The following is a 52,962-nucleotide window of genomic DNA, read 5'->3' on the forward strand; positions in this document are numbered from 1 at the left end:
TGTTGAGCGAGTGCAGTAGCACCTGAAAATAGAGCGGATCCAGCAGGCGCGTGTAGTTATCCAGCGTAAACACCAGCTTGACGAAACTGGCATCGTCGCGGGTCAAAAAGCTGGTGGCAATGATCATCAGGTTGGGTAAAAAGACAAACAGCACAAGCCAACCGACGACAGTGGCAATCACCACATTCTGGAACTTACTTGTGTTGTTCATCAGCCAGCACAACCTCCCAGCTTTCAACCCAGTTGATCACCATTTTCTGATTGAGCGAGTGGTCAAAATCCGGATCGTCTTCGTTAAAGAATTCGCTGACGGTCACCATCTTGCCGTTCTCCAGCTCGACCACCGACTCCAGGGTCATCCCCTTGTAGTTGCGCTCGCGGATGTAGCCGATAAGGCCTTCCGCTTCGCTTTCGTCGTGGACTTCGTCTACGCGCAAATCCTCTGGCCGCAGCAGGACGTTCAGGGGCTGGCCCGGCTCGACGGCAAACTTCACCGAAATATTGCACTCCCGTCCCTCGACGCTGGCGCGTACGCGCTCCTCATCAAGGCGTTCGATCACCGTCGCGTTGAAAATATTGATTTCGCCAATAAAGCTGGCAACAAACAGGTTTTTTGGCTCTTCGTAGATTTCACGTGGCGTGCCGTCCTGCTCGATTTTGCCGTCGCGCATCACCACGATGCGATCGGACATGGTCAGGGCCTCTTCCTGATCGTGGGTGACAAAGACAAAGGTGATACCGAGCTTGCGCTGGAGTGCTTTTAATTCGTTCTGCATCTGCTTGCGCAGTTTGTAATCCAGCGCGGACAGGGATTCATCTAACAGCAGCAGGCGCGGCTTGTTGACCACCGCGCGGGCGATGGCGACGCGCTGCTGCTGTCCGCCGGAAAGCTGGTGCGGTTTACGCTGGGCAAAGGCTTCGAGCTGCACCATGCGCAGGGCATCGGTGACGCGCGGGGTGATATCGCTGGCCGGGGTTTTCTGCATCCGCAGGCCAAAGGCGACGTTTTCAAATACCGTCATGTGCGGGAAAAGGGCGTAGCTCTGAAAGACGGTATTAACGTGGCGGTGTTCGGCAGGGACGTCGGTAATGTCCTGGTTTTCGAGATGAATATGACCGTGGTCGACGGTATCAAGCCCGGCGATAAGGCGAAGCACTGTCGTTTTGCCGCAGCCCGAAGGGCCCAGCAGCGTTAAAAACTCGCCGTTGTTGATGGTCAGATCGAGGTCGGAAATGACGGTTTTACCATCAAAACTTTTACCAATGCCGGCCAGTTGCACCAACGGTGACAGTGAAGCGGGTTGTGTATTCAATTTTTTGATTCGGTCCCATATCGATGCCGTGAATGACTTATCGCAGCAGGGGTTGTGGGTAATCACCTTGATGGCGCTTAATGAGGGCCAACATTCTACGGTAAACCGTTGAAATCGCCAATCCTTGTTACCCATTGATAAGCTACATTTATTAGCGGGCGGTCCGTTAAAGGGAAATATTCTCGTTTACGGGATAAAAGTGACCTGACGCAATATTTGGGTTTTGATGCTTACTGATAATGTTGTCACGAAAAGTGAGGGTGACTGCATGGATAAATTACTTGAGCGTTTTTTACAGTACGTATCGCTGGATACCCAATCTAAATCGGGGGTCCGTCAGGTGCCGAGCACCGAAGGTCAATGGAAACTGTTACAGCTGCTGAAGACGCAGCTGGACGATCTGGGCCTGGTCAACGTCACACTCAGTGAAAAAGGGACGGTGATGGGGACGCTGCCGGCCAACGTTGACGGCGATATTCCGGCCATTGGTTTTATCTCCCATGTCGATACCTCACCGGATTTTAGCGGTAAAAACGTCAATCCGCAGATAGTTGAGCATTATCGCGGCGGGGATATCGCATTGGGGATCGGCGATGAGGTTCTGTCCCCGGTGATGTTCCCGGTGTTGCACCAGCTGCTCGGCCAGACGCTGATCACCACCGACGGCAAAACGCTGCTCGGCGCGGATGATAAAGCGGGCGTGGCTGAGATCATGACCGCCCTGGCGGTGCTGAAGGCCAGCAACGTGCCTCACGGAGATATCCGCGTCGCGTTCACCCCCGACGAAGAGGTGGGAAAAGGGGCGAAGCATTTTGACGTCGAGGCGTTCAACGCCCGCTGGGCCTACACCGTCGACGGTGGCGGGGTAGGCGAGCTGGAATTCGAAAACTTCAACGCCGCATCGGTCAGTATTCGTATCGTCGGCAATAACGTGCATCCGGGAACGGCGAAAGGAGTGATGGTTAATGCCCTTTCGCTGGCAGCCCGCATTCATGCACAAGTTCCGGCTGACGAAAGTCCGGAGCAGACTGAGGGTTATGAAGGGTTCTACCATCTCACCAGTATCAAAGGGACCGTGGATCGCGCTGATATGCACTACATCATCCGTGATTTTGACCGCGATGGTTTTGAAGCGCGGAAACGCAAGATCATGGATATCGCCAAAAATGTCGGTAAAGGGCTGCACCCGGATTGCTACATTGAGCTGATCATTGAAGACAGTTATTACAATATGCAAGAAAAGGTGATCGCGCATCCGTATATCCTCGACGTCGCGAAGCAGGCGATGCGAGATTGCGATATCGAACCGCAGCTGAAGCCGATTCGCGGCGGCACCGACGGCGCCCAGCTCTCCTTTATGGGACTGCCGTGCCCGAACCTGTTTACCGGCGGCTACAACTACCACGGCAAGCATGAGTTTGTGACGTTAGAAGGGATGGAAAAAGCAGTGCAGGTGATTGTGCGTATCGCCGAGTTAACCGCGAAACAAGCGTAGAGAAATGCCCGGTGGCGCTGCTGGAGCGTCACCGGGAAAAGAACAAACGTACTCAGTCCTCGAAGAACCAGTACCCGCTGTTCACCAGCGCGGCCAGCATCGCGAGGAACGACGGATCTTCCAGCGCATCGCCAAAGTGCCCGGCGGTCAGCTGCGTATGGCTGGCCAGCGCTTCCAGCGCCGGACGGTGCGGGGAATCCAGCTGTTCGCCGTTGACGAAAATGTCCTCGCCAATGCGTAACACGCGTAATCCACCCAGACGCACCAGCTTGTCGCCTTGCTGCAGCGCATCGTAAATCTCATCCGGCTGATACGGCGGCTCCGGCGGAGAGACATCCAGCTCGTGGCGGGACTGGCTGATAAACTCCCCAAACCACTGGTTGAAATGGGCTGGCTGGTTGATCAGATCCAGCATCATGCCGCGCAGTTTCTCCAGCTCTTCTGGCAGAATATCGGCTGGATGCTCACGGGCAGGCACATCCGGGTCGCTAAAGCGATGGCTACCCAGCTCGCGTTGCAGCACGTAATCGGCAAACCCGCTGATCATCTCGCGACCGCTTGGCGCACGGAAACCCACGGAATAGTTCATCGAGTTTTCAAGGGAGTAGCCTTCGTGCGGGAAGCCCGGTGGGATATACAAAATATCGCCCGGCTCCAGCTCTTCGTCGATGATCCCGGCAAACGGATCGACCTGCAGCAGGTCCGGGTGCGGACAGTGCTGTTTCATCGGCACTTTCTCACCCACGCGCCAGCGGCGGCGGCCGGTTCCCTGAATAATAAACACATCGTACTGATCCAGATGCGGACCCACGCCGCCGCCCGGTACGGAGAAGGAGATCATCAGATCGTCCATCCGCCAGTCGGGCAGAGCGCGGAACGGTGCCATCAGCGCTGCGGCAGGCTGGTGCCAGTGGTTAACCGCCTGCACCAGTAATGACCAGTTGGTCTCGCCAAGATGATCGTAGCTTTCAAACGGGCCGTGGCTGACCTGCCATTTTCCGTCCTGATGACTGACGAGACGGCTGTCGACTTCGCTCTCCATCGCCAGACCGGCCAGCTCATCCGGGGAGATCGGATCGATGAAATTGGCGATCCCGCGTTTCAGAACGACCGGGCGTTTCTGCCAGTAACGTTCGATAAAATCGGGCCAGTTAAGTGCTAATTGATAATCCATATTTATTTTCCGCAGGCTCTTACTGAGTCGGATTATAACGGAAGCTCAGCAGCCTGGGTGCGAGTTTCACGCATTTTCTCACTCCCACGGCTAACTATTGTCAGCCGTGGGATGCTGACGGGCAAAAACCGCTTCCATACGTGCGCCGCCCAGCAGACTCTCTCCGGCATCGATCCTGCCGTTGTACTGCTCGACGATGTCGCGGGCCACCGACAGGCCTACGCCCTGGCCGGGACGCAGCGTGTCGGCGCGTTGGCCGCGATCGAACACCTGGTCGCGTTTCCCCCGGGGGATCCCCGGACCGTCATCCTCAACGATAATGTGCAGCTGATCATCACTCACGCGGGCCGACACTTCAACGAACTCGAGGCAGTATTTGCAGGCGTTATCAAGCAGATTGCCCATCACTTCCATAAAGTCGTTCTTTTCACCGACGAAGCTGATTTCCGGCGAAATATCGAGGGTGATATTGACCCCTTTGCGTTGATAGACCTTGTTCAGCGCAGAGGTCAGGCTATCCAGCAGCGGCGCAACGGGATGCAGCTCCCGGCTCAGCAGGGCACTGCCCGAACGCATACTGGCGCGGTGCAGGTAATAGCCAATCTGCTGCGAGATGCGGCTGATTTGCTCCAGCATCACCGGCTCGGCATCATCGACGCTCAGTTTTGTTCTGCGCAGCGAACGCAAGGTGCTTTGCAGCACCGCCAGCGGGGTTTTCAGGCTGTGGGCAAGGTCAGTCAGGGTGGTGCGGTATTTGTCGTAGCGATCGCGCTCGCTTTTCAACAGGCGATTCAGGTTGCTCACCAGGCTGGTTAGCTCCCGGGTGGTATTCGGGTTCAGCTTCTCGCGGTGATGCTCTTCCAGCTCGCGTACCTCTTTTGCCAGCGACTCGATAGGGCGCAGGCTCCACCAGGCAGCCAGCCACAGCAGGGGGATCACCAGCAGCAGGTTGGCCGCCAGCACATACACGAACCAGCTCCACACCATATAAGATCGTTTTAGCTCAATGGGAACGGTGTCTATCACCACAATCGTCAGCTGCGGCATCGCCGTGGTGGCGGGGTAGAGATTAATCGCTACCGAGTGGTTCAGCTCGCTGTCGTCGTCATCCTCGCGGATCTCCGCCAGCTCTTGCTGCATAGAGTGGTTATTGCCGACGAGGGTGCTGGTGGCATCCACATCTGCTTCGATCTCATGAAAGCCGTTGGTCTTTAGCCACTCCGGACGAATGCTGTTGATAAGCCAGGGAACGTCGCGCTGGGCCCACAGTAGTTGACCTTTGTCGTTGTAAATCAGCGCCATGGTTGGACTCTGTTTGTCCAGCTGCGCCGGCATATCAATGCTGATTTTGCCGTCTTGCCATTTGGCGAGGGTATAGAAGAGGTTACTTTCACCGCGCAGCAGGCGGAAGGTGGTTTTATCAAAACTGACGCTGTAACCCACCAGCGCCACCATGCCGTAGGCCAGCGACAGCACCAGCACTACCGCCGCGGTCGCCAGCAGGAAACGAAACCGCAGCGACAGGGGCAGAACGTGACGAAAGAGTTTTTTCATTTAGCGTAATTCGAAAAGATAGCCCTGGCCGCGCACGGTAGTGATCACATCATCCGGATACTGGGTCTGAATTTTCTTGCGCAGACGCCCCATCAGCACGTCGATGGTATGGCTTTCGCGCAGCTCGGCATCGGGATAGAGCTGGAGCATCAGGGAATCTTTACTCACCACTTTGCCGCTGTTGCGGATCAGCGTTTCCATAATGGTGTATTCAAACGCCGTGAGCTTGATCACCTCGTCGTGAATGGCGAGTTCACGGCGCGAGAGATCCACCTGAAATGGGGGGATTGAGATCACCTGCGACGCCAGACCGCTGTTGCGGCGCATCAGCGCCTGCATGCGGGCGGCAACCTCTTCGATATGAAAGGGCTTGGTGACATAGTCATCCGCACCCGCGCTGAGCACTTCGACCTTGTCCTGCCAGCCTTCGCGGGCGGTTAGCACCAGCACCGGCAACGAGACCTCATGGCTGCGCCAGCGGCGGATCAGCGACAGGCCATCTTCATCCGGCAGTCCCAAATCGACGATGGCGATATCGGGCAGGTGTTCATTGAGATAATAGTCCGCTTCCTTTGCGTCTTCGGCGTCATCGACCTGATGCCCCATCTCCTGAAGCTGGACCTTCAGGTGATGACGTAATAACGCATTATCCTCAACAACCAGTACGCGCATCATCGCGTCTCCCTAATATGAATAGTCAGATTATTTTAACGCTGATTATGTTGCGGCGGGGATAAACATTTCGTCAACCGAAGGGGGGAACCCTCTTTCCGGGCGGAAAGAGGGTGAAAAGCATTACTTCAGTTCGTCAACCATGGTGGTTGCACGGCCAATGTAGTTGGCTGGGGTCATCGCTTTCAGACGGGTTTTCTCGTCTTCTGGCAGCGCCAGACCGTCGATAAACTGCTTCATGCCTTCGGCATCAACACGTTTGCCGCGGGTCAGCTCTTTCAGTTTTTCATACGGTTTTTCGATGCCGTAGCGGCGCATTACGGTCTGGATCGGCTCTGCCAGCACTTCCCAGTTGTGATCCAGCTCGTCCAGCAGGCGGTCACGGTTTACTTCCAGCTTGCTCACACCCTTCAGGGTGGACTGATACGCGATCAGCGCATAGCCGATACCCACGCCGAGGTTACGCAGCACGGTGGAGTCGGTCAGGTCACGCTGCCAGCGCGAAACCGGCAGTTTGCTGGCCATATGCTGCAGCAGGGCATTCGCCAGACCCAGGTTGCCTTCAGAGTTTTCGAAGTCAATTGGGTTCACTTTGTGCGGCATGGTGGACGAACCGATTTCACCGGCGATGGTCTTCTGCTTGAAGTGGTTCAGAGCAATGTAGCCCCAGACGTCGCGGTCGAAGTCGATCAGAATGGTGTTGAAACGTGCCATGCAGTCGAACAGCTCAGCGATGTAATCGTGCGGCTCGATCTGGGTGGTGTACGGGTTCCACTGAATGCCCAGCGAGGTCACAAACTCTTCGCTGAACTGGTGCCAGTCCACTTCCGGGTACGCCACGATGTGGGCATTGTAGTTGCCGACCGCGCCGTTGATTTTACCGAGGATCTCCACCTGCTCCAGCTGACGATACTGACGCTCCATACGGTAGGCGACGTTGGCCATCTCTTTACCGATGGTGGACGGCGTAGCGGGTTGACCGTGGGTTCGGGAGAGCAGCGGGATATCGCGATACTCTACCGCCAGCGCTTTGACTGCATCGATGATTTTGCGCCAGTACGGCAGCACCACGTCCTGACGCGCGGTGGAGAGCATCAGCGCGTGGGAAAGGTTGTTGATATCTTCTGAGGTGCAGGCGAAGTGGATAAATTCAGACACCGCATGCAGCGCCGGTACGCTGGCGACTTTCTCTTTCAGGAAATATTCAACCGCTTTCACATCATGGTTGGTGGTGCGCTCAATGGTTTTGATGCGCGCGGCATCTTCTTCATTGAATTGTGCAACGATTTGATCGAGGTAATCGTTTGCCTGGCTGTCAAAAGCAGGAACTTCCTTGATTGCTGCTTGGGTGGCCAGCTTTTGCAGCCAGCGCACTTCAACCTGCACACGGAACTTCAGCAGACCATATTCGCTGAAGATCCCGCGCAGCGCGCTGACTTTATCGCCGTAGCGTCCATCGACAGGGGAAACGGCGGTCAGTGAGGATAATTCCATAATTCGCAACTCCGGGAGGTTAACAATGAGCAAGAATTTGTTTTGCCTGAGTGGTCAGGCGATTACGATAAAACATTAACTGCAGGCGGCCACCGCCGACCTGATGCCACAGCACGGCGGCACGGATACCGGCCAGCAGCGAGGCGCGAACTTTGGCCTGCACCTGTGGGCTTTGCAGGACGGCAGGCGATCCGGTGACCTGGATCCGCGGTCCCAGCGGACTAATAACGTCCACATAAATGCCGGCCATGGCGCTGAGCAACGTTTCTGACTGCAGATCGAAATGATCGAGCTGGCGCTGCAAGCCAGCTATCCGATCCCCGAGGGTGTCCATCGCGCCTTTGGCGGCGTTGAGCTTACGCTCCAGCACCATCATGCTCAGGGTATAGCGCGTCAGCTCGGCATTCAGCCCCTGACGGTTGCTGGCATTCAGTACACCCAGCAAGGTTTCCAGACCGAGGCGAAGATTCGCTTCGCTACCACCGAAGACGCCGAGGGCTGAACTGGGGTTCAAATCGACAACGCTGTTGAGCGAAACGTGCAGGGCGTCAGCATCGCAATGACCCTGATGCGCCAGCTGTTGCACCAGACGGGCAGACTGGCAAATTCCCGCCAGCGCCAGGGTGATGTCATAAAAATTCTTCGCCACACTTGCTCCTTTCTGTGTGTAATCGCATTAAACCGCAGTCAGCGGCAGGCGTTGTTCGATAATACCGCCGCCAAGGCAGATTTCACCGCTGTAAAACACGGCGGACTGACCTGGCGTTACGGCTGCCACCGGCTCGTCAAAACGCACATCGATGCGTTCGTCGTCCAGTGCGGTTATGGTGCAGGGGATATCGGTCTGACGATAGCGGGTTTTCACCGTGCAGCGCAGCGTGCCTTTCAGCGGCTGGCGATCGACCCAGTGCAGCTGTTGGGCGATCAGGCCGACCGACATCAGACGTGGATGATCGTGACCCTGGGCCACAATCAGAATGTTGTTTTCAACATCTTTATCGACCACGTACCACGGATCTTCGCTACCCTCTTTAATGCCACCAATACCCAGGCCTTTACGCTGGCCGAGGGTGTGGTACATCAGCCCCTGATGCTCGCCAATGGCATCGCCGTCAACGGTGATGATTTTACCCGGCTGGGCAGGCAGGTAGCGGCCAAGGAATTCACGGAATTTGCGCTCACCGATAAAGCAGATGCCGGTGGAGTCTTTTTTCTTTGCGGTGACAAGCCCCAGATCTTCGGCGATTTTACGCACTTCGGGTTTTTCCAGCTCACCCACCGGGAACAGGCTTTGCGCAATCTGTTCGTGGCCGAGGGTATACAGGAAGTAGCTCTGATCTTTGTTGCCGTCGAGACCGCGCAGCAGCTGGCTTTTGCCGTCGACATCCGCGCGGCGCACGTAGTGGCCGGTAGCGATGTAGTCAGCACCCAGATCTTCAGCGGCGAATTCGAGGAACGCTTTGAATTTAATTTCTTTGTTGCACAGAATATCCGGGTTCGGCGTGCGGCCTGCTTTATATTCAGCAAGGAAATGCTCGAACACGTTGTCCCAGTACTCTGCGGCAAAATTGACGGTATGCAGTTCAATGCCCAGCTTGTCGCACACGGCCTGCGCATCGGCAAGATCCGCAGCAGCCGTGCAGTATTCCTCGCCATCGTCTTCTTCCCAGTTCTTCATGAACAGGCCTTCAACCTTATAGCCCTGTTGCAGCAACAGCCAGGCAGAGACGGAAGAATCGACGCCGCCGGACATGCCGACGATCACTTTTTTTGGGCTTTCAGACATTGGAATACTCACGACATTGAACTTAAAGGCGGCGTATTCTATCACGCGACCCCGGCATTGACACCCTCTGTAAACGGCCAGTTAAATTCCCCGATCGTCTCCAGCGGCAGACGGCTGCCGGTAAGATAGCTACGAATACTCTCCGCAACCAGCGGCGAGCGCAGATGGGTGGCGTTCAGTATGGTGTCGGCATCGACCCACAGGCAGCGATCGATATCGCTGTCATGCGGCTCCGTGGCGCACGTATCGTTAAGCTCAATGGCAAACAGGAAGCGCAAAAACGGGGTGTTATCCGGAGCAATCCACTGATGTAAACGAATGAAGTGTTGCGGCTGAGCATCAATTCCCGTCTCTTCCCACAGTTCACGGCGCGCGGCCTGAACCAGGGTCTCATCGGCTTCAAGATGGCCCGCAGGCTGATTCCATAGTGCTTTGCCGTTGATGGTCTCTTCGACCACTAAAAATTTGCCCTGGGCGTGCACAACCGTAGCAACAGTAACGTGCGGCTTAAACATGTCTCTCTCCTTGTTCAGTAACGTCCCGCCATTCACCGTTGGCGAGGTTATCCAGCGTGTAATTGCCCATCGAATAGCGAATCAGCCGCAGGGTCGGATGCCCGACATGGGCCGTCATGCGTCGCACCTGACGATTGCGGCCTTCATACAGGGTGATTTTGATCCACGTAACCGGTATCGACTTGCGCTCGCGGATCGGCGGATTGCGCGGCCACAGCCACTCGGGCTCGCTCACTATCTCAATGCCGGCGGGCAGGGTAGGACCGTCGTTGAGCGCCACGCCGTTACGTAACGCTGCCACAGCCTCTTCGCCCGGCTCGCCTTCGACCTGAACATAGTAGATTTTGCCGGTGCGTTTACCGGGCTGGGTCAAGCGGGCCTGCAATTCACCGTCGTTAGTGAGCACCATCAGGCCTTCGCTGTCGCGATCGAGGCGACCGGCCGCATACACGCCCTGAACGGGGATAAAATCTTTCAACGTGCTGCGTCCGGCTTCGTCGGTAAACTGCGGCAGCACATCGTAAGGTTTATTGAACAAAATCACCCTTGTGGGCTCGCGTTGCTTGCGCGGTCTGGATGCTTGTCGCGTGCTGAATCGTTCAACGTGGTGATTTCTAAAAGAAGTTTTCTGCATGGTATTTTCAGAAGTTATCAATTGCCGCATTATAGCCTAATAACGAATGCCTTTCATGGTGCCGGACATTCAGGTACTATCGATGAGCTAATTACAATTTATTAACATAAGATCAGTAACAACCAGAAGCGCTCGAAGGAGAGGTTAATGGAAAGCAAAGTAGTTGTTCCGGCGGAAGGTAAAAAGATCACCCTGCAAGACGGTAAGCTGAACGTTCCACACAATCCGATTATCCCGTTCATCGAAGGTGACGGTATTGGTGTTGACGTCACTCCGGCAATGCTGAAAGTGGTGGATGCCGCTGTTGAGAAAGCCTATAAAGGCGAGCGTAAAATTTCCTGGATGGAAATTTACACCGGTGAAAAATCTACCCACGTTTACGGCCAGGACGTCTGGCTGCCAACTGAAACACTTGACCTGATTCGTGACTACCGCGTTGCCATCAAAGGCCCTCTGACTACCCCAGTCGGTGGCGGTATTCGCTCTCTGAACGTTGCCCTGCGTCAGGAACTCGACCTGTACGTGTGCCTGCGCCCGGTACGTTACTACCAGGGTACTCCGAGCCCGGTTAAACACCCAGAACTGACCGACATGGTTATCTTCCGTGAGAACTCAGAAGATATCTACGCGGGCATCGAGTGGAAAGCAGACTCTGCTGAAGCCGAGAAAGTGATCAAGTTCCTGCGTGATGAGATGGGCGTGAAGAAAATTCGCTTCCCTGAACATTGCGGCATCGGTATCAAACCGTGCTCCGAAGACGGCACCAAGCGTCTGGTCCGCGCGGCGATTGAATACGCGATCACCAACGACCGTGACTCTGTGACCATTGTTCACAAAGGTAACATCATGAAGTTCACCGAAGGCGCGTTCAAAGACTGGGGTTACCAGTTGGCGGCGGAAGAATTCGGTGGTGAACTGATCGACGGCGGCCCGTGGCAGAAGATCAAGAACCCGAACACCGGCAAAGAGATCATCATTAAAGATGTGATCGCCGATGCGTTCCTGCAGCAAATCCTGCTGCGTCCGGCTGAATACGACGTTATCGCCTGTATGAACCTGAACGGTGACTACATCTCTGACGCCCTGGCGGCGCAGGTTGGCGGTATCGGTATCGCACCAGGCGCGAACATCGGCGACGAATGCGCCCTGTTCGAAGCTACCCACGGCACCGCACCGAAGTATGCAGGTCAGGACAAAGTGAACCCAGGTTCTATCATCCTGTCCGCTGAGATGATGTTGCGTCATATGGAATGGTTCGAAGCGGCTGACCTGATCGTGAAAGGTATGGAAGGCGCGATTAACGCCAAAACCGTAACTTACGATTTCGAACGTCTGATGGAAGGCGCTAAACTGCTGAAATGTTCAGAGTTTGGTGACGCGATCATCAAAAACATGTAATCCAGATTCTGGTTTGTATGCGAACGGGAGCCGAAGGGTTCCCGTTTTTTTTGCCACCTCAGAAACCTTCCCCAAAACCTTCCCCAAAACGTTTCCCCAAAACCCCGCTGAATTCACCCCGTTTTTGAATCGATAACCACCCAATCTTTACCCCTGTCATCATTATATTTGTCGGTTTGCTTCCGGGATTTATGACCCAATAATTTTTGGGTATCTATGCCTTGATCTCTGTAGATACGCTCAGAAAGAGAACGTTGCTCATGGAAGGTTGGGGCGGTTCCTTTTTCCCAATCTATTCCGCATTTGTTCCTGGCTTTTTTAAAGGTTGTAGTCAAACTACTTGTAGAGACGCAGTCACCTCTTGTGGACTGCGAACTGGAGTGTCGGAAGTGAACAAGATATTTACTCACTACAGCATCACGACATTTTGAAATAACATCTCTTAAGGTCAGGCCCAATACATCGCATCTCAGGTTTAAAGGGATAGCTAAACGTGAGCCTGTTTTTTCTTGTTCTACATGAAGCATGTCGTCCCAGATATCCGAGAATTTCATCTTACAGATATCCCCCAAACGCTGACCGGTTACTAAAGCCAGCAACATTCCAGTCTGCAGATATGGCTGCTGATGTTCCGCAGATTCATAAATCATGACCCATTCATCAAATGATAAACGATGACGGGTAACTTTATGTCTTGGTTGCCTGGTTGCCATCGCAGGGTTGTAGCCTGGCGGAACGTGACCGGAATGTTGAGCTTCTTTGAAAACATCAATCAAAACCATGCGCACAACTTGAGCCATCCTGTTATGGCCTTCTTCCTTTATTGCATCTGTAATTTCAGATATATCAAGAGTTGAAATATCCTTGAGGTGCTGAATGCCGCAATGCTCTCGGAATAAACGTAATGGCTTATTCTTTTGTCGAAAAGAGTTTGGCCTTAATTCATTATTCTTTAATCTTTCCTCTTGAATTAAAGTGTATTTATCAATCCACTCAGTAACGGTGATGTCAGTTCTTTTACCCTTCATTCTAGCCAGTCGGTCATTAACGCTTAGGATTTGCCGGGTGCGCTGTTCGGCAATGATTGTATTCGCCTCAGTTGCAACTTGTTTGGCCTCAGCCTCATCAGTACCCAGGCTGTGGAATCGACCAGATACAGGATGCTTATATTGCCAGTAAACTTTACCTGTCCTCTTATCGAGTTTGCAGTAAAGGTTTGGTATTGAAATTTTATGAGTCCGCGGTCTAGCAGCCATCAGAAATTATCCGTTTTAATCTGGGGTTAGAATTCACAGGAATAACAGGTTCGGCCATCATGCCAACGTAACGGGCCTCGCGGTCCACCATCCAGCATCGACCAACCTTAACAGCTGGTGGCGCTATCATCTTTCCCTTGGCATATTTTTTAAGCACACGCTCGCTGGGGGCCTTTTCACCAAACTCTTCCTTTGCCCAGTCGGTTAAAGACATCATTCGCGACATAGTTTTCTCCACTAAACCGGCTGCACCCGGTTACGATTTATAAAATGCGCATGATGAGCATCCGCCTCGGAGCCCATCATTGCAGGTATGACATACTTTAGTTTCGGTGTGAAAGAGCTGGTGGATCATTTCCTTAGGCATGACAACCGGCATCGGCACCCGAATTACCAGGCGGCGAAGTTCGGCTATCTCATCGGCCTGCTCCATGACGCGGGCGTGCAGGTCGGCAGCCTCAGCACGCCACCAGGCAACATCGGCTTTAAGGCGGCGAACGCGCCGCTGTTTGAGTTTACTCACCATATTCCATACCCGGTCATGGATATCAGCTGGCAGATGGCGAACATCACCACTGTGATAACGACCACTTTAACTGGAGGCATCATTTCACCCCCTGCTCAGTATTCTTCAGGTCGTTCTCTGCAAACAGAATGGACGTTCTGGCAGATCGTAGCCTGGCTTTAGCGTTCTTCTCTTCGCGTTCCAAATTGGCTACCGACTCGCGCAGTTCAGTGCGACGAGCCCGAAGCTCAGTGATCTCCTTCACGGTATGTCTCGCGTCTTTAGCGCAACTGAGAACGTATTCGAACGGATCGATATACGTACCGCAGCTCAAGCACTGAAAAGTCCTGTCCGTTTCGCATATTTCTGTTCGTGGATGAGTGCAGCGCTTCTGAAGGTAAGTTTTCTCGTTCGAGACGGCGACACTGAGAGGGTTTTCCTCCTCAGGCTTAGGCTGAACTAACTGAACAACGTTATCGCTGAGGTCGTCCATCACTTCACCTCCTGCTGCGGTGCTGCTGGCAGCGCGCACAATTCAACAGCCGCACCATAAATCAGCTTAATGGTGTCCCATCCGATAGGGATTTCACCATCCCAGCCGCCTTCCTCGTTACAGTCCTCGCACCCTTCACCACCACAAGACTGGCAGGCGATGCGGTGAGTAACGTGAAACTCACCAGATAAAGCTCCTTTGGCACCATTCTCAGCGGTGAGTCTTTTCGGCATGGCGCAGTAACCTTCAGGCAACGTGTAAGGCTGGCATACAGGTTCGGCTTTACCCTGAAGCATGGCGGTGCGGCACTGGTTGAACCCATGAGCCCAGGCAGATGCCAGGCCCATGTCGTCCTCGGTGATTTTTTCTGGAACATCCTCCCAGCTCACCGCTAGAGGCACCACCGCTGGCTGCGGTAACTGTGGTGCTGCGTAGAGTGGAATTGTGCCATCCCGCTGTTGGTCTGGTGACGACAAGTAGTAACTTACTCCATCCTCAGCCAATCTGTAATATCCCACCGGCTCCTGCCCCACCCCAGCCGTCAGCGCTGCCAGTGCGATAGCGAATATCTCGTTATCCATCACCAGTCCATCAGCGTCAGGATCTCTTCGGATGCGGTATTTATTGATTGCCGTTACTTGATTGATGCGATCGATCAACTGCTCTCTCGTAAATTCAGCCATATCCCTACTCCTCCACCCGGGTGATGATGCCAGCAGCTACCAGTTCGTGATTGTTGATGGTCTCAGTCATCGCCGTTGTCCTCACAGCAATAGTGCCGCCCTTCCGGATCTGTGGATATGTGCCCGCAGATATCGCATTCAATTTCACATTCAGGGGAAACCTCGCCCTGATCGCCGTTATCAGCAAACGGGTTACCATCACCGTCTGACCAATCCTCCAGCTCATCTTCACGCTTGCAGTTGCGGCATAGGGTATTCCCAGCCCACATATCCTCTTTGCATCGAGGGCAACGGTCTAAATCTTCATCTTTCATTTGGCATCCCCTTTTCTAAGCTGGGAAGCAAATTTGATAGCTTCACGTGACGAATAACTGGACGCTGCATCATTTTTACTCGGGTTTCCGATATATGAACGCTGCTGGTCAGCGAACAACTCCACACCCTGAGCCCGCACTTCAGCCAGGAAGGCGTCGGTCTGGTTGAAAGGATTCTCGGCCTTGACGTCCCGCGATACGTACATGTTGATTTCAGATACGTAATCCAGCGGAACGCCAGCCATCATGCAGTCTTCACCCTCAGACAAATATTCCAGGTGGTTTTCACTGACGTCGGTGAGCAGGCGCAGCATCTGCCCGTTCTCCGCCGCCAGCGCCACAACATCAGCGCGAACCTTACGCAGCTCAAGAACAGCTACCTGAACTGCATAAGCGAAGTTGGCGCACGATCTTTCGCCTGCTTTTTCACTGTCACGCTGAAAATTGACTGCAACAGTCATCAGTTCATCCAGCTGTTCGCCGGTCATTGGTTTATTGGCTGTCATGGTTATTTTCCTGCTGCAGTTTGTGCTGCTTAACTAAGTGGGCCACTGCCTTGGACTGGCTGGTGACGATCCCGTTGAGGCTGACGCTTTTTCCGCGATAAATTGGCACGCTGCCGATCTCTACTCCACCGAGGCTGACATGAAGAGTTTTCCCGCGTACCTCAGTGTTTGGGATCGGCTGAGACAGGCGATAGGTTTCGCGCGCTTCTGCGATGGCTTTGTATTCGTCAATAATTGAGAGAGCTTCAGCCAGCGCAGCACCCTGGATGGTGAACACGCCTTCGTCACTGATCTCTGACTGGGCCATCAGTTCGACGAACCGCCGCGCGTTCTTGATGCTGAGTTCTGGCGCAATTGCGCTGCGGGTAACTTTCGTTTTACCCTGGGCAGCCGCAACAGCCTTATCATGCTGGAGTACCTCGCCAGCCTTTTCTCCGTACTCTTTGACGCGATCAACAGCAACATCAACGGAGACGGCCCCGGATTTAACTTCCTGCTGAACGTCATAATTTGCGGTACTGAGTGTCAGTAACTTTTCAACAGTACCAACTGACTTATTGACAAGCTTCGCAATCTCGCTGGTGGTCTGGTTAAACGCGTTGTGCAGTTCCTGAATAACCGCAGCCTGCTCAATATCTGAAAGGGGCAGCTGGTTATTACTTGTCATGATCCGCGCCAGGCGCTGCACATCGTTACCGTTAAACGGCATGATGTGAATGCGGTCTACTGGCTTACCGGCTGCACGGCAGCGCTCATAGCAACGACGGCGGCGGTGGCCTTCAACGACCCAAACACCACCTTCATCACGGGCGATAACTTCCAGCGGAGGGACAGAACCCCCGGTCATCAGGTAGTTGAAGAGGTCATCATCAGCCAGGATGGTGCGTTCATCGTCGTCGTGACGCTTGTTGAAACCTTCACGAACGTGGATATCGTCAAGGCTGATGAACATCCCGGTATCAGTGCGCTTGATGGTCCCGTCACGGGACATCTGTTTGAATGAGTTAGCCATCAGAGCGCTACCTCGTTATTGAGGCAAATGACCACAGCAGGCAGTTCACGTAATTCACGCTGCGCTTCCAGTAAGTGCATATTGGTGGGCGTTTTGGTGTGGCGTTCTTCGATACGGTCGCACTCTTTGGCCCAGCTCGTTACGTCCTCACGGAGAGTGACGTTCTGTATGGCGAGCTCTTTACGCTGTGCCATGGCTTCACAAAGAGCCACGCTGGTTACGTCGAGTCTGGTAGCCAACTCGTTCATCAGTTGAGCTGAAGCAACTGGCAGGTATCTAGCGGCGATGCGAGCTGCATCGACCAACTGCTCTCTGGTCATGCGTGGTTGTAACTCGGTGACGGTCTGTGTGTTCGTCATGGTTAGTTTCTCCGTTATATAAGCGTCCTGCACGACGCTGAATTCTTGGCCTTACAACTTAAAAGAGGCCGCCTTGGTCTTTTGGGGAGGTGCGTTTTCGTTTTGTTACCTCAGCTTTTGAAACCTGTTTATCTGCCCAGGCTTTCGCATGCCGCATCACATCATCGAAAATTGCTCCTTTTTTGCTGGCTTGCGACATACGCTTATATAAATCAATCGCTTGCCATGCCCCCCCCTGAGCCACCGAAGAGGAAAAGCCTTGCTTAATCAGCAGTTCCTTCACGTTTTTCTCAATAAATTCGAGGTGGTTCATCAGTCCTCCAGTGGAAAATCCGCTGAATTTTGGTTGCACGAATCCCGCGCCTGACGGCGATAAATTATTTTGGGTTCGCTTTAATAAGCACCCAGGGTAGGGCGCTTAATGAAGCGGGCGACTGCCATCGCCGGTTAGTATCTCCACACAACTGAAAGCGCGCTCTGCTTAGGTTTGCATTTAACGATCTGACACTTTGAGGAAAGGTACAGAGCGCGCTTTCAGTTGTGAAAATGGGCGGTCGGCATTAAGGACATTCACAACTGCCGACCGCCAAGGCTACACACAGCTATCGTTGGTACAGGTACTACAGGTTCATGTTGTGGTGGTGGTGCCTCCACCTGCCGGTTAAGCCATTACCGGCGACGTCACACTATCAAGAATGCATTCATTATTGAGTTGAATGATTTTGGCTTCGTCACGTGCGCATAGCCGCAATTACCACAACGGTTAGAGCACTATCTCCGGTTCTATCTCCAGTCTGCTAAGCAGATACCGTCCCCTAAATGCTCTTACCTGTTGTGTTCGTGGGGTCTACTTCCCTCCTGTCACGGTTCTTTCCCCGCGTCATCATGTGTTCATTCGGTACATGAAACCCTTATTCCGGAATTCCACCGGACCCATCTGTTTTTTAAGCCACTCAGATATCGTCTGGGCTGTGCCAGTCTCTCCTGGCTGCCACCCTTAACGCTTCATCCAGTTGCAGGCCTAAACCACTTACCAGATGGGCGTCACTCGAACTTCGTGTTGAGGGTTACACCTGTACTACGCGTCGAGTCCGCGCCCTGCAGTTAGCCTCTCATGCAGGGAAAGCTGTGTTTATGGCAGTAGGTTGCCAGCCAGGCAGCTAAGACGTATTGAAGAGGGCACTCATCGTGCAGCAGGCTCCGATATTTACTCGGGCTTAGTGAGATACGGATCACCAATCTCACGAACAGCCTCGGTCACTTGAGCTGCCTTTCTCCTGAAGTTCCGTGCGGTATCGCGTCCGACGCGGAGTGCTCTCATCTATACACCCTCGTCTCTTCCGAGGTGTCACACCTGATCGCCACGATGGTGAGTCGCTCCAATGCCTCGTTCATGCCTGGCTTGCACATTCCGGCTACCCGGTCGGGAAAGTAGCAACAAAGGAACCCTACCGGACCGCTGCGACACATGTGCCATATGCCGTACTGAAACTGCTGCCTGTCTTTTCACCACATCAGGCTCGGTGGTATTCTTGGAGTTCTCACGCAACCAAGAAATTGAAAATCATGAACAATCCTTTATCCAATCTTCAATTGGATGTTTGGTACAAGGTGTTGATCGTTATTTGCACGATCGTATTCCTCTCTACCGCTGGCGGACTGCTACCAAAACTTCCTACCAACTCGTCGCTTTTGATTTCTCTTGGCGGCGTATTTTTTTGCTGTGGCGAATGGAAAAACCATCCACGATACACAGTTGTTGAAGAGGCTATGGGCCAGAGATTTCTGGGCACTGGCTTCAAGCGAGCATTCAGTATCACTGGTACGATTCTTTGCTTGATTGGTGCATACCTGATCTACAAAGGAATCATGCCACTTCTCTAAATCGCAACCGCACTTAGGACACTTGCTATAAACAGGTATGAAATTCATCCCGCCTGGGAGAGTTACCATTTTTCTGTTTGCGTTTGTTCCCATCGTGCTCACTCATGGTGTTTGCTGCTGATGGAGTGAATATACAAAACGTATTCATATCAGTCAATACGAAATGTATACAAAAAATGAAATTGGCAACGTTATGTATTCTTCACATAGGAAAGCGAAAAGATTGGGGGGAGGAACCGTGGGTGGTAAGTCGTTAAGCTTTATGCGGAATGGTTTATGTAACCCAGCCAGGTAGCCGGGTTACAAGAAATATTTAAATCAGGCGCAGTTTGGTTTCAATGCCTACGCCGATAATTCTACAGTTACCGTTGATTGGAACGAGAGGCCATTGTGGATTAAGCCCCTTAAGATACTTCTGCCCGCCATCAATAATCAGTTTTTTGAAGGTAGCTTCGTTGGTATCAGATAGCTTTGCAATCACCAGACTTCCGTTTACCGGATCTCTTCCCGTGTCAAACAAGACAAATGTACCTTCGGGAACACTAAGGCCGACTGGGGCGGTCATGGAATCACCCTCCACTTCAAGCCAAAAGGCATCGCCTTGAATATGGGCATCCGACTCAAGCCATTGATCAATATCTTTCAGGGTATAGGCTTCGACCGCTTCACCCCATGATCCGGCTTTGATGCTACTCAATACGGGATACTTCTTCCCACGTTTATAGGGGCCCACATATTCAACGTCCCCCTTAAGACTCTCATCAATTATTAATCCATCGGCTCCAACCGAAAAATTTTTCTTCCCAAGGAATTCAAGAATCCGCGCGATCTCCCCTAGGCTGGGTTCACGCCTGGCGTTCAGCCAATGGCTTACGGCACCTTTGGTAATCCCAAGGTGCTCAGCAAGCTGTTCTTGAGTAATCCCCTGGGCTTTCATCAGGGTTTTCGCCAAGTCGTACCATTTCATAGTCATACCCAAATAATACAACTTGTATACTTTTAATCGAGTCACAAAACGTATATCTGTCTTGCGCCGCATAAATACAAAATGTATACTCTCTTTGAATAAAGGAGAGTGGAATGAATAACCTTCGAGCAATTAGAACCAAGTTAGGCATTACGCAGGGGCACTTAGCAAATGCCCTTGGAGTGACAAAGGGCGCTGTTTGTCATTACGAAAACAGCAAGAGAAAAATGAACATCGATCAGTGCCGCGCCATCGTTTCTGCCCTAAATGATTTCGGTGCAAAAGTCAGTATTGATGATGTTTTCCCACCGCTTCAGTCTAGTGAAACTGCAGCGTAATCATAACTACCAAAGGAAAATCAACATGGTAGAGCCAAGCCTGAAAGAAGTAGTTAAAGCGATGTGCAAAGCGTATCCCGGAGGCCGTGAGGCTATGGCTGGTGCTCTTGGCATGTCTGTAACTCAGTTAAACAACAACCTGTACGAGAAGAACGGCTGCCGCTTCTTTGAGGTGAACGAGCTGGAAGCGATGGAGGACATTTCCAATACATCACTGCTGGCTGATTACTTCGCTCAGCGCCGCGGTGCATTGCTGGTGGATATACCAAAGCTTGATGACCTTGACCGCGTGGATCTTTTTACTCGGGCCATGAGAACTGCCGCCGCGCGTGGGCGTGTTGACCAGATTATCCAGGCTGCTTTGGAAGATGGAGTTATTGAAGCGCATGAAGCTGAAGAAATCAAAGAGCATCACCGCCGCCACCTGGCTGCGCGTGAAGAAGAGATCCGCGCGATTGTTGCGCTGTTTAGCCGTAAGCAAAGCCAAAAAAAGTGACGCCCGCGAGTGTGCAGCTCCGGGCGTCGTGGCGTGTCGTATCAGTGGAGAAACTAACGCATGAACAGTTTAAACCGATTGAGACCAGCTAAGCAATTCCGATGCCTGCCGCTGGTGGGGAAAGAATCCCCGTTCGGCTATGTGGAGAGATTAAACAACGAGGCTGAAGTGAACAACTACCAGCCTGATGACGCAATGGTAGAGGCTTTTACTCTGATGAACGAGAAGGGGCGTGAGGAATGGCTGAAGTTGACCGGCGATTCAAAGACCACCGAGGTATCACTGTCCACGTCGTCAGATGGGAGCCAGAGAGTCGACGCGTCATATACATTCGCGAAGGGTACGATCATGAGTGCTTCAGCCCTCTTGAGCAATTCCAGCGTAAGTTTACAGAGTTAAAGGACGACCATGAGCACTAAATTAACCGGTTACGTTTGGGACGCTTGCGCTTCTTCTGGCATGAAGTTGTCCAGCGTTGCCATCATGGCGCGTCTGGCAGACTTCAGCAGTGACGAAGGGGTGAGCTGGCCTTCCATCGGCACTATCGCTCGTCAGATCGGCGCTGGTGAAAGCACCGTTCGGACTGCGATAGCCCAGCTTGAGAAAGATGGCTGGCTGTCACGCAAACAGCGTCGCAACGGCAACAGGAACGCGTCGAATGTTTACCAGCTCAATGTGGCAAAACTTCAGGCTGCTGCCTTTTCTCACCTGTCAGATTCTGACGCATCAAAATCTGATGCCTCAAAATCCGACCCCTCAAAATTTGAGGCATCAAAAAACAGCCAGAAGGGGAGTTTTGACCCGTCAGAATCTGGTGGGGATCCGTCAGTAAAATCAACTACTGATCCATCAGATAAAAAACCTTCTTGTCCGGTTGCGTCGCAACCCGACCCTGAAGTGTTGATCACTGACAATGCAATTCTGGTGTTAACCCATCTCAACCAGGTCAGTGGCTCTCGCTATCAGAAATCAAAAACCTCTTTGGAGAACATCCGGGGCCGCTTACGAGATGGGTTCAGCGTTGACGACCTGAAAATGGTTATCGATTTGAAGCATGAGCACTGGAGCGGTAACGACGACCAGTATCAGTACATGCGCCCTGAAACGCTGTTTGGCCCAAAGAAATTCGAATCTTATTTGCAAAGCGCATCCCGTTGGGACAGCAAAGGTCGGCCAAAACGTCAGGACTGGGAAGGCCAGCGTAAGGCGGATCCGATGAAGTTCGGCGCTGTAGATACCGAAATTCCTTCGGGTTTCAGAGGAGCAAAATAATGAGCTTGATGAAAACACTCGAAATGTTCATTGCGGATAACCCAGGGTTAAGCAGCCGAGAAATTGCTGATTCTTTTACGGATTACAGTACGGAATCTGTCCAGCGCACTGTCTGCCGGCTTTATGATTTTAACTTCACCACCCGCGAACTGGTTGGTTCTCAGTATCGCTATTACGCGGTGAATTCCGCAGCCGGTTGTGGTCAGCCAGTCCTGCACGTAGACACTGGCGTATCCGAAATTGTCAAAAAGGCCAAAGCACTTCACGACAAAGGCCTCTACCGCCGTGCTGCTTCTCTGTGGTTTGAGGCATTCCAGCGTTCTGAAATGGTCACCGAGCGAGATCGTTGCCTGAAAGAGCGGCAGCGCTGCCTTCGTCAGGCCAAATACGTATCTAAACCTCAGAGTCAGTGGTTCCTCGCTGGCAAGTTCTCCGGGAGCCACAAATGAGTTATTCGCTGATTTACGCAGATCCGCCATGGGAGTACAGCAACAGAGCGAGCAATGGTGCTGCTGAAAATCATTACGGCACCATGAAGCTGATCGACATCAAACGCCTGCCTGTCTGGGAAGTGGCTGCTGAAAACGCGGTGTTGGCCATGTGGTTCACCGGCACTCACACCCGTGAGGCCATTGAACTGGCTGAGGCCTGGGGCTTTAAGGTTCGCACCATGAAGGGGTTCACCTGGGTGAAGTTCAATCCTCTGGCAGAACAGCACATCAACAAAGCGCTGCAGTCCGGCAATGTTGAGGACTTCTACGACTTCCTCGAGCTGCTGAACGGTCAGACCAAGATGAATGGGGGTAACTACACCCGTGCCAATACGGAAGATCTTCTGATCGCTACTCGTGGTAATGGTCTGGAACGGCTGAGCGCCAGCGTGAAGCAGGTTATCTACAGCCCTCTTGGTGAACACAGCGCCAAACCTGCTGAAGCCAGATTCCTCCTTGAGCAACTTTACGGTGACGTTCCGCGTATCGAGTTATTCAGTCGCTGTGGCGCGCCTGGCTGGGACCACTGGGGGAATGAAGCTGAATCGTCAGATATAGAGCTGGTATCGGGGTGGGCTGTACCTATCAGCAAAAAAGAGGATCGCGCAGCATGATCAAGCTTTCAGCTGAACAGGAAAATGCAGTACGCGATGTTGCGCGCCGCTGCATCCGGGAGATAAGGGAAACGCTTAAACAGAAGCCTAAACCAAGCTGGAATACTGCTGTCCCTCCGATCCTCAAGAAGTATCACGAGCTGGTGAAGCCGATGGGCGTAACCCTGGTGAAGTTTAACAGTGAAATTGGTCGCCTGAACGGGCGCTATGGAGTGGAGTCATGATCGGATTAACCTACAGGCAAAGTGAAGTTCTGGCAGCCATCAAGGAATACATTGCCCGCGTGGGCTTTCCTCCAACCATGACCGAGCTTGCCAGACTGATTGGCTGCTCATCCCCTAACGCTGCCGCAGACCACGTTAAGGCGCTCCGGCGAAAAGGGTATATCTCAAGCGCCACTGGGGCGGCGAGGGGGATCGCTGTTGTTGATAGCGGTAATGACCTGGATGCGATATCGGTCGTTAAGTCTCTGCTGGAAGGTGGTGACAACGCTAAAGAGCGCGCGGTGGCATGGCTGCAGCTGCAAGGAGTGGAGCTATGAAGTTGATCCTCCCGTTCCCACCGAGCGTAAACACTTACTGGCGAGCGCCGAACAGCGGCCCGCTCAAAGGTCGGCATCTTATCAGCGCAAAGGGCAGGGCATATCAGAGCGCAGCGTGTGCCGCCATCATTGAACAGCTTCGCCGCCTGCCGAAACCGTCGTCGGAAGCAGCAGCGGTAGAAATCGTTCTTTACCCACCGGATTCTCGCCTCCGTGACATAGACAACTTCAACAAGGCGTTATTTGACGCCCTCACTCATGCGGGCATCTGGGAGGATGACAGCCAGGTGAAACGGATGCTGGTGGAGTGGGGGCCTCAGGTGCCGGGAGGAAAAGTAGAAATAACGATCACCAAACATGAACCCATGGCGGGTGCAGCCGCCTGATAAGTGGAGAAGAGCATGAATCAGATGAATATCGTAGTGAATTGCCCTACCCACCATGCCGTGATGCAGGGGCAACAGGTCACAATGTCCAGCCGTGAAATTGCAAAGTTGGTTGATTCACGGCACAGCAACGTATGCGTCGCTATAGAGCGCCTGATGAATTCCGGAGTTATTGGGGGGTATGCTGCAATGCAGTACACCCATCCACAGAACGGCCAGACCTATCACTATTACGAAGTTATCAAGCGTGACAGCTATGTGATCGTTGCGCAGCTCTGCCCAGAGTTTACTGCCCGTCTGGTTGACCGCTGGCAGGAGCTTGAGAACGGGCAAGGTCTTAAACTCCCTCAGACATTGCCTGAGGCTCTCCGCATGGCTGCCGACCTTGCTGAGCAAAAGCAACGACTGAGTGAAGAACTGGCGATTGCCACGCCGAAAGCGGAGTTCGTTGATCGTTACGTTATGGCTACTGGCTCAATGACATTCCGCCAGGTAGCCAAACTGCTAAACGCGAAAGAACCTGAGTTCCGCCTGTTCCTGCTGGATAACCACATCATGTACCGGCTGAACGGCACACTTACGCCATACCATCAGCACATCGAAGCCGAACGCTTTGAGGTGAAGACCGGCACTACCAATGCGTCGAACTACGCGTTCAGCCAGGCACGTTTTACTGCGAAAGGTGTGCGCTGGGTTGGCGGCCTCTGGGCTGAACATATTGCTAAGGGGCTGATGGCGTGAGGGCATTACTGACACCTGAGATTGCGCCTATGTCAGGGGTGGTTCTCTTTCGCCCCGGCAGTGAGCTGATGTGGTTATTCCGGCAGGGCCGTGTCGTGATCGAAATTCCCGGCGAACAACTGGCTGATATGCCGTCTGGCGTGATGCCTCAGTCGCATCAGCCGCTGGCAGAAGATGGCAGCTTACTTCCTGTTTTCGAGAACCCGGCGGTTATCCAGCGCGCTGGTGGAATGTCAGTTTTTGATGCATGGCTTGAGAAAAAGCGTGAGTGTCAGTGGCCGCACAACGACTGGCATGCAGACGAGTTCACAATCATGCGCCATAAGCCCGGCAGCATCCTTCTTTGCTGGGGATGTGATAACCAACTTCGTGAGCATTTCACTGAAAGGCTGGCAGGCATTGCCCGCAAAAACCTGGTATCCTGGCTGGTGAGAGCTGTAAGCGGTCAACTTGGCTTCAGTGAAGACCACGTGCTTACACTTCCTGAGTTCTGCTGGTGGCTGGTGAAGAACGGCCTGGGTGATGTAATTCCGGAAAGCATGGCGGCCAAAGCCCTGAGGCTAAAGCCTGAACCCTTCCAGTCAGTGATGCGTGAGAGTGAAATAACACCATCTATACCTGCTGCTGAGCTGCTGCAGGAGAAAGCCAAAAAGATAGTTGCAGTGAAGGTCGATCCTGACACCCCGGAATCCTTCATGCTGCGGCCTAAGCGCCGCCGCTGGGAAAACGAGAAGTATACGCGATGGGTTAAAACCCAGCCGTGTGTCTGCTGTTCTAAACCGGCAGACGACCCCCACCACCTGATTGGTCACGGGCAGGGTGGAATGGGTACCAAAGCGCATGACCTGTTTGTGATACCTCTGTGCAGAGAGCATCACGACGCGTTGCACGCTGATCCTGTGGTATTTGAAGCGAAATACGGCGACCAGTTATCGCTGCTGTTTCGGTTTTTAGATCGTGCGCTGGCAATCGGCGTACTGGCGTAGTGGAGACGCAAAATGATTAATCCTTCTGAAGTTGGCAAAGCAGGCGAAACCGTTCGCCTCCGCACTCTCGAAAGCATCTGGATTCAGGGCAAGCTGCGCATGTGGGGCCGCTGGTCTTACATCGGCGGCGGTTCTGGTGGGAACATGTTCAATCAGCTGCTTGCGTCCTCAACAATCACCAAGACAGCAATCAATGATGCGCTGCGCCGTATGAAGAAGTCCGGCATCAGCAAACCTGAGCTTGAAGCGTACCTGCGTGCAATTCTGGACAGCAAAAATAAAAGCGGGCTGGCGTTCTGCTCAGACGAAGAGGGTCTGCGGGTTGATGGGGTCATTGCTTCCGTTCTGATGAATGATGACTACCGATCGCTATACGGTGTGATTGTTGACCGTCATCGCCTGCGTAAGAGCAAGCTGCAGATGGCCAACGAACTGCAGGCCAAACACCCTGACTGGACCTTAATCACCTGTCGGCGTCGCATTGATACGTGGTTAAGTTTGGCAGAATCGATCCTGTACGCTCCAGTTTGTGACGCGTTCGGCACAAATGGCGACAGATTTCAGTTGCAGAATGAGCAAGAAAGTGCTTAAATTGTGGTAGGCTCGGGACGTTAAAGCGAACTGAGCAACAGAACAAAAAGAAACCCGCCACCAGTGCGGGTTTTTACATTTAAGGGCTGCCTTCGGGTAGCCCTTTTTGTTTCCCCTCATTTCTGAGAGGACTCACGGCAATACGAGGGGGCTAGATGTCCGATCCTGTTACTGGCACTACGGTAGCGGCTGGTGGTCTGATGGGGGCCAGTTTGTTTGGCCTGGCGACCGGAATTGATTACGGAGTAGTGTTTGGCGCTTTTGCTGGCGCGGTGTTCTACGTCGCTACGGCGGTAAACATAGGTCGCCTTAAGCTGGTTGGCTACTTCATCACGTCATTCATCTTCGGCGTTATCGGCGCGCCTCTTCTGGGCTCGTACTTCTCCAGATGGACGGGGTATAGCGACAGGCCGCTTGATGCGCTGGGCGCGGTAATCGTTGCTGCAATTGCTATTAAGCTGCTGACGTTCGTTAACAGCCAGGATTTGGGTAGCCTGTTTGGAATTCTCTCTCGCTTACGTGGAGGAGGGGCCAGCAATGGTAACAAGTGATCCTTCGGCGATGGTCAATGCGTGTATCTGCGCGGTGATCGTTATTGCCCTAATGTTCTACCAGCGAGGAGGGGCGAGACATCGCCCTGTGATATCGCTGATGGCTTATCTCACGGTGCTGGTATATGCCAGCGTCCCTTTCCGTTACCTGTTCGGGCTCTATCACGAATCACACTGGTTTGTGGTGATTACGAACGTCCTGATTTGCGCTGCCGTTCTATGGGCTCGGGGAAATGTGGCGCGCCTTGTTGATGCTCTGAGGCACTAATGAACCAATCACAATTTCAAAAGGCGGCTGGTGTAAGCGCTGGGTTAGCTGCGCGCTGGTTTCAGCCAATAAGTAACGCGATGGATGAGTTCGGCATCACCAACCCGGTAGATCAGGCGATGTTCATTTCCCAGACAGGGCATGAAAGCGGTGGCTTCACCCGTCTGGTAGAAAGCATGAATTACAGCGTTGCTGGTCTTAGTGGCTTCATTCGTGCAGGGCGCATCACGCAGAACCAGGCTAACGCATTGGGTCGCCGTCCTGAAGAGCGCGGTTTACCCATTGAGCGCCAGCGCGCCATAGCGAACCTGGTGTACAGCAAGCGCATGGGTAATAACGCACCGGGTGATGGATGGTTATATCGCGGTCGGGGGCTGATCCAGATTACCGGCCTGAATAACTACCGGGAGTGTGGTAACGGCCTGAAGGTGGATCTGGTTAAGCAGCCTGACCTGCTTGCTCAGGATGATTATGCAGCCCGAAGCGCCGCGTGGTTCTTTGCCACCAAAGGCGGACTGAAGTACTCAGGCGACATTCTGCAGGTCACGAAAATTATCAACGGCGGTACGAACGGGCTTGAAGATCGCCGCGCTCGCTTCGCTAACGCGAGAAAGGAGCTGGTATGAGGAAATGGTTGCGAATTCTTCTCCCGCACTGGGAAACCGATACTGTCGTTCTTCAGGCGGTAGGAGATGAACTCCATATCGTCTGCAGCTATCACGATGTTGATCCGGGTGAAGTTTTTGATGGTATGTGTGAGTTGAAGATTTTCACCTGGTTGAACTGGGGATTCCCGTTCGGTGGCCCTATCAACGTGCGATCTTTTGAACCAAAGGTAAACGCATGAGCATTTTTGAAATCGTTATCGGCGTTATTGGCGCAATCCTGGCGGCCGCTGCTGGTGGTTTTGGACTTGGTCATTTGCGCGGCACGAACAAAGCGGAAACCAAAGCAGACCAGCAGCGAACGGAAGAGAGCGCCGCAGCCACCAAAGCAGCTGCAGAACGCCGCGTTGAAGTAACGAAGGAGGCCAGCAATGTACAGCAGACGGTTAGCCATATGCCTGATGACGATGTTGATCGTGAGCTGCGCGGAAACTGGACCCGCAAAGGTTGAGGTCATCGACACTGGCTGCGACTGGGTGAATGCGATTCGCCTCACTGAGCACGACATCCAGGTGATGGATCGTCAGACGAAGCGCGACATCCTGGCGCATAACAAATCATGGCAGGCGAACTGCCAGCCGAATGAATACCGGGCCTCGCAATAGCGGGGCTTTTTCATAACCAAAGAGGTCACAATTATGAATGACCAGCAAATTGAAAAAGAAATCGCAGCCAAGGGTAAGACGGCGGCTCGCGTTACTCCTGAACACATTGCCAGCATAATCGCCAGCGAACATTACTTTACCGCTGCTGATGGTGCTCGTTTTGCTAATGTGCAGAGAAGCGAAACATACAGCGTAAAAATCCCAGACCAGCCTGACGCGCTGGAGTTGCTGACATTCTGCGTTCTGGTGCTGAAGAATGGCTTTACGGTCACCGGAGAAAGCGCCTGCGCCAGCCCAGAGAACTTCGATGAAGGAATCGGGCGCAAGATTGCCCGCCAGAATGCCGTGAACAAAATCTGGATGCTCGAAGGTTATCTGCTGAAAGAAAAACTCAGCGAGATGTAGCCATTACAAAGCTCATCTGCTGGTGGGCTTGATAATGGTATCCCCCAGAGAGGATAAATTAAAAATATCCTCTGTAGAGGCTAAAACCAATAAACCCATAAGAGGATAATCAATGTCTGAAGTTACTGTAACACCTGCGCAGCAGATACGTCTGAACCTGTTGGCATCCCTGAATTATGACACCGCGGCAGCAGCAGAGGCTATTAAGTTCGTTGGTGATGATCCTCTGAAGTATCAAATCTTCATCAATCAGTTAAGCCGGGTAACGACTGAAAATGGACTGGTGGCCAGAACGACGAAAGCTATCAAAGAGTCGGAAGAAGCGCTGCTGCTGTTTGATGCTGAATTGGGTTCGTAATACAGTATCTTTACCAGAATCTTTATCGAACCATAAGAGGCCGCTAATAGCGTTTAATGATGCCATTAAAAATCTACAAGATCTCACAGAAGAAGAACGATAACTGGAACACCTATGTTTCGGCTATCGTTTGTGCGGTAAGCGAAGATGAGGCCAAACTGATTCACCCGGATGCAAGTATCAAAGGTGACTGGTGGAAAGATGAAAGTAACTATGACGACTGGGTGAGTCCTGAGGACGTCATCGTTGAAGAGATTGGCACTACAGATAAACTCATTTCCGGTGAAGTGGTTTGTAGCAATAATACCGGCGCGTAATAGGAATAAAATTGTCAGTGGCTAGGGTAGCTCCTGAAAAGCGGCATCGTCACCGCCTGCCACTGATAACCTGACGAACAACTAAGACGAGGTTGTACATGAGCATCAATGAAAGCAGTGATTCTTTTGATCTTATCGTGAAATACGGTCTACATGTTAAGCCCTCTGAAAACAGTGCCTCGGGTAAGCGATTTGCAAGCGTAGGTTACGCGGTAAGCGAAACCCAACTGGAATATGTGCATGAAGAGCTACCAGGAGACGAGCTGGGAAATAAAATAGCTTACCAGACTGCTGTATTTCATGCGGTTCAGGCCATAACAATCCTGCGTGATAAATAGGGCGAGGTTGTGATGGATAACAACGAAAGCCAATGGATCAGTGTTGAGCTCCGCCTACCAGAAAGCAAAGAAGGTCAGTGGTCGAAAGAGGTGATTGCGCTTAGTGATACTGGTGATGTGTTCAAACTATCCTGCATGGGATCTTACTGGCAGAGAACCAAAGCGTTCATTGAGTCAGGTTCCAGCAAAATAACACACTAGATGCCGCTTATTTACCCCGATGATTAAAACAGTATGAAAAGAGAGGTCGCTTAGGCGGCCTTTTTTATTGCGCTTCGCACGCGCAGATCGAAGAGAGTCTTTCAGTAGTGAGCCTGGGTGATGCCGTTAGGTTGCGTTTACCTCTCGGGCGGCATTGCCGTGCGGCAGGCTCACGTCTAAAAGGAAACGCACATGAAGAGTCTTGAAATTAAGTATGAGGATGGGAAATTCACTCACCTCATTATCGATGGCTTGAAAGTTGATGAATTAACGGCGATCAGCTTCAATCACGCCGTTGGCGAAGAATTGCCAACATTGTCGATCACTTCCCACATTACTGGAAATTTAACTCTTTCCCCTGATATCGCCATGAATGCTGAAGGTGATCCTGACGCCTTGGCAGAGAGATTAAGAGAGGCAGTTAAGGCCGGGGCTAATGCTGGCATTCGTGAAGTCGCGAAAGGACGTTAATGCATCATGATGAATGTAGAGATTGATGGTGTGAAATACGTTCCAGCAGGACAGGCGAGTAGCAGAATCGGAATAGCCATAACCACTCATAACCGACCTGATGTACTGAAACGTGCCATTGATCAACACATGAAGCACCTTCCTGTTGGTGCGCTGGTGGTTGTGATTGACGATGGCTCTAAACCATCAGCATCAGTCCCCGATGACGTTCGACTGATACGCCATGAATCATCACTCGGGATTGTCGCATCGAAGAACGCTAGCTTAACCGCTCTTATGGATGACGGATGTGAGCATATCTTCTTGTGGGATGATGATGCCTGGCCTATTGCCGATAACTGGCACCTGCCTTACATCGAATCACCAGAGCCGCACCTGGCTTACCAGTTCCTCGATCTGGCTGGGCCTCGCAAGATAAACGACATGGCTGTGTTGTACCGGGACGATAAGCACATCGCTTACACCGGACAGCGCGGTGTGATGCTGTATTACCACCGCAGCTCCATTGAGAAGGTAGGCGGGTTCGATCCGGTGTACGGCCGCGGCATGTACGAGCATCCCGATCTGGCGCTTCGCATCTACAACGCCGGGTTGTCGACTTGGGCATTCGCTGATGTGGCTGGCTCTGAAAAGCTGATTCACTCGATGGATGAGTATGAAGAAGTGGCCCGCTCTATCCCGCGGCCTGAGCGCGAGAGCCTGGCAAAGACTAACGCCAGAATTTATAGCGCTCGGCGGGACAGTGGTTATTCAGGTTATGCCCCGTATCGGCAGCAGTATGATGTTGTGATCACCTCTCTCCTGACAAGCCAACCAGATCCACAGCGTAAAGTAAAGATGGCAGCCGACGCCGCTTTATTGCAGGTCTGGGCCAGTTCAATCCGTGGCGCTAAAGCTATTGTGCTGGCAGACGAGCTTACTACTGCGCCGGAAGGTGTCACCCTGCACTCGGTACCTGCATTGAATATGAGCCCGTACTTTGCGCGCTGGTTGCATATCTATCAGCACCTGAGAGCACATCATGAATATCGCGTCGTCTGGTGTACCGACGGTACTGATGTTGAGATGCTTCGGGAACCCTGGGCAGAAATGGAGGCTGGTAAAATCTACGTTGGCTCCGAGCATAAGACGTATGCCGAAGAGTGGATGAAGGCCAATCACCACGGTAAAGCCTATAGCGAGTTCCTCGAACAGCACCGGGATGAACAGCTGCTCAACGCTGGCCTGCTTGGTGGTAGTCGTGAGGACGTTATGGAGTTCGCACACCGCATCGTCAGGCAGCACTACCTGATTGAAAGCCATCGGTTCTGGAAGATGGAGTCAGCACCCGCAACGCTGGTGGACATGGGCGCATTCGGCATGGCTGCAAAGTCGTTCGGTGATCGAATCGTTACTGGTCCGCGCATTCACACGATCTTCAAAACGGATGGCATCGGAAAGGAGCTGGCATATTGGAAACACAAGTGAAGTTCGTTGTGGTTGCCCATCATGAGAGGGAGGCTCAAGCAAGAGCGCTTGCGTATAAACTTGGCCCAGAAGCACATGTGATTATTGATTCAGGCAATCACGGAGCTAACTGGAATCACCGTCGAGCTATTGAATGGGCTGCCAGCCAACCATGCCGTGTTGTTGTGCTTGAAGATGATGCTATCCCAGTTGTTGGGTTCTGCGACAAGTTGGCTGAATGGCTGGCCCGTTTCCCGGATGCGCTATGTTCGTTTTATCTCGGCACTGGCCGCCCGCCACAGTATCAACTGGAGATAGCTTCAAAATTGATAGCGGCTGATAAAGCACGCTCTGACTTTATAACCATGCCGCGCCTGATTCACGGTGTGTGCTATAGCGTCCCGCCCAAGCATATACCGAAGGTCCTGGATAGATGGAATTACAGCAAGGCAGCTGACTACGCTGTCGGCGATGCTTATGGTGGTCCGGTTATTTATCCGTGTTACTCACTGGTTGATCATGCAGATGGACAGCCTGTGGAACCGGCACGAGACAATCAGCCAAGAGTAGAACGCCGAAGGGCCTGGAGGTTAGATGGGTAGGTTAAAGACTCTGCAGCCACGCCTGAAGGCCATTGATACTCGCCGCATAAAGCCAGTCTATGGTGAGAACCGGCGCATCAGTGGTAGTGCCAGGGTTGGCCTTAAGCGCCGGATCTATGTTCGTGATGGCGGCCATTGCTGTATGTGTGGGCATGTAGTGGATCTGCACGACAGTGAGCTTGACCACCGAATAGCACTGCAGTTTGGTGGTGACAATGATGAGCGCAACCTATGGACGCTCTGCATTGCCTGTCACTCTGGTAAGTCATCGCGTGAAGCATCAACTAACCAGCCTGACAGTGAGGCTCTGAAGCACTCAGTTCCTCGTGATAAAGCGCAGGATGGAGTCGTAATTCTCTGACCAAACACCGGGGGGGTATGGTTGGGTGTCAACGGCGATCACGCTGGACACCGCGCCCCCTCTCACGCACAGAAAAAATTCCCCTTTGGAGGGTGTTAACGTGTTAACAGGACAAAAGCGCAAATTCGCACAGGCGCTGATGTCCGGTTCATCCCAGGCTGAAGCAGCCCGTAAGGCCGGTTATTCCGAGAAAACCGCAAGGTCACAGGGTTCCCGGCTGGCAAAAGACCCGGATATCATCGCGTTTCTCAATAAAAAACGTGCTGCCGATCCATATGATGTACCGACCTGGGATGAAAGCACTTCACCAGCTCCATTAGTTAACAGCACGGTAAAAACCTTTGAGGATCCTCTGGAATTTCTTAAGTCAGTTATGAATGACACGACTGAAGAAATAGACACCCGGAAGGATGCTGCAAAGGCAATGCTTCCTTATCTCCATCCGAAAAAAGGAGAAGGCGGTAAAAAAGACGCTCGCCACGCAGCGGCGAAGGTGGCAACCGCTGCCAGCAAATTCGGCGCGATGGCTCCACCAAAGTTGGTGGTCAACAATAAGGGATAACCTATGGCGCAGTGGTCTACGGCATGCCCTGACTGGGAAAAGCGCCTTGTTGCTGGCGAATCCATCATTCCTCCACCTATTTTTCCAGATCAGGCCGAACAGGCGCTGGGTATCTTTCGCGAACTGCGAGTCTCTGATCTGCCGGGCAAGCCGACCTTTGGTGAGTGTTCAGAGGAGTGGGTCTTTGATTTCGTAAAAGCCATCTTTGGTGGTTATGAGGCAGATACTGGCAACCAGCTTATTCGTGAATACGGATTACTGATATCCAAGAAGAACACAAAATCCACCATTGCAGCGGGGATTATGCTGACAGCCCTGATTCTTTGCTGGCGTGAGGATGAAGAACATCTGATTCTTGCACCAACCAAAGAGGTCGCAGATAACAGCTTCAAGCCAGCTGCTGGGATGATACGTGCTGATGATGAGCTATCCGATATGTTCCAGATACAGGATCACATCAGGACAATTACTCATCGCGTCACGCGAAACACACTCAAAGTGGTGGCTGCTGATACCGATACTGTTTCCGGTAAGAAATCGGGCCGTATCCTTGTCGATGAACTCTGGTTATTCGGCAAGCGTTCAAATGCCGAAGCGATGTTCATGGAAGCGCTGGGCGGGCAGGTTTCACGAAACGAAGGCTGGGTTATCTTTCTGACAACCCAAAGTGATGAGCCACCGGCTGGTGTGTTCAAAGAACGGCTTGATTACTGGCGCGATGTTCGCGACGGTAAAATACCTGATCCGAAAACGCTAGGTGTCCTGTACGAATTCCCGGAAGAACTGGTTGAGAGAAAGGCATATCTCGACCCTGATAATTTTTACATTACAAACCCAAACATTGGGCGCTCGGTAAGCGCTGAATGGATAGCCGACCAGCTTCGTAAAAATCAGGCGAAAACTGACGGCACCCTGCAGCAGTTCCTGGCTAAGCACCTCAATATTGAAATTGGCCTTAACCTTCGCACTGACCGGTGGGCTGGTGTCGATTTCTGGGAGCCACAGATAAGACCGGTGACTTTCAGTGATATTCTTCAACGTGCTGAGGTTGTCACTGTAGGCATTGACGGCGGAGGTCTCGATGACCTTCTCGGTCTTTATATGATCGGGAGAGACAAAGACACTCGTGAATGGATCGGTTGGGGTCATGCCTGGGCTCACGAAATAGCAGTTCGTCGCCGCAAAAGCGAAGAGTCACGGTTCAATGATTTCGTTAAGGCAGGTGACCTGACTATCGTTAAGCGCGTAGGTCAGGATACAGAAGAAGTGGCTGAATATGTCAGCCGCATCAATGATGCGGAGCTGCTGGACAAAATTGGCATTGACCCGTCTGGTGTTGGCCAGATACTGGATGCCCTGGTGGAAGCTGAAATACCTGATGAAGCCGTAGTTGGTGTCAGTCAGGGATGGAGACTGGGCGGAGCGATTAAGACCACTGAACGCAAACTTGCAGAAGGTGTTCTTATCCATGGCGGTCAGCCTTTGATGGCCTGGTGCGTAGGTAATGCCAGGGTGGAGCCAAAGGGTAACGCAATCCTGATAACTAAGCAGGCCAGTGGAAAAGGGAAGATTGACCCCCTTATGGCCTTATTCAATGCTGTCTCGCTTATGGCACTCAATCCTGAAGCGAAGAAGAAAGATTACCAGGTATTTTTCATATAAATCACATGTCAGTAAATGACCCGCTACGGCGGGTTTTTTCGTTTCTGGAGGACAGTAAATGAAGCTTGACCGCGCATGTACGATCATGACGGTGAAAGCGGTGGATGAGGATAAACGGATAATTACCGGGATAGCTTCCACACCATCACCCGACCGTGACGGCGACATTATGGACCCTGACGGTGCGAAGTTCGGAAGTGAAAATCCCTTTCTCTGGCAGCACGACAGAACTCAGCCCATCGGTAATTGCACCTCAAAAAAGGTGAAAGAAGGTCTTCAGATTACGGCTCAGCTTGTTAAGCCGACTCCAGATATGCCCTCTCAGCTGGTGGCCAGACTTGAAGAGGCATGGGCCTCTATTAAATCTGGGCTGGTTAAAGGTCTTTCTATTGGCTTCAGGCCAATTAAATACGCATTTCTTGACTCAGGTGGCGTCCATTTTCTTGAGTGGGAGCTTCTTGAAGTCTCTGCAGTAACGATCCCGGCCAACGCCGAGTGTTCAATCCAAACCGTTAAATCATTTGACCGCCAGTTACTCGCCGCGATCGGCACTGAGAAACCGGTTGTTAAAGCAAATCAACCTGCTGGCGCTTCAGCACCAATTAAAAATTCTCAAAAAGGAAAACCAACGATGAATATCGCTGAACAGATTAAAAGTTTTGAAAACAAACGCGCGGCGCTGGCTGGTTTACTGGGCGAAATCATGAGCAAAGCCGCTGATGAAGGTCGTACGCTTGACGCAGAAGAAACTGAAAAGTACGACAATACATCTTCTGAAATTAAAGCTGTTGATGATCATCTTGGACGTCTTCGCGATATGGAGTCGAGTATTGCCGCATCGGCAAAACCGGTTATCAAGACGGCTAATGGTGATGTCACAGTTGTAAACCAGGCTCCGGCAGTTATTCGCGTTCCTCCAAAACTGGAAAAAGGTATTGCGATGGCGCGATTCACCAAAGCTCTTGCCGCCGCTAAAGGTGTCCGTTCTGAAGCGCTTTCAATTGCGAAAAGCAAATACCCTGAAGATACTAAGCTTCACCATGTTCTTAAAGCTGCTGTAGACGCTGGCACAACTACTGACCCAGCGTGGGCCGGTTCATTAGTTGAATATCAAGATTTTGCGAATGACTTTGTCGATTTCCTGCGACCACAAACCATTATCGGCCAGTTTGGTGTAGGTAATATACCTTCACTGCGAGATGTGCCTTTCAACGTTCGCATTCCAGTACAGACTTCCGGTGGTGCAGCGCAATGGGTTGGGCAGGGTAAGGCGAAACCACTTACCAAGTTTGATTTCTCAAACATCACTTTTGGTTTCTCAAAAGTTGCCGCAATTTCGGTTCTTACCGAAGAACTTATTCGCTTCTCCAATCCAAAAGCAGATGTTCTGGTTCGAAACTCGCTTGCTGAATCTGTCATTGCCCGTTTAGACACTGACTTTGTAGATCCAGCGAAAGCAGAAGTTTCAGGCATTTCTCCTGCATCTATTACCAACGGTGCGACAACCATTCCAAGCACCGGCGATCCTGATGCAGATAGTACTGCAGCCTTTGAAGTGTTTATCAATGCAAATCTGCAACCTACCGGCGCGGTGTGGTTGATGTCCAGCTCAACAGCGCTGGCCATCTCTAAACGTAAAAATGCCCTTGGCCAGAAAGAATATCCAGACATGACAATGTTTGGTGGAACGTTTGAAGGTCTCCCAGCTATCGTTTCTCAGTATGTCGGTAATCAGTTGATCTTAATGAACGCCCCGGATATCTACTTGGCAGATGAAGGTGGCGTTGCTGTTGATATGTCCACTGAAGCCTCTCTCGAAATGGAATCAGAGCCTACGGGTGATAGCGTCACACCAACGCCTGTTGAGATGGTATCAATGTGGCAGACTAACAGCGTAGCTATCCGCGCTGAGCGCTGGATCAACTGGAAGCGTCGCCGTACTGCTGCTGTAGCTGTAATTAGCGGCGTTAACTACTCTTCTGGCCAAACCAGCTAAATAGGAGGGCGGGGGACGTCCCCCGCCGTTTCATATGGCAAAAATCAGATACCTTCAGCGTACACATGACTCATTACCAGGTGATGAAAAAATTGTGAATGACCAGTGCGCAAGGGTGTTGGTTCTGCTGAATAAGGCAGAATACGTAGCCGGCATAAAAGCAGGGGTGCGTAAAAACAAAAAAAATAACGCGGAGAATGGCTGATGTGGAACCCTTTTAGACGGAAAGAGAAAGCACTGCAGCAACCACCATCCAGCGTTTGGACTCCAATTTTTTCTTTCGTCCGTGAGCCATTTTCCGGGGCATGGCAAAGAAATATGGAGGTCAGAAATGAAACGGTTCTGTCTTACCCGGCAGTATTTTCGTGTATCACTTTAATCGCCAGTGACATTTCAAAAATGTCTCCTTCCATTCAGGCTAAAGACTCAAACGATATCTGGAAAGATATTTCAGATAGCCAGTTTGATAATTTAATAAGCAAGCCAAATCAGTTTCAAAACACAATTCAGTTCATGGAAACATGGATGAATTCTAAATTATCTCGTGGGAATACCTACGTGATGAAAGTGAAAAACAGTGCTGGTCAAATTACTGAGCTTCGTGTTCTTGACCCTGATAAAGTTGTTCCACTTGTTGCAGATGACGGCTCTGTATTTTACCGGGTTAGTCCAGATCAAATTAGCGGGCTTCCTGTTCAGGTAACAGTTCCCGCGCGTGAAATTATCCATGACAGATTTAACTGTCTTTTCCATCCTCTAATTGGCGTATCGCCGATTTATGCATGCGGAATGGCCGCGATGCAGGGTAAGCATATTCAGGAAAGTTCTGCTCATTTCTTTAAAAATGGCGGGAAGCCCAGCGGGATTATCACAGTGCCTGGCGCGCTGGACGCAGATAAAGCTAAAGAAATTAAAGCAGCCTGGGACGCTGGTTACACTGGGGAAAACGCAGGTAAAACAGGTTTGCTTTCTGGTGGTGCGGCTTATCAGGCGCTGACTATGTCAGCTGTCGATGCTGATACGGTTGAACAGCAGAAACTATCTGACCTGGCTATCTGTTCCGCATTCCATGTCCCTGCTTACAAGGCAGGAATTGGTGATATACCCAGCTCTGACAACGTAGAGGCGCTTGAGCAGCAATACTACTCACAGTGTCTTCAGGTTCTTATTGAATCAATTGAGGCGCTGCTTAAGGATACTTTCGACCTTGGTGCAAAAAAGCGCGTAGAACTTGATATCGGCGCGCTGCTTAGGATGGATAGTGAACGGCGAATGAAGTCGCTTGGTGAGGGGGTGAAAAACACTATCCTCACGCCAAATGAAGCAAGAAAGCGCGAGAACCTTCCTCCTGTTGCAGGTGGTGACGCGCTCTATCTTCAGCAGCAAAACTTCAGCCTTGAAGCGCTCTCGCGTCGCGACGCTCAGGATGATCCATTCAGTAAAACAACTCCCGAGCCTTCTTCCCCGGCTAAAGCAGCCCTTTCAGTGGTTGAAAAGTCGTTCGTCAAAACTTCATTGAGAGGAATTATTAACAATGGATGAACGCGAATTATTGATCATTCAGACCATCGGTGAAGAAGTCCGAGACATTGTGGCAGAAATTAAGTCGCAATTTAGCCGGGACGTAAAGCAACTGGTAGACGACGCGGTAAAGGCGGCTGTCGCCGAAATACCCGCACCGATTGTTCCCGAACTACCCAACGTTGAGCAACTGGTTACCGATGCAGTGAAGTCGGCTGTGGCCGAGATGCCCACACCAGTTCTTCCTGATCTCCCAGACTTTTCGCAACTGGTAGGCGACGCGGTGAAGGCGGCTGTGGCCGAGATACCGTTACCGGTTGTTCCTGAATTACCTGACGTTCAGCAGTTGGTTTCCGATGCAGTGCAAGTGGCAGTGGGTGAAATACCCGCCCCGATTGTTCCCGAACTTCCCAGCGTTGAGCAGTTGGTTGCCGATGCAGTGAAGTCGGCTATGGCCGAGAGACCTACACCGGCTGCTCCAATTGATGGTCGTGACGCGCTGCAAATTGAATTAGAGCCATGCATTGATCCGCAGAAATCTTATCCTCGCGGAACATATGCCACTCACAACGGTGGCATATGGCGTTCTCACGAAAAGACCCATGGAATGCGCGGCTGGGAATGCATTGTTGATGGTGTCGCTGGCGTTAATATCAAACAGGATGAAGAACGTCTTTTCACTATCACACTTGAAAAGGCCAGTGGACTAATTGAAGAAAAATCGTTTGCAATCCCGGTCACCATTTATCGCGATGTATTCAAAGCAGGCAATGAGTATGACCCAGGCGACACCGTTACTTGGGCTGGTTCGTTGTGGCACTGCAATGAAAAAACGGCAGATAAGCCAGGCGAACCTGGATCTAAAGGCTGGACGCTGGCAGTTAAAAAAGGCCGCGACCTGAGGGACAAGCCATGATTGAACTGGTAACTCTCGAAGAGGCGAAGATGCATCTCCGCATTGATGACGATTACGGAGATCCTGACCTGACTCTGAAAATTCAGGGTGGAAGCGCGGCTATCCTCTCCTACATTCAGGGTAGTCGTGACCTTGTCGTTGATGGTGCCGGAAAATTGATTGATGGCGAGACTCTTACCCGCGTACAGACTGCGCTTCTGGTTCTGCTTGGCTATATGGACCGAAACAGAGGTGGCGAAGAGGAAGAGAAGCTAAAGCAGGGCGAACTGCCTTTCTCAGTTTCAATGCTGATTTACGACCTTCGTAAGCCAACCATCATCTAAGGGGGGCGCATGGCATGCGCAGGATGCGCCAGACGGCGCGAATGGATTAAAAAGTGGACGAGAATTGCCTATGAGCGAGCAACAGGTAAACGAATTGATAGCAGCGCTGAAGGCACAAACCAAAGCGCAGACGGAACAGACCGCCGCGATAAACCGGCTGGCGGAATCAAATGAAGCCATGGTAGCTGTCATCTATCAATCGATGGTTGATGATGAAGTTGATGAAGGGTTATCGCCGCAGACCTATCTTAGCGGCAAGCCGAGGTAATCATGGAGTTTGCAAAACTGCGTCACCGGATCACCCTTCAGAGAAGGACTGCTGTTCAGTCACCAGTTACGGGGGCGATGGAGTACACGTGGAATAATCTTGCTGAACTCTGGGCAAACGTGGTTGCCTTATCCGTTAGAGACTTCATTGCCGCTCAGGCAGAAAACGTAAAGGTAACCGCAAGAATCACCATTCGCTATCGGGAAGATATTCAGGAGAAAGACAGGATCCTCTTTCGTGGAAAGATATACAGCATCGAAGGAGTACTGCCTGACCCGGATAGCGGGCTGGAGTATTTAACCCTCCCATGCTCAGAAGGGGTGAAAGATGGCTGATGGTATTGAATTCACACTTACTGGTGTCGATTCACTGCTGGGCAAGCTGGAAACTATTACGAGCGAAACCAAGCGGAAAACAGGGCGTGCCGCCTTGAGAAAGGCTGGCAATGTCATCGTGGAGCAGATAAAGCGCAACGCCGAGCGTCTTGATGATCTGCATACCGCGCGAAGCATCGCTGATAACGTAGCCCTCAGATGGAACGGGCGTCTATTCAAGCAAACAGGCGACCTGGCATTCAGGATAGGTATCCTTCAGGGTGCCGTGCTCAAGAAGCATCCAAGCACTGTGAAAGATGCTCCGACCCCTCACTGGCGTCTTCTTGAATTTGGTACTGAAAAGATGGCAGCCAAACCACTGGTTCGTGCAGCTGCGAATGCAAGGCTTGTTGAGGTATTCAATACCTTCTCCGTTAACTATGAAGCGGGCATTGATCGCGCGATTAAGCGAGCACAGAAGAAAGGAGTTAAGGCATGATTGCCCCCATCTTTCCAGTTTGTGCAGCAAGCCCTGCGGTAACAGCCCTGCTTGGTAATAATCCTGTCAGGATTTACCCATTTGGCATACAGGATGACAACGTTGTTTATCCCTATGCCGTCTGGCAGAACATCAGTGGTTCTCCCGAAAATTTCCTCAACCAGCGACCCGATGCGGACACGTACTCGCTTCAGGTAGATATCTATGCCAATACCCCGGATGAGGCTATAGCTACGGCTAAAGCCATGCGCAACGCGATTGAGGTCAAAGCCAACATCGTCAGGTGGGGAAACCAGACACGTGATCCTGAGACGCTCAGGTATCGCTATTCATTCGATGTTGACTGGATAGTTAACCGATAAAAAACCTTCCACAACCGGCCTTGAGCCGGTTTTTTTATACCCGGAGATAATTATGTCAGTAGTGACTCAAGGCACTCAGATGTACGTTCTGAATAACGGCGTGGTCAGTGAAGTTGAATGCATTACTTCATTCTCGCCTGGGAGTAGCCCGGCAGATCAGATTGAAGATACCTGTCTGAGCGAAACCAACACCCGTTCCTATAAAAAAGGCCTGCGTACTCCAGGTCAGGCTACCGTTGCTCTTAATGCCGACCCGGCAAACGTCAGTCACGTAATGCTGAGCAATCTTGCTGAATCCAGCGACCAGGCAAACCTGACATTCGCTATTGGCTGGGCTGATGGTACGGCTGATCCTACCGCCGCAACAGCCGGTGACCCTGATGCAGTTGATGGGCTGTCACTTCCAGATACCCGAACCTGGTATGTTTTCCAGGGTTATGTTTCCGACTTCCCCTTCGATTTCCAGGCAAACACGGTTGTTCAGACCTCAGCGACAATTCAACGCTCGGGTCAGGGTGTCTGGGTTCCAAAAGCTCAGCCTACCAGCTAACGTCCATTCATCATTAACTTGCGGGGGAAACCCCGCGAAATGAGAGAAATAAATGAAACTGACTCTGGATTCATTAAAGCAGGCTGGCGCATTTACTGGCCGACCTGTTGAGAAGGAAATCACCTGGAAGCAGGGTGAGCAGGAATTAACCGCGACCGTATATGTGCGGCCTATGGGTTATCATAATGCGGTTACTGACGTCCTCTCTGCTGTTGGAAAAATCGATGGTGTCGCCGGGCGTATTGCATCTTCTATTTGCGATGAAAATGCTAATCCTGTTTTTACCGTTGCTGATATTACTGGTGAAGCAGACCCGGAACGTGGGGCGCTTGATGGCGCACTCACTGTTGCACTGCTTGTAGCCATCCAGCAGGTGAATGACATGGGAAAGGCGAGCTCAGCGCAGACGACGAGTTCTGGTGTGAATTAGTTCTCAACGGGATTGGCGGCCGCACCATTGCCGAGGCAAAAGAGCGAATAAGCATCACTGAATATCGTGACTGGATCCTTTACCGGAAGAAGTTCGGAAGCCTCAACGGGATGATGCGTACTGAGTGGGCCGCAGGTCTTATTTCTTCTGTGCTGGCAAACGTCAACCGCGGGAAAGACTCTCCTCCTTTCAAAGTTACAGATTTCACCCCACACATTAATGAGCCTGCCATTTCGCTGGATCAGGCTATGCAGGAGTGGGGATAGTTATATTCATAATACGTAGCTAATAAATTTGAGGATACTGAACAACCAAAGAACTTTGTTGCATGCATTCTCGGATACTGTCGAGTGAGATCAAGAAATTATCGTTTACCGTTGCTCTCTGACAATCTCCTGTTAGGATAAATCCGGACTTTTACTTATGGGGATAAGGATATGCGCTGGCTACCTGTTATGATGGTTATTGTTACGCTATCAGGCTGTGCAAATAAAATAGATTACAACCGAGCGTCATTAAATCTCGCCATTGGAATGAGCAAGACAGAAGTCCAAGGTGTCATGGGTGCTCCGAGACGAACGGATGTCAATACCGATCGGGAGAGATGGATTTACTGGAATCCTGTGATGGTTGGATTTACCCCAATCGATAATGAACAGTTAGCCCAAGATCGCCTTGTGGTTACTTTTGTTGAAAATAAAGTTACGAAGTGGGGTAAGCAAACAATTGCAGATGACATATCTGAAAATACTCAGAAAATGTATCAGCAAGTGCGGGATAACCAGCAAAAAACCATCACAAAGCAGCAGTAAAATAAACTAAATAATACAAACCTCGCTCAGGCGGGGTTTTTTATTGCCTGGAGAAAAGCATGGCTGGTAAATCCCTCGGCACGCTTACCATTGATCTGATAGCGAAGGTAGGTGGGTTTGTTTCAGGTCTTAGCCAGGCTGAAAGAGCCTCACAAAAATGGCGAAAGCAGGTACAGGCTGATGCTAATGCAGTTGCTGTAGCGTTTACCGGATTAGCAACAGCTGCCAGTGCAGCAGCGATTGGCGCTGGCGTTGCAGGTTATAACCTTCTTAAAACCACCTCTAAGCAAATTACAGAAACAGACCGTTGGGCTAAATCGCTCAACATGTCCACTCAGTCTTTACTTGCCTGGCAGTACGCAGCAGAAAAAGCTGGAGTTTCTGGCGATCAGATGGCCGACATCTTTAAGGATATTGGCGATAAGATTGGTGACGCAGTCCTCAACAAATCGGGCGAAGCTGTAGATGCGCTAAATGCCCTTGGCTTATCTGCAAAGAAGTTAGCCAGTGAATCTCCCGACAAGCAGTTACTGGCTATTAGCAATGCTCTGGGCAAGATAAACACCAATGCCGAAAAGACCACGATCCTTGAGAGTCTTGGCAATGACCTCTCCAAGCTGCTGCCACTGCTTGATCAGGGTGGGGAAAAGCTTCGTCAGTATATGGATGCGGCCAAACAGTTTGGTGTCGCTCCTGACGATGCGGATATTGAAAAGCTAGTAAAAATTAACGCCTTATTTGAGGACATGGAGACTCAGGTCAATGGCGTAAAAATTGAAATAGCGACGGGTCTTGCGAGTGTGGATCTTTCAGGTCTGAAGAACGCTATCACAGATATGGGTGATGTGTTCAAAGACCAGAATGTTATCCAGGGGTTAACCGACCTTGTTGGCGGCGTTGTCGATCTGGCTACCTGGCTCGTTAAGGTCGGAGCTGAAGCCGGTAAGCTTATCGATCTGTACAAAGGCGGAAAAGCCGTTAGCGATGGAGCTTCCGTTACTGACATTGAGAGGCGACTGAATAACCTCAGGGCTGATGTTGAGGACCAGGGGTTTCTTGCCAGCTTCAACAGAATTGGCATGGACATTGATGGAAAGAAAGCGGAAATAGCTCAACTTGAGCGCCGTCTGTCCATCATGAAGGCGGGTAATAACCTGCCTCTCTCTCCAGCAACCGTTGGTTCTCCAACTGCGGCACGGGGTGGGTACAGCCTTGGTAAAGGCGAAACAAACGGGAAACCAACTCCTGATACGTCAGCTAAAAAACTTGAGACTGCATTCAAATCTCTGGAGATGAGTTATCAGCGCCAGATCGCGCTGATTGATACCACAGGTAAAAAAAATCAGGAAGTAACTGAGCTTGAGAAGCTTCGCTTTGACTTCACCTCAGGGAAGTTGGCCGGGATAAATGAAGCGCAGAAAGAGCGCCTGGAACAACTGGCCACGGAAATAGACAGACTTAATTCACTCAAAAAGGCCAATGAAGAAAATCTTAAACTCGTTGAGTTTACGGCGAACCTTCGAAAGCAAAACCAGAATGATCAGGCAGTCAATGATGCTGACTTTGTTGGTGCGGGTATGGGGGATAAGACCCGCCAGCGGATGAAGGAACTGCTGGATATCCAACGCAGTTTTCTGGACAGGCAGGCCGATCTCCAAAAGCAATATCAGAGCGGTGATATCAGCAAATCGCTTTATGACCAGGAAACTGCTGCTCTGCAGAATGCACTGAGCGAGCGGTTAGAAATTCAAGGGGACTATTACCAGAAATCTGATGACCAAATGGGTGACTGGCAAAGCGGCATTTTTGATTCCTTAAACGATTATGCCGATAGCGCTTCGGATTATTACCAGATAGCTGCTGATGGAATGACATCTATTCTTGGCAGTGCTACTGAATCCGTGTCTGAAAACCTCAAAGACTTAGTTAATGGTGCTCAAGGGCTAAGTGATTTTTTCAGTAATATTTTTGAAGGCCTGGGGCAGGCGGTTATTCAAACCCTGACTCAGATGGCCGCGCAATGGCTTGTCTATCAGGGCGTTCAGCTTATGGTTGGAAAGACGGCTCAAGCTTCTGCAGCTGGCACTTTGATCGGCAATGCCCAGGCAACATCATTGCAGGCTCAACTGGCAGCTTATGCTTCAACTGCCGCTATTCCTATTATTGGCCCCGGATTAGCCCCTGCTTCTATGGCTGCTGCTGCTGCAGTCACAACCCCTCTTGTTGCTGCTGTCGGTGTATCCGCACTTTCCGGGATGGCTCATGATGGTATTGATAGCGTGCCGGAAACAGGGACGTGGCTTTTGCAACAGGGCGAGCGAGTTACTACAGCTAAAACTAGTGCAAAACTGGATGCCACCCTTGACCGTGTAAATAAACAAACAGGTGAGGGTGGTGGAACTTATTCGCCTCAGATTTACATTAACGGAGATCCTGATGCCAGAACCATCGAGATGTTGAAACAGGCTGTAAAAGAAGGAGCTCAACTCGGCTATAGCATGGTGAATGACGATCTTGCCACTGGCAAAGGTAAAACATCTAAATCACTTGCGGGTGGTTGGGGCGTAAGAAGAAGGGCGGGCTGATGGCAATCACAACCAATATAAATTATCCACATGGCGCATTGCCGGTTCCGCTTCAGGATGGATATGGACTTTCTCCTGTCAGCCCGTTAAAGCGAACCACGCTATCTTCAGGAAGAGCAAGGCAGCGCAGGCTTTATACATCCACGCCAACTATGGCCACTGTATCGTGGACCCTTACAGATTCGCAGGCGCAAGCATTCGAGGCGTGGTTCCGGGATGCGCTTACGGATGGTTCAGCCTGGTTCAATATGAACCTCAGGACGCCGGGTGGTGAATCTTCAAAGGTCTGTCGTTTTACCGATATTTACGATGGCCCAAATATCATTGGTGGTAACTACTGGCAGTACACCGCTGAGCTTGAGCTTTACGAGCGTCCTTTACTTCCTACTCCCTGGGGGCAGTTCCCAGAGTTTATCACCGGAATGGATATCATTGATCTTGCTCTTAACAGGGAGTGGCCAAAAGTATGACTATTCTCGACAGGCTATACGCCAGCAGTGGTAGCGAGGTCATCATTGATACACTGCAAATTACTGTTGGTGGACAGAATTACTGGCTTACCCGAGGGTGGGACGATATTACAGTAACACTGGAAAATGGATCGCAGGCTACTTTCAAAGGTTCTGCTATTGATGTGGCATTACCCGCTCGAAATTCTGACGGCACACAGGATCTAAAGTTTGCCATCAGCAATGTTGACGGTGAGGTTTCAACTGCGATACGTAACGCTCTAGACAATCTCAGTAATGCAACCCTGACATTCAGGCGTTATGTTTCCACCGATCTCTCTGCACCCGCATCACCGCCGTTCGCCCTTACGATAAAGCAAGGTTACTGGACCTCGACCGAGGTGCAGATTACTGCCGGATACATGAATATTCTCGACACGCTGTGGCCGCGCTACCGCTATACGCTACCGAACTTCCCGGGTCTTCGTTACCTGCAGTAGGAAATCACCATGTTCAATCCTGATAAATACCGTTCTGTCGAGTGGCAGAAGGGCGGGCGGGCATACCCGCAACTTGATTGTTTTGGCATCGTAAACGAAATCCGCCGCGATCTGGGTTTTGTGCTGTGGCCTGAATTTGCTGGTGTTACAAAGGATGATAACGGCCTTGACCGGGAGGCGCGCGGGCTGATGTGCGACCTGCAGCGCTGCGATCCTGTACCGGGCGCGGGCATTGCATGTTATTCCGGCTCTCTGGTAACACACGTCGCCATCGTGGTGGAGATTGACGGTGTGCTGCACGCCGCTGAGTGCAACCCCCGCACCAATGTCACCTTTCTGCCGCTGGCGCGTTTTTCGCGGCGGTTCATCCGCGTGGAGTATTACCAGTGACGATCCGAATCTATCCCTCCCGGCTCCCGGGCGAACCTCTGGAAATGCACCATCACGAAACCCTGACGCTCAGCAACTGGTTTGTACAGAACGTGGAGGGCTGGCAGCAGGACCAACAGCACCCGGTCGCGGTTGAAATCGACGGCACCCCGGTCCCGCCTGAGCAGTGGCCGCTGCGCGTTATCAAAAGTGAAACTGATGTCAGGATTTACCCGGTCCCGTACGGTACTGGAGCAGAAATCGCGATCTGGGTTGCCGTCAGTATTGCTGTTGCCTCGGCGGCGTACTCAATCTATATGATGAGCACGATGTCTCAGCCCGGAGGAAGTGGTGCTCAGGCAGCCAACGGTGATCAGATTGAACTGAACCCAGCCAAAGCGAACGCGGCAAAACTAGGTGATTCCATCAGGGAGATTTTTGGAAGATACCGCGTATGGCCAGATTACGCCCTGCAACCAGTTAGTCGATTCGTAAACGAGACCAGTATGGAAACGAGCATGTTTCTGTGCGTGGGTGTGGGCGATATGGTCCTCAACCAGTCTGATATCCGGATCGGGAATACGCCAATCTCCGCTTTTGGTACCGACATCCGCTACACACTTTATCCGCCAGGAGCGGTGGTGTCCGGTGATGCGCGCACCGAAAACTGGTTCAATAGTCCGGAGGTGGGTAACACGGGATCAGGTACCGCCGGTCTTGACCTCGGCTCAAGTGGGCCGGAAACCGTCAGCATCATCGCTGATGCGCTGGTTGTTTCCGGGAACGCAATCACGCTGGTAGACGTCTCGTCCTCGGGTGGTGATGCAGAAATTCCTCCATCCTGGACTGTGGGAACGGTGATCACTGTACTGGCACCCAACTCGTTCACGGTGGTGTCGTCTGGCGGTTACAGCGTCATCTACGGTGGGATTGAAGAACTGGCGCCAGCAGTGGGGTTGCCGGTCACGCTGAACTATAACGGCAATGATTACGATCTGGTGGTCGCCACTTACGCGCCGGGCGTTCCCGCCGTGCCGGGAGTGGGTGGTAGTTCTGCGACCATCACTGCGAGCGCCTCGCCAACGACCTACGATTTCAGCAGCGCGCCGGTGACATTCAGCCTGAGCTGGCAGGGTACGACTTACCCGGTTTCACTGGTGACCAACTATGTCACCATGTCTGGGCTTGTTTCTTCGATAACCTCTCAGCTTTCCGGCTCTGGTCTGGTTGCCCGCGATAACAGCGGAATACTGCAAATCGGTGAGTCCGGCAGCCCCTACGCTGGCGGCGCTATAACCAACAGCGTGTTACCTGTAGCGGTATTTGGCGCAGCACCTGTTAATACTCCAGGGGTGAAATCAACTGGCGGCACAGCAGAAGTCAGGGCGCACATCACTCTGGCGTATAACAGCGCCGCCGGGACTCCGTTCACGGGATTGCCGGAGGGTGTTCAGCGTTTCTCGCTTGGCCTGTTCGGCAATCAGTTCCGGATCACCGATGTCGACAGCCAGACGGTTACCGTTGAGCGCCTTACGGTCACCACCGGGACGGGGGGCGAAACCATCACCACACCGGACCCATCATGGCCTGGCTTCACCGAACGCACCCTTCTGGACGCCACCGTTACGGGCATCAGTGATGATTATGAGTGGTTAGGGCCGTTCCTGGCGTGTCCGGATGGCGAAACGCTGGACGCATTCGAGGTTAACATCAACTTCCAAAGTGGCCTGGTGCGCTATACCGACAAGGGTAATAAGCGGGATATGCCGGTGAGGCTGGTGATCCAGTATCGCAAGGTTGGTACCACAGCCTGGCAGCAGCAGTCGCCGTTCTATTCGCGCAGCACCGAGAACCAGATCGGTTTCACGCATCGCTACACCGTCTCACCTGGGCAGTATGAAATCCGCATGCGGCGCACCGAACCGGTTAAGGGTGGCAGCACCCGCGATCAGGTGTTCTGGCAGGCATTGCGCTCCCGGCTAAGTAAACGGCCCACCAAATACGAGGGCGTAACTACCATGGCGCTGACGGTGCGCACCGGTAACCGCCTGGCGGCAATGTCCGATCGCCGAATCAGCGTCACGCCAACCCGGCTGTATAACGGGCACGCCTCACGTAGCATCAGCGGGGCGCTGTATCACGTCCTGGAATCGCTGGGATTCACCGCCAGCCAGATTGATACCGCGGCGATCGACGCGCTGGAGTCAACCTACTGGACGCCGCGCGGAGAGACTTTCGACTGGGCAACCAGCGACAGCAAGTCGGCGCTCGAGGTGCTGCAGACAATCGTCTCTGCGGGCATGGGCTACTTCCTGCTTTCTGACGGGCTTATCTCGGCTGGCCGGGAGGGAGTAAAACCCTGGGTCGGCATGATCACCCCGCAGGAAACCACCGAGGAGCTGCAGACGGCGTTCAAGGCACCAAGTCAGGATGATTACGACGCCGTGGATGTCACATTCATCAGCAGCACGACGTGGGCGGAAGAAACGGTGCAGTGCCGGTTGCCGGGGAGCACAACGCCAATGAAGGTGGAAGACTTCAAACTGGACGGCGTGCTGAATGCGGATCGGGCTTACCGCATCGGCATGCGACGGTTGCTGGGCTACCAGCTGCAGCGCCTGCAGCACACCACTTCCACTGAGATGGATGCACTCTGCTATCAGTTCATGGACCGCATTGTAATGGCCGACGATATCCCCGGTGGCCAGATGCTCAGTTGCCTGATTACCGATATGAAGTATGACAGCAGCAAAATCACCATGACGCTCAGTGAGGCCCCGGACTGGTCGTTTGAAAGTCCGCGCGTAATCGTTCGTCATCAGGATGGCAGGGCGTCAGCAATGGTAGTGCCGGCACGCATTGATGACTTCACCATCTCGGTTCCGTACAGCGCCGCGCTGGAGCCGGAATTGTGGGCGATGAACGACGCATATATTGAGCCGCCGCGCCTGCTTTTCTGCTCTTCGGTACGCGTGCCTTATGACGCACTTGTCGGGGAAATATCTCCGGGAAATGACGGCATCAGCCAGGTCACGGCGATTCAGTATCACCCCGGAAAATACCAGTACGACGATGCAAGTTATCCCGGCGACGCCGCTTAACAGCCATTCAAAATTATCTAACCCGCTTCGGCGGGTTTTTTATGCCTGGAGTTAGCATGACGAAGTTCAAAACCAATAACCCGCTGGGCTCCACTGACCCGCGCGATCTCTATGATAACGCCCAAAACTTTGATACAGCCATTAACAGCATTACAGCTGCCATCTGGTATGACCGTTTTGGTAAAACACGCCATACCTGGTACGGTCTAGAGGGAATGGCCATTAAGACCATTTCCGATATAAATGATGCCGGGAAGCAGGCTATCAGAGAGGTCGGTTACATTACAGTGGACTCGTTTCAGGCTGGCGCGACTCTGACGCTGCCAAACCAGATTTTACGTGATACCACAACTGGAATTTACTACCGCTGGGATGGAACATTCCCCAAATCAGTCCCTGCAGGATCGACTCCAGCAAGTACAGGCGGCATTGCCGTTGGAGCCTGGCTTAGCGTTCCGTTACTGACGCATATAAACCCCGATCCGCATGGGTCTGTGGTGCAGGCGATGGTAAACGGTCTACCGGTCAAGATCTGCGTCGTTGGCGACTCTATTACTAATGGGGTCACCGTCAGCAATCCTTTCCCATACCGTCTGGGTGAGATTTTGCGGGAATGGTACAACAATCCGAACATCCAGATAATCAAGCGCGGTTATTCTGGGCATGATACAGGGCAGGTGCTTACTGAGCACATGGCTGAAATTATCGCTGATAATGCTGATCTATATTTGATAGCGCTGGGAGTAAATGACGCACGGCAGGACAGGGGAATATCGGTTGATGATTATGAACATAGCCTCATGGAAATGTACCGACAGCTATCATTCTCGGCTGTGTCATTCTGTTCCTTGACCGATGTCGTTGGGCTGTTGGCGACTGATGTTACCAACCCATATGCTATCAATGCTTATCGCAGCAGAATGCGGCATGTTGCGCAGCTGCTTGGGGCCAGATACATCGACAGCTTCTCAATCATGCAGCGCTATCTCTTCAATCGCGGTGATGCTCGCGGGCGCCTGAGCCGTGACAGATTGCACTGGAACCAAGCTGGCTATGACTTGATCGCCGAAGCGATCTTTATGGATGGGTTTGCCGGAGTGAACCTGGAAGTTCAGGCTGGACAATTTATCGATAACACTACTGCAGCTTATCGCGGGGTGAGTAATGTGCTTAACACCCTCAACTGTCCTTATTCTGTGTATGTAAGAACCCCTGCCGCTTCGACTTCTAAGTTGTTTATTTTTAACACGTCACTCAAACCAGCGTATTTACTCGCCCACTTCACAAGCCAGCTTACACAGGATGGCGTAATCACTGGTCAGGTAACAGTAAAAAACTCGGTCGAGCAAAGCGGCAGAACGTATACGCTTGATATATCCAACGCTACGGGAATTCCTTCTAACTTCTTAAGTGAAACTCCTACAGCAGTATGTGATCTGGCACCAGGCTTAAACATCATTTCGTTCACTACACCAACTGATAAAATCTGTAGGGTTGTTGGTTTCACTGTTAAGGAACATAGCGGCCGTTACACAAACGCTATGCGCGAAAAGGCCAAAATTGGTAATAAAATTCAGGACGGCCTTGCTGGTATGGCGGGCAATAATCAAAACACCAAATTCTATCAAGAGCTGGCTTTTAACCGTGTTGGTTCTAACCAATCTAATGGCGTTGATGGTAATGCTGATTACACCGTAACAAGTGCGTTCGCTACCCTTTCGCCAAGAGTATATGGAGAGACTCGTTTCCGAATCCGTGGGTGTTTTGGAACGAACAGCCGCCTCTTCCTTGGCACTCAGATCAAATCATCCTCTGAACCTGAAGATTGGAGCGCGAACTATACGGCCCTCTTCAGTCTGGATTTTCTTGGCAGTGCAACATACCTTGCCCTGACATCTTTCACGGGAACCACAATATCGGTGAACAATATTGCTAATCCGCGTGGGGATCAGTGCATTGATATTGTTACCAGTGAGGCAGGTACACAATTTTACGTCCAAGGCAATTTGCTATGGAATATGGCAATCAAGCTGCCTGAGTGTGATCTGTTTGTTTCCAGCAGTTTCAACTCATTAGGGGAGGGTGTCATTATTGAGTCGGTTGCAGAGATAGGGCCTGCTGTTGCTCCAAACAGTTTCATACCTGGGGAGCGTTGGTTCAGCCACATGGACGGTAAGATGCATATCGTTGATAAAACGGGAGTCCATAAGACAATTCAGTACGCATGATTAAGGCTGGATGCTTCTGTATTTATCATGCGTTTGCACATTAAGATCTGATATCTTATCGGTTCTTTTATCTCTCTGTACTCACCTTGGTATCACATCGCTTGGTGCCAAGGTGATTCAGTTAGTTATTACTATTGCAAAAATAAGATGCGTGAGGGCACACAGTGAAACGTCAGATCCGGTTAAAAGAGTGGGAGCCAGGAACCAAACGAGTAATGGCACCACCTGCAAGCTTGATTGAGCTGTCAGATGGGAGCTTACCGCCGGATTCAGTCAGCGTTACGATATCGAGTGATGGTTTCGTCTGTGATCCTAACCGCTCAGATGAATTTGAGTCGCGAGTCATCGTAATGGGTGATAGCGTGGTTGAATGCTCTTATGTCCCGGAAGGAAGACGTTTTACAGACATTGCAGAGAAGGAACTTCGTGCAAAAGGGGTATCAGCCAGGGTTGAAAA

Annotated in this window: 69 protein-coding genes and 1 pseudogene (1 of these 70 only partly in view); 51 read left to right on the forward strand and 19 right to left on the reverse strand. The window is 51.8% G+C overall.

Annotated features, from left to right (window positions below; translation table 11 throughout):
- Positions 1–211 (reverse strand): annotated as a pseudogene (gene potB / locus ACRDD5_RS00865) (spermidine/putrescine ABC transporter permease PotB); the annotation flags it as partial.
- The gene (gene potA, locus ACRDD5_RS00870; protein WP_438675686.1) at positions 195–1,322 is read right to left on the reverse strand and encodes a spermidine/putrescine ABC transporter ATP-binding protein PotA; all 1,128 of its coding nucleotides are present in this window, start codon (positions 1,320–1,322) and stop codon (positions 195–197) included. The pseudogene potB and the gene potA, both read right to left, overlap by 17 nt.
- Positions 1,323–1,581: 259 nt before the next feature.
- Between potA and pepT the strand changes: the two genes are divergently transcribed.
- A complete protein-coding gene (gene pepT / locus ACRDD5_RS00875) occupies positions 1,582–2,808 on the forward strand; it encodes a peptidase T (protein WP_438675609.1) in 1,227 nt (408 codons plus the stop codon).
- Between the two features lie 52 nt (positions 2,809–2,860).
- Here the strand turns inward: pepT and ACRDD5_RS00880 are convergent, their stop codons facing one another.
- The 8 genes from ACRDD5_RS00880 to rluE form a co-directional block, all read right to left on the reverse strand.
- Entirely contained in the window at positions 2,861–3,982 is a 1,122-nt protein-coding gene (locus tag ACRDD5_RS00880; protein WP_438675610.1) for a ribosomal protein uL16 3-hydroxylase, read from the reverse strand.
- A 90-nt stretch (positions 3,983–4,072) separates the two neighbouring features.
- Positions 4,073–5,536, reverse strand: coding sequence for a two-component system sensor histidine kinase PhoQ (phoQ, locus tag ACRDD5_RS00885; protein ID WP_438675611.1), 1,464 nt, complete (start codon positions 5,534–5,536; stop codon positions 4,073–4,075).
- Positions 5,537–6,208, reverse strand: coding sequence for a two-component system response regulator PhoP (gene phoP, locus ACRDD5_RS00890; protein WP_438675687.1), 672 nt, complete (start codon positions 6,206–6,208; stop codon positions 5,537–5,539).
- Positions 6,209–6,331: 123 nt separating this feature from the next.
- Entirely contained in the window at positions 6,332–7,702 is a 1,371-nt protein-coding gene (gene purB, locus ACRDD5_RS00895) for an adenylosuccinate lyase (protein ID WP_438675612.1), read from the reverse strand.
- A gap of 19 nt (positions 7,703–7,721) precedes the next feature.
- Entirely contained in the window at positions 7,722–8,351 is a 630-nt protein-coding gene (hflD, locus tag ACRDD5_RS00900; protein WP_271283907.1) for a high frequency lysogenization protein HflD, read from the reverse strand.
- 27 nt (positions 8,352–8,378) lie between these two features.
- Entirely contained in the window at positions 8,379–9,488 is a 1,110-nt protein-coding gene (gene mnmA / locus ACRDD5_RS00905; RefSeq protein ID WP_271283906.1) for a tRNA 2-thiouridine(34) synthase MnmA, read from the reverse strand.
- A gap of 41 nt (positions 9,489–9,529) precedes the next feature.
- Complete coding sequence (locus ACRDD5_RS00910; RefSeq protein ID WP_438675613.1) at positions 9,530–10,003, reverse strand: NUDIX hydrolase; 474 nt, start codon at positions 10,001–10,003, stop codon at positions 9,530–9,532.
- A complete protein-coding gene (gene rluE / locus ACRDD5_RS00915; RefSeq protein ID WP_438675614.1) occupies positions 9,996–10,667 on the reverse strand; it encodes a 23S rRNA pseudouridine(2457) synthase RluE in 672 nt (223 codons plus the stop codon). The genes ACRDD5_RS00910 and rluE overlap by 8 nt, the downstream gene beginning before the upstream one ends.
- A 117-nt stretch (positions 10,668–10,784) precedes the next feature.
- On the opposite strand from rluE, the gene icd reads away from it, so the two are divergent.
- Positions 10,785–12,035 carry an NADP-dependent isocitrate dehydrogenase gene (icd, locus tag ACRDD5_RS00920; protein WP_271283903.1) on the forward strand — a complete coding sequence of 417 codons (1,251 nt, stop codon included), beginning with the start codon at positions 10,785–10,787 and terminating at the stop codon, positions 12,033–12,035.
- A 113-nt stretch (positions 12,036–12,148) separates the two neighbouring features.
- Here the strand turns inward: icd and ACRDD5_RS00925 are convergent, their stop codons facing one another.
- A complete protein-coding gene (locus ACRDD5_RS00925; RefSeq protein ID WP_438675615.1) occupies positions 12,149–13,291 on the reverse strand; it encodes a phage integrase Arm DNA-binding domain-containing protein in 1,143 nt (380 codons plus the stop codon).
- On the reverse strand, positions 13,281–13,517 hold the full coding sequence (locus ACRDD5_RS00930) for an excisionase (protein WP_438675616.1): 237 nt from the start codon (positions 13,515–13,517) through the stop codon (positions 13,281–13,283). The genes ACRDD5_RS00925 and ACRDD5_RS00930 overlap by 11 nt, the downstream gene beginning before the upstream one ends.
- A gap of 87 nt (positions 13,518–13,604) precedes the next feature.
- Between ACRDD5_RS00930 and ACRDD5_RS00935 the strand changes: the two genes are divergently transcribed.
- Positions 13,605–13,979: a hypothetical protein gene (locus ACRDD5_RS00935; protein ID WP_438675617.1), complete on the forward strand. Its 375-nt coding sequence runs from the start codon at positions 13,605–13,607 to the stop codon at positions 13,977–13,979.
- 309 nt (positions 13,980–14,288) lie between these two features.
- On the opposite strand, the gene ACRDD5_RS00940 is transcribed toward ACRDD5_RS00935, so the two are convergent.
- The 6 genes from ACRDD5_RS00940 to ACRDD5_RS00965 form a co-directional block, all read right to left on the reverse strand.
- Complete coding sequence (locus ACRDD5_RS00940; RefSeq protein ID WP_438675618.1) at positions 14,289–14,972, reverse strand: hypothetical protein; 684 nt, start codon at positions 14,970–14,972, stop codon at positions 14,289–14,291.
- A 62-nt stretch (positions 14,973–15,034) separates the two neighbouring features.
- On the reverse strand, positions 15,035–15,286 hold the full coding sequence (locus ACRDD5_RS00945) for a hypothetical protein (RefSeq protein ID WP_438675619.1): 252 nt from the start codon (positions 15,284–15,286) through the stop codon (positions 15,035–15,037).
- Entirely contained in the window at positions 15,283–15,792 is a 510-nt protein-coding gene (locus ACRDD5_RS00950; RefSeq protein WP_438675620.1) for a hypothetical protein, read from the reverse strand. The genes ACRDD5_RS00945 and ACRDD5_RS00950 overlap by 4 nt, the downstream gene beginning before the upstream one ends.
- A complete protein-coding gene (locus tag ACRDD5_RS00955) occupies positions 15,779–16,804 on the reverse strand; it encodes a chromosome partitioning protein ParB (protein ID WP_438675621.1) in 1,026 nt (341 codons plus the stop codon). The genes ACRDD5_RS00950 and ACRDD5_RS00955 overlap by 14 nt, the downstream gene beginning before the upstream one ends.
- The gene (locus ACRDD5_RS00960; RefSeq protein WP_438675622.1) at positions 16,804–17,163 is read right to left on the reverse strand and encodes a hypothetical protein; all 360 of its coding nucleotides are present in this window, start codon (positions 17,161–17,163) and stop codon (positions 16,804–16,806) included. Before ACRDD5_RS00960 ends, ACRDD5_RS00955 begins: the two co-directional genes overlap by 1 nt.
- Positions 17,164–17,221: 58 nt before the next feature.
- Positions 17,222–17,476 carry a hypothetical protein gene (locus ACRDD5_RS00965; RefSeq protein WP_438675623.1) on the reverse strand — a complete coding sequence of 85 codons (255 nt, stop codon included), beginning with the start codon at positions 17,474–17,476 and terminating at the stop codon, positions 17,222–17,224.
- Positions 17,477–18,729: 1,253 nt separating this feature from the next.
- Here ACRDD5_RS00965 and ACRDD5_RS00970 point away from each other — a divergent pair.
- The gene (locus ACRDD5_RS00970; RefSeq protein WP_438675624.1) at positions 18,730–19,047 is read left to right on the forward strand and encodes a hypothetical protein; all 318 of its coding nucleotides are present in this window, start codon (positions 18,730–18,732) and stop codon (positions 19,045–19,047) included.
- A gap of 313 nt (positions 19,048–19,360) precedes the next feature.
- Here the strand turns inward: ACRDD5_RS00970 and ACRDD5_RS00975 are convergent, their stop codons facing one another.
- A complete protein-coding gene (locus tag ACRDD5_RS00975; protein ID WP_438675625.1) occupies positions 19,361–20,020 on the reverse strand; it encodes a LexA family protein in 660 nt (219 codons plus the stop codon).
- A gap of 107 nt (positions 20,021–20,127) precedes the next feature.
- Between ACRDD5_RS00975 and ACRDD5_RS00980 the strand changes: the two genes are divergently transcribed.
- From ACRDD5_RS00980 to ACRDD5_RS01210, 47 genes are all read left to right on the forward strand, one after another.
- Entirely contained in the window at positions 20,128–20,352 is a 225-nt protein-coding gene (locus ACRDD5_RS00980) for a helix-turn-helix transcriptional regulator (RefSeq protein WP_438675626.1), read from the forward strand.
- Positions 20,353–20,377: 25 nt separating this feature from the next.
- Positions 20,378–20,848, forward strand: a complete 471-nt coding sequence (locus ACRDD5_RS00985; protein WP_438675627.1) for a YmfL family putative regulatory protein — start codon at positions 20,378–20,380, stop codon at positions 20,846–20,848.
- 239 nt (positions 20,849–21,087) lie between these two features.
- Positions 21,088–21,267 carry a DUF4222 domain-containing protein gene (locus ACRDD5_RS00990; protein WP_438675628.1) on the forward strand — a complete coding sequence of 60 codons (180 nt, stop codon included), beginning with the start codon at positions 21,088–21,090 and terminating at the stop codon, positions 21,265–21,267.
- The gene (locus ACRDD5_RS00995) at positions 21,257–22,120 is read left to right on the forward strand and encodes a conserved phage C-terminal domain-containing protein (RefSeq protein WP_438675629.1); all 864 of its coding nucleotides are present in this window, start codon (positions 21,257–21,259) and stop codon (positions 22,118–22,120) included. The genes ACRDD5_RS00990 and ACRDD5_RS00995 overlap by 11 nt, the downstream gene beginning before the upstream one ends.
- Positions 22,120–22,569, forward strand: a complete 450-nt coding sequence (locus ACRDD5_RS01000) for a PerC family transcriptional regulator (protein WP_438675630.1) — start codon at positions 22,120–22,122, stop codon at positions 22,567–22,569. Before ACRDD5_RS00995 ends, ACRDD5_RS01000 begins: the two co-directional genes overlap by 1 nt.
- Positions 22,566–23,225 (forward strand): MT-A70 family methyltransferase, encoded by a 660-nt coding sequence (locus tag ACRDD5_RS01005; RefSeq protein ID WP_438675631.1) that lies wholly within the window; start codon positions 22,566–22,568, stop codon positions 23,223–23,225. The genes ACRDD5_RS01000 and ACRDD5_RS01005 overlap by 4 nt, the downstream gene beginning before the upstream one ends.
- A complete protein-coding gene (locus tag ACRDD5_RS01010; RefSeq protein WP_438675632.1) occupies positions 23,222–23,449 on the forward strand; it encodes a hypothetical protein in 228 nt (75 codons plus the stop codon). Before ACRDD5_RS01005 ends, ACRDD5_RS01010 begins: the two co-directional genes overlap by 4 nt.
- Positions 23,446–23,766, forward strand: coding sequence for a LexA family transcriptional regulator (locus tag ACRDD5_RS01015; protein WP_438675633.1), 321 nt, complete (start codon positions 23,446–23,448; stop codon positions 23,764–23,766). Before ACRDD5_RS01010 ends, ACRDD5_RS01015 begins: the two co-directional genes overlap by 4 nt.
- Entirely contained in the window at positions 23,763–24,152 is a 390-nt protein-coding gene (locus ACRDD5_RS01020; RefSeq protein WP_438675634.1) for a RusA family crossover junction endodeoxyribonuclease, read from the forward strand. Before ACRDD5_RS01015 ends, ACRDD5_RS01020 begins: the two co-directional genes overlap by 4 nt.
- Before the next feature lie 24 nt (positions 24,153–24,176).
- Positions 24,177–24,893, forward strand: coding sequence for a phage antirepressor KilAC domain-containing protein (locus ACRDD5_RS01025; RefSeq protein WP_438675688.1), 717 nt, complete (start codon positions 24,177–24,179; stop codon positions 24,891–24,893).
- Positions 24,890–25,879, forward strand: a complete 990-nt coding sequence (locus ACRDD5_RS01030; protein ID WP_438675635.1) for a DUF968 domain-containing protein — start codon at positions 24,890–24,892, stop codon at positions 25,877–25,879. Before ACRDD5_RS01025 ends, ACRDD5_RS01030 begins: the two co-directional genes overlap by 4 nt.
- A 12-nt stretch (positions 25,880–25,891) precedes the next feature.
- The gene (locus ACRDD5_RS01035) at positions 25,892–26,470 is read left to right on the forward strand and encodes a DUF1133 family protein (RefSeq protein WP_438675636.1); all 579 of its coding nucleotides are present in this window, start codon (positions 25,892–25,894) and stop codon (positions 26,468–26,470) included.
- A gap of 155 nt (positions 26,471–26,625) precedes the next feature.
- Complete coding sequence (locus ACRDD5_RS01040; RefSeq protein ID WP_438675637.1) at positions 26,626–27,021, forward strand: phage holin family protein; 396 nt, start codon at positions 26,626–26,628, stop codon at positions 27,019–27,021.
- Entirely contained in the window at positions 27,008–27,289 is a 282-nt protein-coding gene (locus ACRDD5_RS01045) for a phage holin family protein (protein ID WP_438675638.1), read from the forward strand. The genes ACRDD5_RS01040 and ACRDD5_RS01045 overlap by 14 nt, the downstream gene beginning before the upstream one ends.
- Positions 27,289–27,915: a glycoside hydrolase family 19 protein gene (locus ACRDD5_RS01050; RefSeq protein WP_438675639.1), complete on the forward strand. Its 627-nt coding sequence runs from the start codon at positions 27,289–27,291 to the stop codon at positions 27,913–27,915. Before ACRDD5_RS01045 ends, ACRDD5_RS01050 begins: the two co-directional genes overlap by 1 nt.
- Entirely contained in the window at positions 27,912–28,136 is a 225-nt protein-coding gene (locus tag ACRDD5_RS01055; protein WP_438675640.1) for a hypothetical protein, read from the forward strand. Before ACRDD5_RS01050 ends, ACRDD5_RS01055 begins: the two co-directional genes overlap by 4 nt.
- Positions 28,133–28,405 carry a hypothetical protein gene (locus ACRDD5_RS01060; RefSeq protein WP_438675641.1) on the forward strand — a complete coding sequence of 91 codons (273 nt, stop codon included), beginning with the start codon at positions 28,133–28,135 and terminating at the stop codon, positions 28,403–28,405. The genes ACRDD5_RS01055 and ACRDD5_RS01060 overlap by 4 nt, the downstream gene beginning before the upstream one ends.
- Complete coding sequence (locus ACRDD5_RS01065; RefSeq protein WP_438675689.1) at positions 28,362–28,559, forward strand: hypothetical protein; 198 nt, start codon at positions 28,362–28,364, stop codon at positions 28,557–28,559. The genes ACRDD5_RS01060 and ACRDD5_RS01065 overlap by 44 nt, the downstream gene beginning before the upstream one ends.
- A gap of 33 nt (positions 28,560–28,592) precedes the next feature.
- Entirely contained in the window at positions 28,593–28,964 is a 372-nt protein-coding gene (locus ACRDD5_RS01070) for a Gp49 family protein (RefSeq protein WP_438675642.1), read from the forward strand.
- Between the two features lie 112 nt (positions 28,965–29,076).
- The gene (locus tag ACRDD5_RS01075; protein WP_438675643.1) at positions 29,077–29,322 is read left to right on the forward strand and encodes a DUF2560 family protein; all 246 of its coding nucleotides are present in this window, start codon (positions 29,077–29,079) and stop codon (positions 29,320–29,322) included.
- Positions 29,323–29,378: 56 nt separating this feature from the next.
- Complete coding sequence (locus tag ACRDD5_RS01080) at positions 29,379–29,639, forward strand: hypothetical protein (RefSeq protein WP_438675644.1); 261 nt, start codon at positions 29,379–29,381, stop codon at positions 29,637–29,639.
- 98 nt (positions 29,640–29,737) lie between these two features.
- Positions 29,738–29,977: a hypothetical protein gene (locus ACRDD5_RS01085; RefSeq protein ID WP_438675645.1), complete on the forward strand. Its 240-nt coding sequence runs from the start codon at positions 29,738–29,740 to the stop codon at positions 29,975–29,977.
- A gap of 393 nt (positions 29,978–30,370) precedes the next feature.
- Entirely contained in the window at positions 30,371–30,649 is a 279-nt protein-coding gene (locus ACRDD5_RS01090; RefSeq protein ID WP_438675646.1) for a hypothetical protein, read from the forward strand.
- Positions 30,650–30,658: 9 nt separating this feature from the next.
- Positions 30,659–32,116 (forward strand): glycosyltransferase family 2 protein, encoded by a 1,458-nt coding sequence (locus ACRDD5_RS01095; protein ID WP_438675690.1) that lies wholly within the window; start codon positions 30,659–30,661, stop codon positions 32,114–32,116.
- Positions 32,098–32,697, forward strand: coding sequence for a hypothetical protein (locus ACRDD5_RS01100; RefSeq protein WP_438675691.1), 600 nt, complete (start codon positions 32,098–32,100; stop codon positions 32,695–32,697). Before ACRDD5_RS01095 ends, ACRDD5_RS01100 begins: the two co-directional genes overlap by 19 nt.
- Positions 32,690–33,058, forward strand: a complete 369-nt coding sequence (locus ACRDD5_RS01105; RefSeq protein ID WP_438675647.1) for an HNH endonuclease — start codon at positions 32,690–32,692, stop codon at positions 33,056–33,058. The genes ACRDD5_RS01100 and ACRDD5_RS01105 overlap by 8 nt, the downstream gene beginning before the upstream one ends.
- 100 nt (positions 33,059–33,158) lie before the next feature.
- Positions 33,159–33,620 carry a terminase small subunit gene (locus ACRDD5_RS01110; RefSeq protein ID WP_438675648.1) on the forward strand — a complete coding sequence of 154 codons (462 nt, stop codon included), beginning with the start codon at positions 33,159–33,161 and terminating at the stop codon, positions 33,618–33,620.
- 3 nt (positions 33,621–33,623) lie between these two features.
- A complete protein-coding gene (locus tag ACRDD5_RS01115) occupies positions 33,624–35,282 on the forward strand; it encodes a terminase large subunit (protein ID WP_438675649.1) in 1,659 nt (552 codons plus the stop codon).
- Between the two features lie 58 nt (positions 35,283–35,340).
- Positions 35,341–37,278, forward strand: a complete 1,938-nt coding sequence (locus tag ACRDD5_RS01120) for a phage major capsid protein (RefSeq protein ID WP_438675650.1) — start codon at positions 35,341–35,343, stop codon at positions 37,276–37,278.
- Between the two features lie 204 nt (positions 37,279–37,482).
- A complete protein-coding gene (locus ACRDD5_RS01125; protein WP_438675651.1) occupies positions 37,483–38,820 on the forward strand; it encodes a phage portal protein in 1,338 nt (445 codons plus the stop codon).
- Complete coding sequence (locus tag ACRDD5_RS01130; RefSeq protein ID WP_438675652.1) at positions 38,813–39,715, forward strand: hypothetical protein; 903 nt, start codon at positions 38,813–38,815, stop codon at positions 39,713–39,715. Before ACRDD5_RS01125 ends, ACRDD5_RS01130 begins: the two co-directional genes overlap by 8 nt.
- Positions 39,712–40,038 carry a head-tail connector protein gene (locus ACRDD5_RS01135; protein ID WP_438675653.1) on the forward strand — a complete coding sequence of 109 codons (327 nt, stop codon included), beginning with the start codon at positions 39,712–39,714 and terminating at the stop codon, positions 40,036–40,038. Before ACRDD5_RS01130 ends, ACRDD5_RS01135 begins: the two co-directional genes overlap by 4 nt.
- Positions 40,039–40,108: 70 nt before the next feature.
- On the forward strand, positions 40,109–40,306 hold the full coding sequence (locus ACRDD5_RS01140; protein ID WP_438675654.1) for a hypothetical protein: 198 nt from the start codon (positions 40,109–40,111) through the stop codon (positions 40,304–40,306).
- A gap of 2 nt (positions 40,307–40,308) precedes the next feature.
- A complete protein-coding gene (locus ACRDD5_RS01145) occupies positions 40,309–40,641 on the forward strand; it encodes a phage head closure protein (protein WP_438675655.1) in 333 nt (110 codons plus the stop codon).
- A complete protein-coding gene (locus ACRDD5_RS01150) occupies positions 40,634–41,119 on the forward strand; it encodes an HK97-gp10 family putative phage morphogenesis protein (protein WP_438675656.1) in 486 nt (161 codons plus the stop codon). The genes ACRDD5_RS01145 and ACRDD5_RS01150 overlap by 8 nt, the downstream gene beginning before the upstream one ends.
- A complete protein-coding gene (locus tag ACRDD5_RS01155) occupies positions 41,116–41,481 on the forward strand; it encodes a DUF3168 domain-containing protein (RefSeq protein ID WP_438675657.1) in 366 nt (121 codons plus the stop codon). The genes ACRDD5_RS01150 and ACRDD5_RS01155 overlap by 4 nt, the downstream gene beginning before the upstream one ends.
- A 52-nt stretch (positions 41,482–41,533) precedes the next feature.
- Entirely contained in the window at positions 41,534–42,031 is a 498-nt protein-coding gene (locus ACRDD5_RS01160; protein WP_438675658.1) for a phage tail tube protein, read from the forward strand.
- Between the two features lie 52 nt (positions 42,032–42,083).
- Positions 42,084–42,461: a phage tail assembly chaperone family protein, TAC gene (locus ACRDD5_RS01165; RefSeq protein ID WP_438675659.1), complete on the forward strand. Its 378-nt coding sequence runs from the start codon at positions 42,084–42,086 to the stop codon at positions 42,459–42,461.
- Between the two features lie 53 nt (positions 42,462–42,514).
- Positions 42,515–42,727: a phage tail assembly protein T gene (locus tag ACRDD5_RS01170; protein ID WP_420107402.1), complete on the forward strand. Its 213-nt coding sequence runs from the start codon at positions 42,515–42,517 to the stop codon at positions 42,725–42,727.
- A 171-nt stretch (positions 42,728–42,898) separates the two neighbouring features.
- Positions 42,899–43,273: an outer membrane protein assembly factor BamE domain-containing protein gene (gene bamE, locus ACRDD5_RS01175; protein ID WP_438675660.1), complete on the forward strand. Its 375-nt coding sequence runs from the start codon at positions 42,899–42,901 to the stop codon at positions 43,271–43,273.
- Positions 43,274–43,332: 59 nt separating this feature from the next.
- A complete protein-coding gene (locus tag ACRDD5_RS01180; RefSeq protein ID WP_438675661.1) occupies positions 43,333–45,858 on the forward strand; it encodes a phage tail tape measure protein in 2,526 nt (841 codons plus the stop codon).
- Positions 45,858–46,328: a hypothetical protein gene (locus ACRDD5_RS01185; protein WP_438675662.1), complete on the forward strand. Its 471-nt coding sequence runs from the start codon at positions 45,858–45,860 to the stop codon at positions 46,326–46,328. The genes ACRDD5_RS01180 and ACRDD5_RS01185 overlap by 1 nt, the downstream gene beginning before the upstream one ends.
- Positions 46,325–46,807: a DUF1833 family protein gene (locus ACRDD5_RS01190; RefSeq protein ID WP_438675663.1), complete on the forward strand. Its 483-nt coding sequence runs from the start codon at positions 46,325–46,327 to the stop codon at positions 46,805–46,807. The genes ACRDD5_RS01185 and ACRDD5_RS01190 overlap by 4 nt, the downstream gene beginning before the upstream one ends.
- Before the next feature lie 9 nt (positions 46,808–46,816).
- Complete coding sequence (locus ACRDD5_RS01195) at positions 46,817–47,197, forward strand: nitrite transporter (protein ID WP_438675664.1); 381 nt, start codon at positions 46,817–46,819, stop codon at positions 47,195–47,197.
- Positions 47,194–50,277, forward strand: a complete 3,084-nt coding sequence (locus ACRDD5_RS01200) for a host specificity factor TipJ family phage tail protein (RefSeq protein WP_438675665.1) — start codon at positions 47,194–47,196, stop codon at positions 50,275–50,277. The genes ACRDD5_RS01195 and ACRDD5_RS01200 overlap by 4 nt, the downstream gene beginning before the upstream one ends.
- Positions 50,278–50,333: 56 nt before the next feature.
- On the forward strand, positions 50,334–52,505 hold the full coding sequence (locus ACRDD5_RS01205) for a GDSL-type esterase/lipase family protein (RefSeq protein ID WP_438675666.1): 2,172 nt from the start codon (positions 50,334–50,336) through the stop codon (positions 52,503–52,505).
- Positions 52,506–52,669: 164 nt separating this feature from the next.
- Positions 52,670–52,962: the start of an SGNH/GDSL hydrolase family protein gene (locus ACRDD5_RS01210; protein WP_438675667.1), read on the forward strand. It continues 538 nt past the right edge of the window; the window shows 293 of its 831 coding nt (coding positions 1–293); it begins with the start codon at positions 52,670–52,672; its stop codon lies beyond the right edge, outside the window.

The sequence above is a fragment of the Silvania sp. genome (assembly GCF_051656365.1).
Lineage (GTDB): Bacteria > Pseudomonadota > Gammaproteobacteria > Enterobacterales > Enterobacteriaceae > Enterobacter > Enterobacter hatchlandensis.

Excerpts from the sequence above, each read along its gene's own strand:
- ACRDD5_RS01160 (WP_438675658.1), top strand. The coding sequence starts at position 41,534 with ATGTCAGTAGTGACTCAAGGCACTCAGATGTACGTTCTGAATAACGGC.
- ACRDD5_RS00935 (WP_438675617.1), top strand. The coding sequence starts at position 13,605 with ATGACATACTTTAGTTTCGGTGTGAAAGAGCTGGTGGATCATTTCCTT.
- ACRDD5_RS01080 (WP_438675644.1), top strand. The coding sequence starts at position 29,379 with ATGATGCCATTAAAAATCTACAAGATCTCACAGAAGAAGAACGATAAC.
- ACRDD5_RS01010 (WP_438675632.1), top strand. The coding sequence starts at position 23,222 with ATGATCAAGCTTTCAGCTGAACAGGAAAATGCAGTACGCGATGTTGCG.
- icd (WP_271283903.1), top strand. The coding sequence starts at position 10,785 with ATGGAAAGCAAAGTAGTTGTTCCGGCGGAAGGTAAAAAGATCACCCTG.
- phoP (WP_438675687.1), bottom strand. The coding sequence starts at position 6,208 with ATGCGCGTACTGGTTGTTGAGGATAATGCGTTATTACGTCATCACCTG.
- ACRDD5_RS00975 (WP_438675625.1), bottom strand. The coding sequence starts at position 20,020 with ATGACTATGAAATGGTACGACTTGGCGAAAACCCTGATGAAAGCCCAG.
- ACRDD5_RS01015 (WP_438675633.1), top strand. The coding sequence starts at position 23,446 with ATGATCGGATTAACCTACAGGCAAAGTGAAGTTCTGGCAGCCATCAAG.
- ACRDD5_RS01105 (WP_438675647.1), top strand. The coding sequence starts at position 32,690 with ATGGGTAGGTTAAAGACTCTGCAGCCACGCCTGAAGGCCATTGATACT.
- ACRDD5_RS01070 (WP_438675642.1), top strand. The coding sequence starts at position 28,593 with ATGAATGACCAGCAAATTGAAAAAGAAATCGCAGCCAAGGGTAAGACG.
- ACRDD5_RS01025 (WP_438675688.1), top strand. The coding sequence starts at position 24,177 with ATGAATATCGTAGTGAATTGCCCTACCCACCATGCCGTGATGCAGGGG.
- purB (WP_438675612.1), bottom strand. The coding sequence starts at position 7,702 with ATGGAATTATCCTCACTGACCGCCGTTTCCCCTGTCGATGGACGCTAC.
- ACRDD5_RS01205 (WP_438675666.1), top strand. The coding sequence starts at position 50,334 with ATGACGAAGTTCAAAACCAATAACCCGCTGGGCTCCACTGACCCGCGC.
- ACRDD5_RS01150 (WP_438675656.1), top strand. The coding sequence starts at position 40,634 with ATGGCTGATGGTATTGAATTCACACTTACTGGTGTCGATTCACTGCTG.
- ACRDD5_RS01050 (WP_438675639.1), top strand. The coding sequence starts at position 27,289 with ATGAACCAATCACAATTTCAAAAGGCGGCTGGTGTAAGCGCTGGGTTA.
- ACRDD5_RS00985 (WP_438675627.1), top strand. The coding sequence starts at position 20,378 with ATGGTAGAGCCAAGCCTGAAAGAAGTAGTTAAAGCGATGTGCAAAGCG.
- ACRDD5_RS01055 (WP_438675640.1), top strand. The coding sequence starts at position 27,912 with ATGAGGAAATGGTTGCGAATTCTTCTCCCGCACTGGGAAACCGATACT.
- ACRDD5_RS01165 (WP_438675659.1), top strand. The coding sequence starts at position 42,084 with ATGAAACTGACTCTGGATTCATTAAAGCAGGCTGGCGCATTTACTGGC.
- ACRDD5_RS01090 (WP_438675646.1), top strand. The coding sequence starts at position 30,371 with ATGAAGAGTCTTGAAATTAAGTATGAGGATGGGAAATTCACTCACCTC.
- ACRDD5_RS00960 (WP_438675622.1), bottom strand. The coding sequence starts at position 17,163 with ATGACGAACACACAGACCGTCACCGAGTTACAACCACGCATGACCAGA.
- bamE (WP_438675660.1), top strand. The coding sequence starts at position 42,899 with ATGCGCTGGCTACCTGTTATGATGGTTATTGTTACGCTATCAGGCTGT.
- ACRDD5_RS01195 (WP_438675664.1), top strand. The coding sequence starts at position 46,817 with ATGTTCAATCCTGATAAATACCGTTCTGTCGAGTGGCAGAAGGGCGGG.
- ACRDD5_RS00955 (WP_438675621.1), bottom strand. The coding sequence starts at position 16,804 with ATGGCTAACTCATTCAAACAGATGTCCCGTGACGGGACCATCAAGCGC.
- ACRDD5_RS01140 (WP_438675654.1), top strand. The coding sequence starts at position 40,109 with ATGAGCGAGCAACAGGTAAACGAATTGATAGCAGCGCTGAAGGCACAA.
- ACRDD5_RS00940 (WP_438675618.1), bottom strand. The coding sequence starts at position 14,972 with ATGGCTGAATTTACGAGAGAGCAGTTGATCGATCGCATCAATCAAGTA.
- ACRDD5_RS01125 (WP_438675651.1), top strand. The coding sequence starts at position 37,483 with ATGTGGAACCCTTTTAGACGGAAAGAGAAAGCACTGCAGCAACCACCA.
- ACRDD5_RS00930 (WP_438675616.1), bottom strand. The coding sequence starts at position 13,517 with ATGTCGCGAATGATGTCTTTAACCGACTGGGCAAAGGAAGAGTTTGGT.
- rluE (WP_438675614.1), bottom strand. The coding sequence starts at position 10,667 with ATGCGGCAATTGATAACTTCTGAAAATACCATGCAGAAAACTTCTTTT.
- ACRDD5_RS01060 (WP_438675641.1), top strand. The coding sequence starts at position 28,133 with ATGAGCATTTTTGAAATCGTTATCGGCGTTATTGGCGCAATCCTGGCG.
- ACRDD5_RS00970 (WP_438675624.1), top strand. The coding sequence starts at position 18,730 with ATGAACAATCCTTTATCCAATCTTCAATTGGATGTTTGGTACAAGGTG.
- ACRDD5_RS00980 (WP_438675626.1), top strand. The coding sequence starts at position 20,128 with ATGAATAACCTTCGAGCAATTAGAACCAAGTTAGGCATTACGCAGGGG.
- ACRDD5_RS00945 (WP_438675619.1), bottom strand. The coding sequence starts at position 15,286 with ATGAAAGATGAAGATTTAGACCGTTGCCCTCGATGCAAAGAGGATATG.
- ACRDD5_RS00995 (WP_438675629.1), top strand. The coding sequence starts at position 21,257 with ATGAGCACTAAATTAACCGGTTACGTTTGGGACGCTTGCGCTTCTTCT.
- pepT (WP_438675609.1), top strand. The coding sequence starts at position 1,582 with ATGGATAAATTACTTGAGCGTTTTTTACAGTACGTATCGCTGGATACC.
- ACRDD5_RS01065 (WP_438675689.1), top strand. The coding sequence starts at position 28,362 with ATGTTGATCGTGAGCTGCGCGGAAACTGGACCCGCAAAGGTTGAGGTC.
- ACRDD5_RS01180 (WP_438675661.1), top strand. The coding sequence starts at position 43,333 with ATGGCTGGTAAATCCCTCGGCACGCTTACCATTGATCTGATAGCGAAG.
- ACRDD5_RS01045 (WP_438675638.1), top strand. The coding sequence starts at position 27,008 with ATGGTAACAAGTGATCCTTCGGCGATGGTCAATGCGTGTATCTGCGCG.
- ACRDD5_RS01145 (WP_438675655.1), top strand. The coding sequence starts at position 40,309 with ATGGAGTTTGCAAAACTGCGTCACCGGATCACCCTTCAGAGAAGGACT.
- ACRDD5_RS00965 (WP_438675623.1), bottom strand. The coding sequence starts at position 17,476 with ATGAACCACCTCGAATTTATTGAGAAAAACGTGAAGGAACTGCTGATT.
- phoQ (WP_438675611.1), bottom strand. The coding sequence starts at position 5,536 with ATGAAAAAACTCTTTCGTCACGTTCTGCCCCTGTCGCTGCGGTTTCGT.
- ACRDD5_RS00990 (WP_438675628.1), top strand. The coding sequence starts at position 21,088 with ATGGCTGAAGTTGACCGGCGATTCAAAGACCACCGAGGTATCACTGTC.
- ACRDD5_RS01155 (WP_438675657.1), top strand. The coding sequence starts at position 41,116 with ATGATTGCCCCCATCTTTCCAGTTTGTGCAGCAAGCCCTGCGGTAACA.
- ACRDD5_RS00910 (WP_438675613.1), bottom strand. The coding sequence starts at position 10,003 with ATGTTTAAGCCGCACGTTACTGTTGCTACGGTTGTGCACGCCCAGGGC.
- ACRDD5_RS01190 (WP_438675663.1), top strand. The coding sequence starts at position 46,325 with ATGACTATTCTCGACAGGCTATACGCCAGCAGTGGTAGCGAGGTCATC.
- ACRDD5_RS01000 (WP_438675630.1), top strand. The coding sequence starts at position 22,120 with ATGAGCTTGATGAAAACACTCGAAATGTTCATTGCGGATAACCCAGGG.
- ACRDD5_RS01040 (WP_438675637.1), top strand. The coding sequence starts at position 26,626 with ATGTCCGATCCTGTTACTGGCACTACGGTAGCGGCTGGTGGTCTGATG.
- ACRDD5_RS00925 (WP_438675615.1), bottom strand. The coding sequence starts at position 13,291 with ATGGCTGCTAGACCGCGGACTCATAAAATTTCAATACCAAACCTTTAC.
- ACRDD5_RS00950 (WP_438675620.1), bottom strand. The coding sequence starts at position 15,792 with ATGACAGCCAATAAACCAATGACCGGCGAACAGCTGGATGAACTGATG.
- ACRDD5_RS01035 (WP_438675636.1), top strand. The coding sequence starts at position 25,892 with ATGATTAATCCTTCTGAAGTTGGCAAAGCAGGCGAAACCGTTCGCCTC.
- ACRDD5_RS01085 (WP_438675645.1), top strand. The coding sequence starts at position 29,738 with ATGAGCATCAATGAAAGCAGTGATTCTTTTGATCTTATCGTGAAATAC.
- ACRDD5_RS01185 (WP_438675662.1), top strand. The coding sequence starts at position 45,858 with ATGGCAATCACAACCAATATAAATTATCCACATGGCGCATTGCCGGTT.
- ACRDD5_RS01005 (WP_438675631.1), top strand. The coding sequence starts at position 22,566 with ATGAGTTATTCGCTGATTTACGCAGATCCGCCATGGGAGTACAGCAAC.
- ACRDD5_RS01020 (WP_438675634.1), top strand. The coding sequence starts at position 23,763 with ATGAAGTTGATCCTCCCGTTCCCACCGAGCGTAAACACTTACTGGCGA.
- ACRDD5_RS00880 (WP_438675610.1), bottom strand. The coding sequence starts at position 3,982 with ATGGATTATCAATTAGCACTTAACTGGCCCGATTTTATCGAACGTTAC.
- ACRDD5_RS01130 (WP_438675652.1), top strand. The coding sequence starts at position 38,813 with ATGGATGAACGCGAATTATTGATCATTCAGACCATCGGTGAAGAAGTC.
- mnmA (WP_271283906.1), bottom strand. The coding sequence starts at position 9,488 with ATGTCTGAAAGCCCAAAAAAAGTGATCGTCGGCATGTCCGGCGGCGTC.
- ACRDD5_RS01135 (WP_438675653.1), top strand. The coding sequence starts at position 39,712 with ATGATTGAACTGGTAACTCTCGAAGAGGCGAAGATGCATCTCCGCATT.
- ACRDD5_RS01095 (WP_438675690.1), top strand. The coding sequence starts at position 30,659 with ATGAATGTAGAGATTGATGGTGTGAAATACGTTCCAGCAGGACAGGCG.
- ACRDD5_RS01115 (WP_438675649.1), top strand. The coding sequence starts at position 33,624 with ATGGCGCAGTGGTCTACGGCATGCCCTGACTGGGAAAAGCGCCTTGTT.
- ACRDD5_RS01075 (WP_438675643.1), top strand. The coding sequence starts at position 29,077 with ATGTCTGAAGTTACTGTAACACCTGCGCAGCAGATACGTCTGAACCTG.
- ACRDD5_RS01120 (WP_438675650.1), top strand. The coding sequence starts at position 35,341 with ATGAAGCTTGACCGCGCATGTACGATCATGACGGTGAAAGCGGTGGAT.